51 protein-coding genes and 2 tRNA genes are annotated in these 57,446 nt (G+C 53.9%); 18 read left to right on the top strand and 35 right to left on the bottom strand.

Features of this window, described 5'->3' with window-relative positions:
- Nucleotides 1-49 precede the first annotated feature (49 nt).
- The gene (locus tag AC2FI7_RS14645; protein ID WP_496833450.1) at nt 50-889 is read left to right on the top strand and encodes a hypothetical protein; all 840 of its coding nucleotides are present in this window, start codon (nt 50-52) and stop codon (nt 887-889) included.
- A 480-nt stretch (nt 890-1,369) separates the two neighbouring features.
- Here the strand turns inward: AC2FI7_RS14645 and AC2FI7_RS14640 are convergent.
- The 8 genes from AC2FI7_RS14640 to AC2FI7_RS14605 all read right to left on the bottom strand — a co-directional run bounded on the left by AC2FI7_RS14640 (nt 1,370) and on the right by AC2FI7_RS14605 (nt 9,895).
- A tRNA-Met gene (locus AC2FI7_RS14640) sits at nt 1,370-1,446 on the bottom strand.
- Nucleotides 1,447-1,528: 82 nt separating this feature from the next.
- A complete protein-coding gene (locus AC2FI7_RS14635; RefSeq protein ID WP_010437898.1) occupies nt 1,529-2,500 on the bottom strand; it encodes an alpha/beta fold hydrolase in 972 nt (323 codons plus the stop codon).
- Nucleotides 2,500-3,972 (bottom strand): flavin-containing monooxygenase, encoded by a 1,473-nt coding sequence (locus AC2FI7_RS14630; protein WP_010437895.1) that lies wholly within the window; start codon nt 3,970-3,972, stop codon nt 2,500-2,502. Before AC2FI7_RS14630 ends, AC2FI7_RS14635 begins: the two co-directional genes overlap by 1 nt.
- A gap of 83 nt (nt 3,973-4,055) precedes the next feature.
- Complete coding sequence (locus AC2FI7_RS14625; RefSeq protein ID WP_010437892.1) at nt 4,056-4,859, bottom strand: PaaX family transcriptional regulator C-terminal domain-containing protein; 804 nt, start codon at nt 4,857-4,859, stop codon at nt 4,056-4,058.
- Nucleotides 4,860-4,912: 53 nt separating this feature from the next.
- Nucleotides 4,913-6,937 carry a phenylacetic acid degradation bifunctional protein PaaZ gene (paaZ, locus tag AC2FI7_RS14620; RefSeq protein WP_010437890.1) on the bottom strand — a complete coding sequence of 675 codons (2,025 nt, stop codon included), beginning with the start codon at nt 6,935-6,937 and terminating at the stop codon, nt 4,913-4,915.
- A 28-nt stretch (nt 6,938-6,965) separates the two neighbouring features.
- A complete protein-coding gene (locus tag AC2FI7_RS14615) occupies nt 6,966-8,318 on the bottom strand; it encodes a TRAP transporter large permease (RefSeq protein WP_496816554.1) in 1,353 nt (450 codons plus the stop codon).
- Nucleotides 8,318-8,821 carry a TRAP transporter small permease gene (locus tag AC2FI7_RS14610; RefSeq protein ID WP_170397701.1) on the bottom strand — a complete coding sequence of 168 codons (504 nt, stop codon included), beginning with the start codon at nt 8,819-8,821 and terminating at the stop codon, nt 8,318-8,320. The genes AC2FI7_RS14615 and AC2FI7_RS14610 overlap by 1 nt, the downstream gene beginning before the upstream one ends.
- A gap of 54 nt (nt 8,822-8,875) precedes the next feature.
- Entirely contained in the window at nt 8,876-9,895 is a 1,020-nt protein-coding gene (locus AC2FI7_RS14605; protein WP_170397704.1) for a TRAP transporter substrate-binding protein, read from the bottom strand.
- A 200-nt stretch (nt 9,896-10,095) separates the two neighbouring features.
- On the opposite strand from AC2FI7_RS14605, the gene paaG reads away from it, so the two are divergent.
- From paaG to AC2FI7_RS14580, 5 genes are all read left to right on the top strand, one after another.
- Complete coding sequence (gene paaG / locus AC2FI7_RS14600; RefSeq protein ID WP_029621654.1) at nt 10,096-10,881, top strand: 2-(1,2-epoxy-1,2-dihydrophenyl)acetyl-CoA isomerase PaaG; 786 nt, start codon at nt 10,096-10,098, stop codon at nt 10,879-10,881.
- Nucleotide 10,882: 1 nt separating this feature from the next.
- Nucleotides 10,883-11,311, top strand: a complete 429-nt coding sequence (gene paaI / locus AC2FI7_RS14595) for a hydroxyphenylacetyl-CoA thioesterase PaaI (RefSeq protein WP_010437880.1) — start codon at nt 10,883-10,885, stop codon at nt 11,309-11,311.
- A 15-nt stretch (nt 11,312-11,326) separates the two neighbouring features.
- Complete coding sequence (gene paaK / locus AC2FI7_RS14590; RefSeq protein ID WP_010437878.1) at nt 11,327-12,634, top strand: phenylacetate--CoA ligase PaaK; 1,308 nt, start codon at nt 11,327-11,329, stop codon at nt 12,632-12,634.
- A gap of 22 nt (nt 12,635-12,656) precedes the next feature.
- Nucleotides 12,657-13,253, top strand: coding sequence for a TetR/AcrR family transcriptional regulator (locus tag AC2FI7_RS14585; RefSeq protein ID WP_010437876.1), 597 nt, complete (start codon nt 12,657-12,659; stop codon nt 13,251-13,253).
- A 69-nt stretch (nt 13,254-13,322) separates the two neighbouring features.
- Nucleotides 13,323-13,535 carry a hypothetical protein gene (locus AC2FI7_RS14580; RefSeq protein WP_010437875.1) on the top strand — a complete coding sequence of 71 codons (213 nt, stop codon included), beginning with the start codon at nt 13,323-13,325 and terminating at the stop codon, nt 13,533-13,535.
- 3 nt (nt 13,536-13,538) lie between these two features.
- Here the strand turns inward: AC2FI7_RS14580 and AC2FI7_RS14575 are convergent, their stop codons facing one another.
- The 8 genes from AC2FI7_RS14575 to AC2FI7_RS14540 all read right to left on the bottom strand — a co-directional run bounded on the left by AC2FI7_RS14575 (nt 13,539) and on the right by AC2FI7_RS14540 (nt 20,150).
- Nucleotides 13,539-14,297, bottom strand: coding sequence for a Phenylacetic acid catabolic protein (locus AC2FI7_RS14575; RefSeq protein WP_496816557.1), 759 nt, complete (start codon nt 14,295-14,297; stop codon nt 13,539-13,541).
- 12 nt (nt 14,298-14,309) lie between these two features.
- A complete protein-coding gene (locus tag AC2FI7_RS14570) occupies nt 14,310-15,383 on the bottom strand; it encodes a 2Fe-2S iron-sulfur cluster-binding protein (RefSeq protein ID WP_010437871.1) in 1,074 nt (357 codons plus the stop codon).
- Between the two features lie 14 nt (nt 15,384-15,397).
- Complete coding sequence (gene paaD / locus AC2FI7_RS14565) at nt 15,398-15,856, bottom strand: 1,2-phenylacetyl-CoA epoxidase subunit PaaD (protein WP_010437869.1); 459 nt, start codon at nt 15,854-15,856, stop codon at nt 15,398-15,400.
- Nucleotides 15,857-15,862: 6 nt separating this feature from the next.
- Nucleotides 15,863-16,621, bottom strand: coding sequence for a 1,2-phenylacetyl-CoA epoxidase subunit PaaC (gene paaC, locus AC2FI7_RS14560; RefSeq protein WP_496816558.1), 759 nt, complete (start codon nt 16,619-16,621; stop codon nt 15,863-15,865).
- On the bottom strand, nt 16,621-16,905 hold the full coding sequence (gene paaB, locus AC2FI7_RS14555) for a 1,2-phenylacetyl-CoA epoxidase subunit PaaB (protein ID WP_010437865.1): 285 nt from the start codon (nt 16,903-16,905) through the stop codon (nt 16,621-16,623). Before paaB ends, paaC begins: the two co-directional genes overlap by 1 nt.
- An 18-nt stretch (nt 16,906-16,923) precedes the next feature.
- Nucleotides 16,924-17,916: a 1,2-phenylacetyl-CoA epoxidase subunit PaaA gene (gene paaA / locus AC2FI7_RS14550; RefSeq protein WP_010437863.1), complete on the bottom strand. Its 993-nt coding sequence runs from the start codon at nt 17,914-17,916 to the stop codon at nt 16,924-16,926.
- A 15-nt stretch (nt 17,917-17,931) separates the two neighbouring features.
- Entirely contained in the window at nt 17,932-19,134 is a 1,203-nt protein-coding gene (gene pcaF / locus AC2FI7_RS14545) for a 3-oxoadipyl-CoA thiolase (protein WP_010437861.1), read from the bottom strand.
- Between the two features lie 197 nt (nt 19,135-19,331).
- Nucleotides 19,332-20,150: a cyclase family protein gene (locus tag AC2FI7_RS14540; protein ID WP_010437860.1), complete on the bottom strand. Its 819-nt coding sequence runs from the start codon at nt 20,148-20,150 to the stop codon at nt 19,332-19,334.
- Between the two features lie 266 nt (nt 20,151-20,416).
- Here AC2FI7_RS14540 and AC2FI7_RS14535 point away from each other — a divergent pair, with 266 nt between their 5' ends.
- Nucleotides 20,417-22,510, top strand: a complete 2,094-nt coding sequence (locus AC2FI7_RS14535; protein WP_496816560.1) for a 3-hydroxyacyl-CoA dehydrogenase NAD-binding domain-containing protein — start codon at nt 20,417-20,419, stop codon at nt 22,508-22,510.
- 107 nt (nt 22,511-22,617) lie between these two features.
- Here the strand turns inward: AC2FI7_RS14535 and rpe are convergent, their stop codons facing one another.
- From rpe to AC2FI7_RS14515, 4 genes are all read right to left on the bottom strand, one after another.
- Entirely contained in the window at nt 22,618-23,307 is a 690-nt protein-coding gene (rpe, locus tag AC2FI7_RS14530; RefSeq protein WP_010437857.1) for a ribulose-phosphate 3-epimerase, read from the bottom strand.
- 180 nt (nt 23,308-23,487) lie between these two features.
- Nucleotides 23,488-24,846, bottom strand: coding sequence for a sensor histidine kinase (locus AC2FI7_RS14525; protein ID WP_010437855.1), 1,359 nt, complete (start codon nt 24,844-24,846; stop codon nt 23,488-23,490).
- Entirely contained in the window at nt 24,846-25,505 is a 660-nt protein-coding gene (locus AC2FI7_RS14520; RefSeq protein ID WP_029621649.1) for a response regulator transcription factor, read from the bottom strand. The genes AC2FI7_RS14525 and AC2FI7_RS14520 overlap by 1 nt, the downstream gene beginning before the upstream one ends.
- A 38-nt stretch (nt 25,506-25,543) precedes the next feature.
- The gene (locus tag AC2FI7_RS14515) at nt 25,544-26,146 is read right to left on the bottom strand and encodes a PepSY domain-containing protein (RefSeq protein WP_496816561.1); all 603 of its coding nucleotides are present in this window, start codon (nt 26,144-26,146) and stop codon (nt 25,544-25,546) included.
- 199 nt (nt 26,147-26,345) lie between these two features.
- On the opposite strand from AC2FI7_RS14515, the gene AC2FI7_RS14510 reads away from it, so the two are divergent.
- Nucleotides 26,346-27,422 carry a hypothetical protein gene (locus AC2FI7_RS14510; RefSeq protein WP_139056588.1) on the top strand — a complete coding sequence of 359 codons (1,077 nt, stop codon included), beginning with the start codon at nt 26,346-26,348 and terminating at the stop codon, nt 27,420-27,422.
- A 264-nt stretch (nt 27,423-27,686) separates the two neighbouring features.
- Here the strand turns inward: AC2FI7_RS14510 and AC2FI7_RS14505 are convergent, their stop codons facing one another.
- The 6 genes from AC2FI7_RS14505 to AC2FI7_RS14480 form a co-directional block, all read right to left on the bottom strand.
- Nucleotides 27,687-27,875, bottom strand: a complete 189-nt coding sequence (locus tag AC2FI7_RS14505; RefSeq protein WP_496816562.1) for a hypothetical protein — start codon at nt 27,873-27,875, stop codon at nt 27,687-27,689.
- Between the two features lie 390 nt (nt 27,876-28,265).
- A complete protein-coding gene (locus tag AC2FI7_RS14500; protein WP_496816563.1) occupies nt 28,266-29,255 on the bottom strand; it encodes a HupE/UreJ family protein in 990 nt (329 codons plus the stop codon).
- Nucleotides 29,252-30,082, bottom strand: coding sequence for a peptidyl-prolyl cis-trans isomerase (locus AC2FI7_RS14495; RefSeq protein ID WP_010437846.1), 831 nt, complete (start codon nt 30,080-30,082; stop codon nt 29,252-29,254). The genes AC2FI7_RS14500 and AC2FI7_RS14495 overlap by 4 nt, the downstream gene beginning before the upstream one ends.
- A 159-nt stretch (nt 30,083-30,241) precedes the next feature.
- Nucleotides 30,242-32,164, bottom strand: coding sequence for a DUF3604 domain-containing protein (locus AC2FI7_RS14490; protein ID WP_010437844.1), 1,923 nt, complete (start codon nt 32,162-32,164; stop codon nt 30,242-30,244).
- Between the two features lie 273 nt (nt 32,165-32,437).
- Complete coding sequence (locus AC2FI7_RS14485) at nt 32,438-33,604, bottom strand: reductive dehalogenase (RefSeq protein WP_010437842.1); 1,167 nt, start codon at nt 33,602-33,604, stop codon at nt 32,438-32,440.
- Nucleotides 33,605-34,235: 631 nt separating this feature from the next.
- Nucleotides 34,236-35,768: a phospholipase D family protein gene (locus tag AC2FI7_RS14480; protein WP_496816565.1), complete on the bottom strand. Its 1,533-nt coding sequence runs from the start codon at nt 35,766-35,768 to the stop codon at nt 34,236-34,238.
- 194 nt (nt 35,769-35,962) lie between these two features.
- Between AC2FI7_RS14480 and AC2FI7_RS14475 the strand changes: the two genes are divergently transcribed.
- The 5 genes from AC2FI7_RS14475 (at nt 35,963) to AC2FI7_RS14455 (ending at nt 41,849) form a co-directional block, all read left to right on the top strand.
- Nucleotides 35,963-37,144, top strand: coding sequence for an adenylate/guanylate cyclase domain-containing protein (locus AC2FI7_RS14475; RefSeq protein WP_010437839.1), 1,182 nt, complete (start codon nt 35,963-35,965; stop codon nt 37,142-37,144).
- 318 nt (nt 37,145-37,462) lie between these two features.
- Entirely contained in the window at nt 37,463-37,576 is a 114-nt protein-coding gene (locus AC2FI7_RS14470; RefSeq protein WP_420794970.1) for a nitrate reductase, read from the top strand.
- 31 nt (nt 37,577-37,607) lie between these two features.
- A complete protein-coding gene (gene torC / locus AC2FI7_RS14465; RefSeq protein WP_010437837.1) occupies nt 37,608-38,795 on the top strand; it encodes a pentaheme c-type cytochrome TorC in 1,188 nt (395 codons plus the stop codon).
- A 10-nt stretch (nt 38,796-38,805) separates the two neighbouring features.
- Nucleotides 38,806-41,271, top strand: a complete 2,466-nt coding sequence (gene torA / locus AC2FI7_RS14460; protein ID WP_496816568.1) for a trimethylamine-N-oxide reductase TorA — start codon at nt 38,806-38,808, stop codon at nt 41,269-41,271.
- Nucleotides 41,268-41,849, top strand: a complete 582-nt coding sequence (locus AC2FI7_RS14455) for a molecular chaperone TorD family protein (RefSeq protein WP_010437833.1) — start codon at nt 41,268-41,270, stop codon at nt 41,847-41,849. Before torA ends, AC2FI7_RS14455 begins: the two co-directional genes overlap by 4 nt.
- A 293-nt stretch (nt 41,850-42,142) precedes the next feature.
- Here the strand turns inward: AC2FI7_RS14455 and AC2FI7_RS14450 are convergent, their stop codons facing one another.
- Nucleotides 42,143-44,794, bottom strand: a complete 2,652-nt coding sequence (locus AC2FI7_RS14450; protein ID WP_496816570.1) for an AsmA family protein — start codon at nt 44,792-44,794, stop codon at nt 42,143-42,145.
- A 948-nt stretch (nt 44,795-45,742) separates the two neighbouring features.
- On the opposite strand from AC2FI7_RS14450, the gene AC2FI7_RS14445 reads away from it, so the two are divergent.
- Nucleotides 45,743-47,635, top strand: a complete 1,893-nt coding sequence (locus tag AC2FI7_RS14445) for an amidohydrolase (protein WP_496816572.1) — start codon at nt 45,743-45,745, stop codon at nt 47,633-47,635.
- 361 nt (nt 47,636-47,996) lie between these two features.
- Here AC2FI7_RS14445 and AC2FI7_RS14440 read toward each other — a convergent pair whose 3' ends face one another.
- Entirely contained in the window at nt 47,997-48,416 is a 420-nt protein-coding gene (locus AC2FI7_RS14440; protein ID WP_029621644.1) for a hypothetical protein, read from the bottom strand.
- A 132-nt stretch (nt 48,417-48,548) separates the two neighbouring features.
- A complete protein-coding gene (locus AC2FI7_RS14435) occupies nt 48,549-49,517 on the bottom strand; it encodes an ATP-binding protein (protein WP_029621643.1) in 969 nt (322 codons plus the stop codon).
- 383 nt (nt 49,518-49,900) lie between these two features.
- On the opposite strand from AC2FI7_RS14435, the gene AC2FI7_RS14430 reads away from it, so the two are divergent.
- Nucleotides 49,901-50,401, top strand: a complete 501-nt coding sequence (locus tag AC2FI7_RS14430; RefSeq protein WP_010437825.1) for a hypothetical protein — start codon at nt 49,901-49,903, stop codon at nt 50,399-50,401.
- Nucleotides 50,402-50,412: 11 nt separating this feature from the next.
- Here the strand turns inward: AC2FI7_RS14430 and AC2FI7_RS14425 are convergent, their stop codons facing one another.
- From AC2FI7_RS14425 to AC2FI7_RS14410, 4 genes are all read right to left on the bottom strand, one after another.
- Nucleotides 50,413-53,157 (bottom strand): AsmA family protein, encoded by a 2,745-nt coding sequence (locus AC2FI7_RS14425; protein WP_496816574.1) that lies wholly within the window; start codon nt 53,155-53,157, stop codon nt 50,413-50,415.
- Nucleotides 53,158-53,557: 400 nt separating this feature from the next.
- Entirely contained in the window at nt 53,558-53,938 is a 381-nt protein-coding gene (locus AC2FI7_RS14420; protein WP_010437821.1) for a hypothetical protein, read from the bottom strand.
- Nucleotides 53,939-53,962: 24 nt separating this feature from the next.
- A complete protein-coding gene (locus AC2FI7_RS14415; RefSeq protein WP_010437819.1) occupies nt 53,963-54,085 on the bottom strand; it encodes a hypothetical protein in 123 nt (40 codons plus the stop codon).
- 64 nt (nt 54,086-54,149) lie between these two features.
- Nucleotides 54,150-54,449 carry a hypothetical protein gene (locus tag AC2FI7_RS14410; RefSeq protein ID WP_010437817.1) on the bottom strand — a complete coding sequence of 100 codons (300 nt, stop codon included), beginning with the start codon at nt 54,447-54,449 and terminating at the stop codon, nt 54,150-54,152.
- Between the two features lie 696 nt (nt 54,450-55,145).
- Between AC2FI7_RS14410 and AC2FI7_RS14405 the strand changes: the two genes are divergently transcribed.
- From AC2FI7_RS14405 to AC2FI7_RS14395, 3 genes are read left to right on the top strand one after another with little or no spacing between them, the layout of a single operon-like run.
- A complete protein-coding gene (locus tag AC2FI7_RS14405) occupies nt 55,146-55,580 on the top strand; it encodes a hypothetical protein (protein ID WP_496833447.1) in 435 nt (144 codons plus the stop codon).
- Nucleotides 55,577-55,927 (top strand): IS66 family insertion sequence element accessory protein TnpB, encoded by a 351-nt coding sequence (gene tnpB / locus AC2FI7_RS14400; protein ID WP_010437812.1) that lies wholly within the window; start codon nt 55,577-55,579, stop codon nt 55,925-55,927. The genes AC2FI7_RS14405 and tnpB overlap by 4 nt, the downstream gene beginning before the upstream one ends.
- A gap of 37 nt (nt 55,928-55,964) precedes the next feature.
- Nucleotides 55,965-56,264, top strand: coding sequence for a hypothetical protein (locus AC2FI7_RS14395; protein WP_139056586.1), 300 nt, complete (start codon nt 55,965-55,967; stop codon nt 56,262-56,264).
- A 95-nt stretch (nt 56,265-56,359) separates the two neighbouring features.
- Here AC2FI7_RS14395 and AC2FI7_RS14390 read toward each other — a convergent pair whose 3' ends face one another.
- Together AC2FI7_RS14390 and AC2FI7_RS14385 are read right to left on the bottom strand one after the other, a co-directional pair.
- Complete coding sequence (locus AC2FI7_RS14390) at nt 56,360-56,941, bottom strand: hypothetical protein (protein WP_496833446.1); 582 nt, start codon at nt 56,939-56,941, stop codon at nt 56,360-56,362.
- Between the two features lie 428 nt (nt 56,942-57,369).
- Nucleotides 57,370-57,446, bottom strand: a tRNA-Met gene (locus tag AC2FI7_RS14385).

The raw sequence follows: 57,446 nt of genomic DNA, 5'->3' as shown, positions 1-57,446 counted from the left end.
GCGAAATAAGAATTAGGTGCTTTTCGCTTCAATTCCAAAGGAGAAGTCTGTGAACGCGCATGAGAGACTAAATGACATGATAGCCGAGTTGGTTGGATTACAAGGACACTGGCAAACAATCGCACAGGCTGAACAAGAGGCGCATGAACAACAAGATCAAACCCGCGAAGCACTAATACGTTCAAGCAGAGGCAAGCTCGAAAAGGACTTGATTAAGATTTGGTCCCAGATCAGAGGCTACAAACATGAGGCCGATATCTCTGTCAGACAAATTCAGAAGGGTGGAGTTTCAACAGATGAAACCGACCTTGGCAAACAAGGAGACGTTGCTTTCCAGCTGCCTGATGGGAAACGAAAAGTGTTTCAAGCCAAGTCGTTTTCTGGAACGGACAATAGCCCTCTCAATGGCCACATTAAAAAAGCCTGTTCACAACTCTTTGGTTCAAATCCAAACGAGATCCCTGCGGCTGGAGCACAGCTAATTGCCGAGATTGATGTGCATTCTGGCAAGGCATATTGGCCGTATAAGAATTCAACGTACCTAAAAGGTAAGCTTCATAAGCTGAGCAAAGCGATGATTGGGAAACAGGCGGCAGACATAATTGAAAGGCTGATGAATGAGGGACTAGACGTCGCTCTTGATGCGATCAAGAAAAGGGCAATAGCTCATGGGGTGGACGGAAAGCTTGCACAGGATGAGCTGATCCACAGACTCAAATCCTCCGTCATAGCGGTACGCGTTAAGTACAAGAAGCAACTTCAAGGCGATGTCTTGGGGTACCAAGAGAAAGAAGTATACAGGAGCACTGAGGGTCCCGTAGTCTCAATTGCCGCTTTAGCGCAGATACAGGGTGGTCACGTCAAAATTACAAAAACTAAAGTAAAATGAGCGCCTTCAGCAATACACTTGATGGCAGCTGAACTGAGTAGTCTGATCATGAGTTTTCTCTGAACGAGTTTCGAGCCACCGCAGCACAGCCTTCGGCCTCTCGCCCTTATCTCCGCTTGTCGGGTTGGTGAGCCCTTGTGCCCGTGCCCAGATCCGAAATCCGGGGATCCACAGACAACCCTCTGATACCATAGGCTGAATCACCCGGCAACACCTACCTTATCGGGATCAACCTCCAACAAGGTTTCGCGCCCAAACACAGCCACCTCAACTCTAAGTCGGTGAACCTGGCAAGACACCATATTCGGGCCACCTTTTTATAGTGGCGGAAAAATGGGGGTTGGTTCGTCTCTCACAAGGACTTGGGTGCGAATCCGGCAGAAGGGATCAAATCGCGTACCTTGTCCCCCATATGTCCCCCCAGAAGCTAGGCCAGAGAGTGCAAGCGGCACCAACGTTAATGTAAGTGATTGATTTTAATGGTAGCGGAGGAGGGACTTGAACCCCCGACACGCGGATTATGATTCCGCTGCTCTAACCAACTGAGCTACTCCGCCACGAGTGAGAGGCGATGTAAGCGACGGACCGGAGAGGGTCAAGAGGGAAATGAGGGTCTGATGGGATTCTTTGTGTGCGCTTTCAGTGAGGGTTTTGTTTTGTCATGTCGGCGTGGGTCATGCCGGCGATCTGGCGGATGAAACGTGCGCAGATATCAGGCTCTGTGATCAGGATCATGTGACCTCGGTGTTCCAGTTTTTCGAAGGTGAGGCCGAATTTCGTCATTGATGCACCGTGTGTCTCAGCCGACAGGATCGGATCTTCGGTGCCGAACAGGATGCCTCCGGGCGTTTTCAGATCACTGTATCGTTGGGTTAATTCACCCATGCTGCTTTCTACGCCGATGACGTCTTGCGACGCGGTTATGAAGGCCGAAGGTCGCAGGCCCAGAGCGCCCCCGGCGCGGTTTAGAAAATCGGCAGGCGCGGGTTCGGGGGCGAAGACATCTTTCAGGACCAGCGGTGCTGTTTTACGGGCCATCGGGACGGCGATGGTGTTTCCGATCAGGCTACGCAACCAATCCGTGCTGATTTCCAGTGACTTAAAGACGGCAGGCGGTTCGGGCATCTGCTGCGTGAGAGGGGCCAGAAGTGCCAGTGCCGAGATAGTGTCGGGATAGTCCAATGCCATTTCCAGCGATAGCGCTCCGCCAAGCGAATGGCCAACCAGTATGGCCTGGTCGACGTTCTTGGTTTCCAGAAACGCTTGGATCATCCGGGCCTGTTCAGGCAGAGCGGCCAGCGCAGCGGTATCACGGGTTGAATAACCGCAGCCTGGTCGGTCGACCGCGAGAACGTGATAGTCCTCTGCCAGATCATCCATCAATGCGTATGTAAAGTGCTGCAATTGGCCCGAGAGGCCGTGGATCATGACAATGGTCGGGTTGGCGGGGTCGCCCTTTTCGACATAGTGGATGCTACCGCCTCGAACGGGCACGATTTGTCCCAATTGTGGCACCATCTCGATCCCTTGACGGGTCAGGTGGCGCGTCCAGAGGTTCATGCACAGCAGGAAAGCCGCCAGCAGCAGGACAATCGTCAGCAGGATCGACATCATGGGTCTCCGATTGTTTCTCTTACAGAATGGTATTGTTCGAGCCCGGATCGCGCCATGCGTTTTCTGAACTCGGACACAGTGCCCGGCCACAGCGTTGTATTGCGCCCCTCAGCGTCCTGATACCAAGAGGTGCAGCCACCTGATTGCCAGACGCTTTCGAGGTGACGGTCCTGCATCTCTTTCGTAAACGCCGCCTGTTTGTCGGTTTTCGGGGTGATGGTGCGAAGACCACCCTCCTGCATTTCTGTTAGAACACGACCTATATGAGCCACCTGTGCTTCGATCATAAGCACGACAGAGTTGTGCCCCAGCCCGGTATGCGGGCCGAGTAACATGAAGAAATTAGGAAACCCGGCAATTGCGGTGCCAAGGTTGGCCTGCATACCCCCTGACCAGGCCTGTTTCAGTGTCCGATCATTGGTTCCAGTTATGTTGAGATTATCGACCACATCAGTGACATGGAATCCGGTTCCCCAGACCAGAACATCAGCGATGAACTCGCGGCCGTCACCCGCGATGATGTGACCTCCGTCGATCCTGGAGACGGCATGCGGCACCACATCCACGTTGTTTCGTGCCAGTGCCGGATACCAGTCATTTGAGCTGAGGATGCGTTTGCATCCAATTGTGTAGTCAGGCGTCAGCGCGGCTTTCAGGTCTGGATCGGTGATCGCGCTGTCCAAGGCCTGGCGCCACATTTTCATTGCAAAATCGACAGCCCGCGGTTCGCCCCGAAACACGCGATGACGAAACTCAAACAGCATATAGATCAGTTGGCGCCGGATGCGGGGCAACACTGGGAAGTACCGATACAAGCGGCGCACCCATGGTGCAATCGGGCCGTCCGGGCGAGGCAGAACATAGGGCGCGCTGCGTTGGAAGATGGTGACCTGCGCCGCAGTTTTAGCGATCTCGGGGACGAACTGAACGGCTGAAGCTCCAGTACCGATCACAGCCACTCTTTTACCAGCTAGCGAGACGTCGTGATCCCATTCTGCGGAATGGAAGCTAGGGCCGGGAAAGCTGTCAGCGCCGGGGATTTGCGGGATGCGCGGCACGTGCAGCGCGCCGATAGCCGAGACCAGAAACCGCGCTGACCAATGGTTGCCGTCCGCTGTCACGACCTGCCATCGCGCACCATCCCACCGCGCAGATTTGAGTTTCCGATGAAATTGACAGAGTTCGTACAGCCCCTCATCCTGCGCGATTTTCTGTAAATAGGATTGGATTTCGGCGCCACCTGCATAGGCGCGGCTCCAATCCGGGTTCAGATGTGTCGCCATCGAGTAGAGATGCGAGGGGATATCGCAGGCGACGCCAGGATAAGTATTTTCTCGCCATGTACCGCCGATGTCGGCTGCTTTCTCCAATATGACAATATCTGCGATGCCGCGCTTTCGCGCCTCAATTGCCATAATTAACCCGGAAAAACCTGCGCCGATGATAAGCATATCTGTTTGCTTCGTCATCCTTCGGCCTCCTCCGTTGGCGCTCCACTTAGCTGATCAGATGATAATGGTCGCAAACGCATTTTGAACAGAGTGCCGTTTGGTCAACCACTCCCGCTTAGAATGGCAGCTGAGGGCCGTGGAAGCAGATCAAGCATGCGAATAATGCTGTTTCGACAGGCAGGGCCGACCCAATCAGGTGGGTAAAAGGCTGCAGGCAGGTCCGGTTGGCGCAGCACCACACGCCGCCATCGATGCACCAGCAGAGTCCGTAATGTGGCGCTCTGCAATGGTGTTGGTGTCCATTCCTCGGGGTGAGTTTTTGCTGCGTTCTGGACTGCAGTTAGCAATGCCCGGCACGAAGCGCGCAGCTCGGGTGGGCATAACCGATCCTGAATCCACTTCGGGGCTGTTTGCGGCGAGATATCCAGCGCAAGTAATCCTTCCGCCTGAAGCGGAGCCGCACCTGCCCTCATTGCTATGTTGCGTCCGATTGGAATGTAGTCATCGCTGAGCATTACATCCTCAAGCACCTGCGTACCCGTTCCGTCCTCGGCAATCAGCAGATGCCAATGTTCAACAGGCGCCGAGTCACGCGCATAAATGCGCGGTGTGACGGCCGCTGATTGGGTTCTGCCAAATTCCGAGAGTACATGACGTGAAACGCGACCGATCCGGTCGCTCTCGATCCAACCATCCTTGCGCAATCGGTGGAGCGCCACCCGGATCGCTTCGGGTTTGATGCCCATCGGTTCAATGATCTGAGTCAGCGCGCCGCCTGAAATCTGCGCGCCCGGTTCCTGTGCCATATCTCCGAACAAAGAGACAATAATCGACCAGACCCGCTGGTCTTGCGGATCCACTAGATCGGCTACGGCCGTTTCGAACCATGAGCTTTGATTGGTCATGGGACCAGTTTAACCCATTAGGCCCAATAAGAAAAACAGGTTACGCTACCGAGTTAGCGGGCATTCATAGTCAAAAGTTCGTATTCTGCGACCGGCTCGTCATCCTGATTGGTCAGGGACACGTGCCAGCGAACCTCGCCATAATCGTCATTGCGTGGGGTTTTCTGCTTGACCGTCAAACGCACTTTGATGCTGTCCCCGGCGACGACCGGCTTCATGAACCGCAACCCGTCCAACCCGGTATTGGCCAACACCGGCCCCTCGTTCGGTTCAACAAACAAGCCAGCCGCGAAGCTGAGCAACAGATAGCCATGCGCTACGCGACCGGGGAAGAACGGATTTCGTGCCGCTGCCTCCTCGTCCATATGTGCATAAAAGGTATCGCCGGTGAAATTGGCGAAGTGTTCGATGTCCTCCAACGTGATTACGCGCGAGGCTGTGTGCAGCGTCTCTCCGACCTGCAACTCACCGAATTTACGGGTGAACGGATGTGCCGGACCTTGGATTTCAGGTGACCCAGTAACCCATTTAGTTCCGATACTGCTGAGCATTCGCGGTGAGCCCTGAATGGCGGTGCGTTGCATATAGTGTTTCACACCGCGCACGCCGCCCATTTCCTCACCGCCGCCCGCGCGGCCGGGCCCGCCATGCACCATATGCGGAAGAGGAGAGCCGTGGCCGGTCGATTCTGCCATCGAATTGCGGTCGTTGATGTAAATCCGCCCGTTATAGGCCGCGGCCCCCATCACCACATCCCGCGCAACCTCAGTGTCGTGGGTGATCAGTGAGGTGACCAGAGACCCCTGCCCGCGATTGGCCAGTGCCACAGCATGATCCAGATCGCGGTAACCCATCAAGGTTGAGACCGGGCCGAACGCCTCGGTATCGTGCACGCGCTGCGCCTTGTCGGGGTCAGCGCAGTGAAACAGCATCGGAGGGACGAATGCGCCAGTTTCAGGGCCGTGCAGGTCGAACGCGTCGGGGTTTCCGTAAACCCGCTCAGCCTCTTGCCCGATCAGGTTGGCCTTTTCCAAAACGTCTGCTTTTTGTCCGTTCGACACAAGTGCGCCCATGCGTGTGGTCTCGGCCCGCGGATCGCCGATGGTGATCTTCGCCAACCGCTCCGAGAGCGCGGAAATCACGGCGTCGACCTGACTATCGGGCGCGATGATGCGTCGGATAGCGGTGCATTTCTGGCCCGCCTTGGTGGTCATTTCACGAGAGACTTCCTTAACGAACAGATCGAATTCCGGCGTGCCGGGCTCTGCATCCCGGCCGAGGATTGAAGCATTCAAGCTATCCTGCTCAGCAACGAACCGGACTGAGTTCTGCAAGATCGCAGGTGTCTGGCGTAGCTTCAACGCGGTGTTCGCCGAACCGGTGAAGCTGACCACATCCTGACAGCTTAAGTGATCGAGCATATCTCCCAACCCGCCTGACACCAATTGCAGCGCACCGGCGGGCAGGATGCCACTGTCCAGAATTATCCGCACGGCCAGTTCGGTGACATAACAACTATTGGTGGCTGGTTTCACGATGGCAGGAACGCCCGCCAAAAGTGTTGGAGCGAGTTTCTCCAACATGCCCCATACCGGGAAATTGAACGCGTTGATGTGGACCGCAACACCCTGCAGAGGGGTGCAGATATGTTGCCCCAGAAACGTGCCGTTGCGCGACAGTTGCTCGATATCTCCATCCAGGTAGACCTGCGCGTCGGGCATCTCGCGCCTACCCTTGGAGGCGAAGACAAACATCGTGCCGATGCCACCGTCGATATCGATCAGGTGGTCCTTCTGCGTGGCACCCGTTTCAAAGCTCAGATCGTAGAGCGCCTGTTTATGCGCTGACAGCTCTTGCGCCAGCGCTTTGAGCATCCGGGCACGGTCGTGGAATGTCAATTTACGTAGGGCTGGGCCACCGGTGTTGCGTGCATAATCAAGCATCGCCTGCACGTCGAGCGCCGTGTTGCCAGCGCTGGCAAACGGTGCGCCGGTGATGGCGGATGCGATGGTGCGTGCGCCTTCTCCGGGCGCGACCCAAGTGCCAGCGGCAAAGCTGGAAATCTGATGCAGGGACATGATGTTCTCCTGTTTGATGAGGCGGGGCTCAGTGCCCCAGCGCGCCCATTTGCTCCGGCAGATACAGCACCACGATGGGCACCAGCACGATCAGCGCAAGGCGGAAGATATCGGCAACCCAGAATGGTGTGACGCCGCGAAAGATGGTGCCTGTCGAGACGTCGCCCACCACCCCTTTCAGGATGAAAACGTTCAGACCAACGGGTGGGGTGATTAGCGAGATTTCGGTAACAACCACAACGACGATGCCGAACCAGATTGGGTCATAGCCCAGAGACGTGACCAGCGGGAAGAAGATCGGAACCGTCAGCAACAGCATCGAGAGAGATTCGAAGACGCAACCCAGAATGATGTAGATACCAAGGATCATCAGGATCACGACAAACGGAGCCACATCATAGGCGGTCACCATCGCGATCAGGGCTTCGGGCAAACCGGCCAGATTGATGAAATTTGAGAATATCTGCGCACCAATCAACACCGCGAACAAGGCAGACGCGGTAAAGCAGGTCTCTTTCAGCACCTCGAATGTCGAGCCAACCGTGAGACCCCCACGAAAGAGTGCAATCAGAAAGGCCCCAGCGGCCCCCATACCTGCGGCCTCGGTGGGTGAGAATGTCAGGTTTAGGGGCTCAAAATCGAAGGCTCCATAAAGCCCGCCAATCACTAAGAAGAACAACAACAGCACCGCCCAAACCGAACCCAGCGCACGGATGCGTTCGGACCATGTGGCACGCTCTCCGGCTGGGCCGGCCTCGGGGTTGCGCCAGACGGTCCAGCGCACGGCGAAGAGGTAGAACAGAATGCCGAGGATGCCAGGGATGATGCCCGCCATGAACAGTTTCCCGATCGAGGTCTCGGTCAGCAACCCGTAGATGACCAGAATGACCGATGGTGGGATCAGAATGCCCAATGTACCACCGGCGGCAATCGAGGCGGTCGAGAGTTCATCGGAATAGCGGTAACGCCGCATCTGCGGCATCGCGACCTTTGACATCGTGGCGGCGGTCGCCAGCGACGATCCGCAGATAGCCGAAAATCCGCCACAGGCCGCAACCGTTGCCATGGCAATACCACCGCGCATGTGGCCAAGAAAGGCGTTGGACACCGCATAAAGCTCGCGCGCCATGCCGCCCTTATTCACGAACAGGCCCATCAGGATGAACAGCGGCACAACCGACAGACCATAGTCCTGCGCAGTGTCGGTGATCTGTCGGCCCACCATGGACATGGCAGCCTTCATCCCGCGCTCATCAAAGATTGAGCCGCCACGCTCATAGGCAAAGCCCAATGTGCCGACCAGACCCATGGCAAAGACGATAGGAAGGCGCACCAGCACCAAGATCAATACAATCGCAAATCCGATTAGCGCTGCGGTCATTACATAGGCTCCGACAGTGTATTTGGGGCGAAGGCCTTTAGCAGCCCAGTGGCGATCATCACCAGTGCAGTGATGGCAACAGACAGGGTAATGAACCAGCCGATCAGGTAGGTGGGGATTGAAAGATATTCGGTTACATCCCCATAATCCCGCGCTCGCTCGGCCAGGACCCAAACGCGCTGGACCGGCCAGAACAGCATGATGCCGCTGACCACATAGATCACAACGTCCCGCGCACGCGACAGATGCAGACGGTGGAAGAACCCGTCTGTCAGATCGACCGCGATATGGCCATTGGTGGTGGAGACGATCGGGAGGACAGAAAACACCAGAATTGCCATCAGAATGCGCGTCAGCTCGGTGGCGGCCTCAATGGGCGCATTGAAGACCGAACGCAGGATCACGTCGCAAAAGGTCATTACCATCAGGATAAACAGTGCAATGCAGGCCACGATCACGGGAAGGGCGCTGGCACGGCGCACAAGCTGAATAATAGGGGTCATGGGAAACTCGCGCAGGGTAAGTCAGGGCGGCGCAAGAGCCGCCCTGCAGTCGGATCAGTTCGAGGACATTTCCGATTTGATCATGTCATATGCGGCCTGAGCGTCGACACCTGTTGCGTCAACCTCGGCGATGACCTTGCCGCGGATGTCTTCGGCGATGGCCGAGAACTTCTCCATATCCGCATCTGTGGCAGCGTTGATGGCATTGCCTTCTGCCGCCTCGGTTGCCTCACGTCCAGTGGCGTCGATCTCATCCCAGATTTTGCCGATCTCACGGCTCAGCGGTTCGCCGAACACGTTTTCTTCCAGCGCCGTCTGCAGCTCGGGTGGCAGATCTGCGAAGGTGTCTTCGTTCATGATGAAGGCAAACGAACCGCGATAAAGACCACCGGGCATCTCATAAACATTCTGCGCAACCTCTGTCAGCTTGAAACCCTTGCGCGATTCCAGCGGCATGACGACACCGTCCGCCGCTTTCGACGCCAGTGTTTCATAGACTTTCGGAGCAGGCACCTGAATGCCGGTCGCGCCAAGCGCCGCACCAACGTCTCCGCCAACGCCACCCGGGATACGTACTTTCAGGCCCGAAACCTCATCCAGAGTGGTTACTGGCGCGCTGGAATGCAGCTGCGCGGGTCCATGCGTGTGCAAGGCGATGACTTTGACACCACGATGCTCGTCAGCAGCTTTCAAGTACTTGTCGTAGGCGCGCCAGTAGGCAACCGAAGCGTCCTCGGCCGAGCCTTCGTAACCAGGCAGTTCGATCAGCTTGGTGGTGACGAAGCGTCCCGGTTGATAGCCGTGAAAGATAATCGAGGCATCGGCCGCGCCATCCATAATCAGGTCCATCTGCGCAGGCGGTGGAGCGATACCCAGCTTAAGCTCTGCGGTGACCTGCCCGTCAGTGGCCTCCTCTACCATTTCGACGAATTTAGGCCACATCTTTGCGTTGATGCCGTGGGTGGGTGGGGCCCAGCTGGAAATTGTCAGGGTGTAGTCAGCCGCAAAAGCAATGGTGCCGGACACCGCCAAGGTTGCAGACGCCAACAATGTGGTGAGCTTGGTGAATTTCATGACCGGGTCTCCTCCTCAAAATCGCAAGTCGTGAATGTGTTAATGGTACGTTTTGTAACTATCAACGACGAGAAATGCGGTTCCGCCCGCTGGCCAAAGTGCATTTCCGATCGCCGAGTCACAAACGGCTATAGAATTTATTGACCAACCGTTCGGTTTATGCAAGAAGTTTGTTGTAACTTATGAAAAGCGAACCGGGCATGTCTGATACGATTATTTCGCAGAATATGGGGCAATGGGTTGAAATCACACTCAATCGCCCAGATCGCCTGAACAGTTTCACGGATGAGATGCACTATGCCTTGCGCGCCTCGCTTGAGGCCGCGCGTGATGGTGGAACCCGCGCTGTGTTGCTGACTGGGGCCGGACGCGGGTTCTGTGCCGGGCAGGATCTGGGGGATCGAAACCCCGCAACGATGGAGGGCCCGCCAGACCTAGGCAACACCGTGCGCACGTTTTATGCACCTTTGGTGCGCCTAATCCGGTCGCTGGAATTTCCCGTTGTTTGTGCCGTCAATGGTGTCGCTGCCGGGGCGGGTGCGAATCTGGCTTTGGCATGTGATGTGGTACTGGCCGCCGAATCTGCCAAGTTCATACAATCGTTTTCCAAAGTGGGACTGATCCCCGATACAGGGGGCAGTTGGCATCTGCCCCACCTGCTGGGTGAGGCACGGGCCAAGGGGCTGGCTTTGACCGGGCAGCCATTGCCCGCGCAACAGGCCGCGGATTGGGGGCTGATCTGGAAGGCCATCCCCGACGCTGACCTGATGACTGAGGCGCGAGCGATGACGGAACAGTTCGCCAATGGTCCAACGCTGGGACTTGGCTTGACAAAACAGACGATTCAGGCAGCAGCCACGAATTCCCTGACCGACCATCTGGAGGTTGAGGCAGACGCGATGAAAACCTGCGGTGAAAGTGCGGACTATGCCGAAGGTGTTACAGCGTTTCTGGAAAAACGCGCGCCGGTCTTTCGGGGAGAATAAAATGACGCCAAAGGAGCGCGCCCAAAAAGCCGCGGCCGCCATGTGGGGGCGAGACAATGCCTCGAAATGGGCGGGCATGGAATTGGGCGAAGTTGACGAAGGGACCGCGATCCTGACGCTCGCCGTTCAGGACCATCACTGCAACGGGCACGGGATCTGCCATGGCGGCGTGACATTCATGTTGGCCGACAGCGCCTTTGCCTTTGCCTGCAATAGTCGCAACCAGTCCACAGTCGCCCAGCACAATGTGATCAGCTACGTCGCGCCCGCGCGATCCGGTGACCTGCTGACGGCCCGCGCAACGGAACTGAGCCTGAACGGGCGCAGCGGCATCTATGACGTAACCGTAACCAACCAGACCGGCCAAAAGATCGCAGAGTTTCGGGGCTTTTCCCGCGCGGTCAAAGGCCCAGTGTTTGACGAGACCTGAGATGAGGGGGATGGCATGAAGGATCTTACTCCGAACAAGGCGGATCTTGATCCGATCGAGATCGCCTCGGTTGATGAAATTCGCAGCTTACAGTTGGATCGGCTTAAATGGTCGCTGCGCCATGCCTATGAAAACGTACCTATGTACCGGCAGCGGTTTGATGAGGCTGGGGTGCATCCTGATGACCTGCAATCTCTCAGTGATCTCGCGCGTTTTCCGTTTACCTACAAAAACGATCTGAGGGAAAACTATCCTTTCGGTCTGTTTGCCGTACCGCGTGAGCAGATCATCCGTGTTCACGCCTCGTCAGGAACCACGGGCAAGCCAACCGTGGTGGGCTATACGCAAGGCGATATCGATAATTGGGCCGATCTGGTGGCAAGGTCACTACGTGCCAGCGGGTTGCGCCGGGGTGACATGGTACACAACGCGTATGGCTATGGCCTGTTCACCGGTGGTCTGGGCGCGCATTACGGGATTGAACGTCTGGGGGCCACGGTCGTCCCGATGAGCGGCGGGCAAACCGCCAAACAGGTTGATCTGATCACTGATTTCAAGCCCGACGGGATCATGGTGACGCCGTCCTATATGCTAAATATTCTTGAACAGTATCATAAGGTTGGCCTAGATCCGCGCGAATGCTCTCTGGCTGTCGGCGTCTTTGGCGCCGAACCTTGGACAGATTCCATGCGCTCCGAGGTTGAACAGGCCTTCGACATGCACGCTGTCGATATCTACGGCCTGTCCGAGATCATGGGACCAGGCGTCGCCAATGAGTGCGTCGAAACCAAAGACGGACCGGTGATCTGGGAAGATCACTTCTATCCAGAAATCATCGACCCCCAAACCGGTGAGGTCATGCCCGACGGTGAGATCGGTGAACTGGTCTTCACCACGCTGACCAAAGAGGGCCTTCCGATGATCCGCTATCGTACCCGCGACCTGACGCGGCTGTTGCCCGGTACGGCGCGGTCGATGCGACGGATGGAAAAGATCACCGGCCGCTCGGACGATATGATCATCCTACGCGGCGTAAACGTCTTCCCCAGCCAGATCGAAGAGCAGGTTTTGGCAACCGGCGGTCTGGCACCCTATTACCAGATCGAACTTTACAAAGCCGGACGGATGGACGCGATGCGCGTACATGTAGAGGCAACGCCGGATGCGGCGGATGAACTGAGCAAAACCGCTGCCGCCCGGATGTTGTCGCGACGGATCAAAGAGGTGGTTGGAATCTCGACCGAGATCGATATAGGCGAGCCGGGCGAGGTCGAACGCTCGCAGGGCAAAGCCCGGCGCGTAGTCGACAATCGCGACAGTTAAGACAGAATCGGAGGGTCAGGATTTGGCGCGGACGATAGCAAAAGACCACGACGATAAGCGGGCTCGTATCCTGAAATCCGCCGCCCGCGTCTTCGCGCAGGAAGGGTTTGACCGGGCGTCGATGTCTCAACTGGCGCGCGAGTGTGGAATATCCAAGGCCAATATCTATCACTATTATGACAGCAAGGACGCGATCCTGTTTGACATACTCGACAGCTATCTACGACAGTTACGCGACCAAATTTGCGGCCTTGATCTTGAGAGGCAGGCCCCTGCGGACCGCCTGAGACGGGTGCTGCAGGAAATCCTGCTGGCCTATCAGGGCGTGGATGATGAGCATCGTGTGCAAACCAGCGGCATGTCCGCCTTGCCCGAGGAGCAGCAGAAACTGCTGCGTGGCTATCAGCGGGATCTGGTGGAGTTAGTCAGCGACATCATCGCCAGCGTTGCGCCCCAAACTTTCACGAACGACACCGCCAAGCTTCGGGCGACCACGATGTCCGTTTTCGGGATGTTGAACTGGTTCTATATGTGGAACGCAGGCGCAGATGCCGAGGCGCGTAGTGACTACGCTGCGCTGGTAAGCAATCTGACCTTGTTCGGCGTTGACGGTCTCTGACGCTCGGCTGGCACAGAGTTGATTTGGCTCAGTCACTCAAATGGGTTTGAATGGGGGCGGAGGTCGCCCATGCAAAGCCCTGATCGTTTCGACAAATTCTATTTCGCCAAAGTGGGTTTGGGCGAAGCCTGTGGTTGCGCCGAACGCGTGATTGATGTGTTTGAATTCAACCGGAAGGCTGGCGCGCAGACACAATCAGCGAAGAAGGACCGACGCAAACGGCGATCTCTGCGTGGGTTGGCCGTGAAATACGGATTGCTCAGCCGCAAGCGTCAGCCCTGAAGGTCAGGGCGCTTTTAGCCCCAGATTCGCTACCTGCTCAGTCGCCTTCGCCACCCACTGATCTTTCATCTCGGCTCCGGTCAGTTGTCGTAGCCCCAGCTTGCGCAGCGTCTCGATTTTCTCCGCACTCCCGGCCCCAAAACTGGCCGCCACGCGGGGCCACCAATAGTCAATTGACGCCTGCATCTCGGCAGCCTTCCCCTGTTCGATCAGCTTGAGCGCGCCTTCAAGGGCCAGTTCTCCATGGCGCGCCTCGATCGGAGCGATATCCCGGAAGGCTTCGGCTAGAGGTTGATAAGATATCTGAGAGAATTGAGCGAGTTGAACTGCAACCGCCTGGCTCATCAGCAGGTTCATCACCACAGCGTCCTCCCACCCTTCGATGGGATAGTTGAACACCGCAAGTCGCATATCATGTTCAGACCGGGTGGCCCCAATATCTGCATCGCGATCCAGACGCGTGGTCCAGGGGTGATGGTTTGCATAGCGATCAGTGTTGGCCCCGAACTCGCCCATGATTTTCAGCACACGATCTGCATTGTCGGTCTTTTCCAACACAATCTTTGCCGCCGCGATGCGTTCCTTGATGCCGGGGCCCTGATTGATGATGTCGGCAAAGCCCGCAGCACCTGCCAGCTCACTATCCACGAAGGTCGCCATTAGCTTCATAAGTTCTGCGCGATAGCGTGGCGGAACATTGGTTGGATTGCTCAGGACGCCACCGGCGGCCAGATAGCTCTCGATTGTCATGTCTTCAGCCATCATTCCCTCCGTCTACTGATCGTAGTCCACGACCACGGTGTCGGTCAGCGGATAAGCCTGACAGCTCAGGACGTATCCTTTTTCGACCTCGTAATCTTCCAAAGCGTGATTGGCGACCATCTCAACATCACCCTCAAGCAGCCGGCAACGACAGGTCGAGCACACCCCGGCCTTGCAGGCGTAAGGCGCGTCCATTGCATTCTCCAATGCGGCATCAAGGATCGATTGATCCTTGGGCATGGTGATTGACTGCGTTGCCCCGTCCATTGTGATCGAGGCCTTGGTCTGGTTGGCCTGAGACGCCGTGTCCGCACCACTTACCTTACGCTTGGCCCGACCGGGTTGGGCGCTGGCGAAAAGCTCGAATTTGATTTGTCCATCATCCAGCCCATGTGCACGCAGGGCAGAAGCGATGCCCAGCATCATGGGCTCGGGGCCGCAAATAAAGGCTGTGTCGACATTCTTGATGTCGATCCAGTGTTCGAACAGGTCGGCACATTTCTCTTGCGTGACCAAACCGGTGAACAACTCGATTTCCTGCGCATCCGTTTCCAGAATGTGGATCACGTTCAAGCGCCCCATATAGAGGTTCTTGAGATCCTCAAGTTCCTCTCGGAACATGATCGTGTTTACGCCCTTGTTGGCATAGACCAATGTGAAGCGTGAATGCGGCTCCCGGGCGAGCGTGGTTTTCAGGATCGACAGAACCGGGGTGATACCTGACCCACCAGCAAAGCCCAGATACTGCTTTTCGGCGGACGGATCGATCGCGGTGTGAAAGCTACCCATCGGCGGCATCGCCTGAACCGTGTCGCCCACCTTCAGGTCAGTGTTGGCCCAGGTTGAGAACGCGCCGCCATCGACGCGCTTGATGCCGACCTGCAGAATGCCTTCATCCTTACCAGCGCAGATAGAGTATGATCGGCGCAACTCTTCCCCGTCGAAATCGCGACGGAAGGTCAGGTATTGGCCTTGGGTGAAATCGAATTCCTCAGCCGAGCCGTTCACCGGTTTCAACGTCACCACCACCGCGTCGCGGATGGTTTTGTGAATGTCGGTGACTTCCAGATCGTGAAAGCGTGCCATCCGGTGATCCTCCCTCAGATGCACTTGAAATAGTCAAAAGGTTCCAAACAGTCGGTACAGCGCCAATGGGCCTTACACGGGGTCGAGCCGAATTGGCTGACCTTCTCGACCGCTTTGCTGCCACAAAGTGGGCAACGTTCGGGTCCGCCAGCGGGCTGGGGCGGAGCGATACCGTATTCCTCAAGCCGAGCACGGCCCTTGTCGCTGAGCCAATCGGTGGTCCACGCGGGCGCAATGCTTGTTTCGATCCGCAAATCGTCAATCCCGTGATCACGCAACGCGGTTTCGATATCCATGCTGATCACCGAAGTCGCCGGGCAGCCCGAATAAGTCGGGGTAACTGTGACCAACAGCGTGTCATCGTCCCACTGCACATCACGCACAATGCCCAGATCGACGACCGAGATCACTGGGATCTCGGGGTCGGGAACAGCGTCCAGCCACTCCCATACCTGATCAGTCGAGGCCCTCATGCGCTCTTACCAAGAGGCGCCGGGATAGGCGCGTTGAAGCCACTGTATCTGTGTCAGTAAATGGCCCAGATGTTCGGTATGCATCCGCCCGTCACGCCCACCTTTATGGGCAAAGCGGCTTTCGGGAATGGTCAGCGTTGCCTCGCTCAGAACCCGCATGATCAGAGCGTCATATTCTGCTCGCAGAGATGCCGGGTTCGGAGTAATCCCCGCCGCAACCATCTCAGCATCAACATCATCGCTGGCAAACATCTCGCCTACATAGGGCCAGAGATAGTCCAGCGCCTCCTGCATCCGGGCGTGGCTTTCTTCGGTTCCATCGCCGAGCCCGACAACCGTGTCGCCAGAGCGTTCAAGGTGATAGGTGACCTCTTTGCTGGCCTTGGCAGCAATCGCCGCGACCCGCTCGTCGGATGATTTCATTAATCGCCCCAGCATGATCGAATGCCACGCATCGAACAGGAACTGGCGCATCAGAGTGCGCCCGAAATCGCCATTCGGGACCTCGACCAGCAACACATTACGAAAGTCCCATGCGTCGCGCAAAAAGGCCAGGTCATCGGCGCTTTTGCCGCCGTCGATGTCACCGGCGAGGCCCAACCACATCTGGGTCTGACCGATCAGGTCCAACGCAGTGTTGGCCAGCGCGATATCCTCCTCCAGCACCGGCGCGTGGCCGCACCATTCGCTAACGCGATGGCCGAGGATCAGGGTATTATCCCCCATCCGCAGCAGAAACTGCAGGATTGCTTCGTCCCGGGTCATCACATTGCCCCCACTTCATCGGGAATGTCGAAAAAGGTCGGGTGACGGTACACTTTGCTCTCACTGGGCTCGTAAAGCGGGCCTTTGTCGCTAGGCGAAGAGGCCGAAATGTTGTTGGCTTCAACCACCCAAATCGACACGCCTTCGTTGCGGCGGGTGTACACATCCCGCGCATTCTTGATCGCCATCTCCGCGTCAGGCGCATGCAGCGAGCCGACGTGGCGATGGCTCATCCCATGCTGACCGCGGATGAAGATTTCCCACAGGGGCCATTCGTTGTTCATTTGGTATCCTCCTTGGGTTTACTCTGCCGCCAGATTGCGTGTGCGTTTCTTGCGGGCATGGGCCAGCAGGCCGTCACGCACCCATTTTCCATCGTCCCACGCCTTGTTACGCGCGGCCAAACGATCGACATTGCAGGGGCCATTGCCCTTGATCACATCGAAGAACTCGGACCAGTCGGGGTCGGTGTAGTCGTAGTGGCCCCGCGCTTCGTTCCATTTCAGGTCAGGGTCAGGGATGCTCAGACCCAGATATTCGGCCTGTGGCACGGTCTGATCCACGAATTTCTGGCGCAGCTCGTCATTGGTGTTTATCTTGATTTTCCAAGCCATCGACTGGGCGGAATGGACCGATTCCTTGTCGGAAGGCCCGAACATCATCAGCGACGGGTACCAAAGCCGGTTCATCGCATCCTGCGCCATCCGGCGTTGTTCCGGCGTGCCTTCCGCCATCTTGCGGATCGCGTCATAGCCCTGACGCTGGTGAAAGCTTTCTTCCTTGCAGATGCGGATCATCGCGCGTGAATAGGGGCCAAAGGATGTCCGCTGCAGTGGAACCTGATTCATGATCGCGGCCCCATCGACCAGCCATCCGACCGCGCCGATATCAGCCCAGTTCAGTGTCGGGTAGTTGAAGATCGACGAATACTTCATGCGGCCATCCAACAGCATCTCGGTGATCTCGTCCCGGCTGACGCCCAGCGTTTCGGCCGCACAATAGAGATACAGCCCATGCCCGGCCTCATCCTGCACCTTGGCCAATAGGATCGCCTTACGCTCCAGTGTTGGAGCGCGCGTGATCCAGTTGCCTTCGGGTAACTGGCCGACAATCTCGGAATGCGCGTGCTGGCCAATCTGACGGATAAGGGTCGCGCGATAGTCATCGGGCATCCAGTCTTTGGGCTCGATCTTGATATCGGCGTCGATCTTGTCCTGAAAGGCGCGCTCCTGCTCGGTCATCTCCTCGCGGGATTTTACGCCTGTTCCGGCTGTCTTGATCATCTGAGCGTACATGTGAGGTCTCCTCCCTTACACGCGTTCAAGAATAAGTGCAGCACCCTGCCCTACCCCGACGCACATGGTGCAGAGCGCATAGCGCCCGCCCGTGCGGCGCAGTTGATAAGCAGCGGTCATAACCAACCTTGCGCCGCTCATCCCAAGCGGATGCCCGATCGCAATGGCGCCTCCGTTCGGATTTACATGGGGCGCATCATCGGGCACCCCCAGTTCGCGAAGCGTGGCAAGGCCTTGCGAGGCAAATGCCTCATTCAATTCTATCACATCCATCTGATCGATGCTGAGACCCGCGCGGGCCAGTACCTTGCGGCTGGCTGGAACAGGGCCGATGCCCATCACGCGCGGCTCAACCCCGGCAACGGACATTCCGACAACGCGGGCAATTGGGGTCAGATCGTTCTTTGCCGCTGCGGATTCATTCGCCATCAAGATCGCCGCCGCGCCGTCGTTTACGCCCGAAGCGTTCCCAGCCGTGACGGTCTTATCCAACCCGTTGATGCCCTTCAGGCCCGACAGTTTCTCGGCTGTGGTTCCAGGACGCGGATGTTCATCCGTGTCGACCACCACAGGATCGCCCTTACGTTGCGGGATTGTGACCGGGGTGATCTCCTCCCGAAACACCCCGGTCTGGTGCGCCGCGGCCCAGCGGGCCTGGCTGCGTTCGGCAAACGCATCCTGATCGGAGCGGTTGATACCGTAAGCTTCCGCTACGTTATCTGCTGTTTCGGGCATCGAGTCGATACCAAATTCCTGCTTCATCTTGGGATTCACAAAACGCCAGCCGATCGTTGTGTCGTAGACTGAATTCGCGCGCGAGAAGGCGGACGTCGCTTTGGGCATCACAAATGGTGCGCGCGACATGCTTTCAACACCCCCGGCGATGGCCATGTCATAGTCCCCGGCGCGGATCGCGCGGGCCGCCATACCCACGGCATCCATCCCAGAAGCACAAAGTCGGTTGATGGTCGTTCCAGGCACATCCACCGGCAGCCCCGCCAGCAACGCCGCCATGCGCGCCACGTTGCGGTTGCTTTCCCCAGCCTGATTGGCGTCGCCGTAGATCACGTCGTCTATGCCTGTCCAATCAACCTGAGGGTTTCGCGCTATCAGCGCAGCAATCGGGATCGCTGCCAAATCATCCGTGCGAACTTGGCTGAGGCTGCCGCCATACCGTCCGATTGGTGTGCGCTGCGCGTCGCAGATAAAGGCGTCCATTGGGCGAGGGCTCCGAGAATTATATCGCGTGATTAAGTGACCGATAGGTCGGTTAATAAGCAACACCGCGATTCGCAGCAAGTAAAATGTAACATGATTTTAAGTTTTAGAGGATAATGGTAACATATTAGGGCTCCTAAATTATTAAAGCCCGCAGATTTGCGGGCTTCAATAATTGGCATGAATGACGACGAAATTCAGACCATCGCAAATATGCGGGCCGGACCGCCAGACCCCCCGCGATGAGCTGGCGCACCCACAATCAATGTCGTTCCGCTGGCTGGCACTTTGTCCAGGTTTGCAAGATTTTCGATGCCATACCTGTTCGTAGGTAGCCACGCGTAGTGAGTAGCAAAATCGGCTGATGGTCCGTGATCGAGGGATAGGGAATCCACCGCCAAGGCAACAGCGCCTGTGCCATCCATCAGCATCTGTGCGGCTTCGACATGGAAACCCGGAAAGTGCATTTTGCCTTCGGCGTCTGCGTTGCGGAAGTCTGGCGTTGCGGATTTAGCTCCCCACCCTGAATGCATCGCGACGCAAGCGCCGTCTGGGATCGGACCGTTTGCAGAGATCCAGGCCTCAAGATCGTCAGGCGTAACCTGAGCATCCGCATCCTCTGCTGCCCGCGCAGCGATATCAATTACGCAAAGTGGGCATACCAGATTGGATACAGGAATTTCATCAACCGACTGACCATCGGCCGAGAAATGTAGCGGCGCATCGATATGCGTGCCTGTGTGTTCATTTACAGCGAGATTGAACAGATTGAAACCGTGGTCCTTGAAGTTGAAGGCTTGAGTTGCCTCAATTCCGGGTTCGCCAAAATAGGTCGGAAAATCAGCATCATATATATGTGTCATGTCTACGACTTCGCCATGGCCCATCGCCATTGCAGGTGTCGTCGCAGCCGAGCTTAGTGCGGTTCCAGCCACCATTGCGGCCCCGGCGTTAAAGAAAGAACGCCGAGATAGCATCCGATCTTTTACCGCATTCATTACGCATACATCACACATCTTGTAGCTCCCTTATTAAATGACACCGACAGCGGAATACTGCCCGACATGCTTGACTGAGTCCAATTCAGCCCCCTTAAGTTCAGTTTAGCCCGACGCTGATGATGTGCGTTTCACATGTTCGTAACGCTGCGACCGTAGCGCAAAAACCGAACGGTTGGTCGATTATAGGGTTGAATACTGTCTCAGTACGGTTCAGTCTCTGACTGCGTGGCAAATCGGGTTGAATGGACCACAACGCATATCTTTTCAGGAGGCAGGAACAAATGTCCCAGGTAATTGGCTATGAAAAAGTGGGCGACATCGCGGTTTTGTCGGCGAATAACCCGCCGGTAAATGCTCTGGGTGCAGAAGTACGCCAAGGCCTCCTGGCAGGGATTGAGCGTGCTGAAGCTGATGGCGTACAGGCCGTTTTGATTTACGGTGAGGGGCGGACCTATTTTGCCGGCGCTGATATTCGCGAATTCGGCAAGCCACCGCAGGATCCTTGGTTACCCGCGCTCTGCGATCGCATTGAAGCATCACCGCTTATGGTGGTTTCATCTCTACACGGAACAGCCCTTGGCGGCGGGCTTGAGGTTGCACTGTCCTGTCACTACCGTATTGCGACCCCATTAACAAAAGTCGGGCTACCTGAGGTCAACCTTGGCATCATCCCCGGCGCGGGTGGAACCCAACGATTGCCACGGGTCGCTGGCGTCGAGGCCGCATTGGAAATGATAACGACAGGCCGCCATGTGCAGGCCTCTGAAGCGTTACAGATGGGCGTGCTGGACAAGGTGCAGGACGGAGATCCGCGCGAGATTGGTTTGGCCTTCGTACGAGATCTACTTGAAACGGGCGCACCGCGCCGACCTGTCTGCGAAATGGCTAAACCGACGCCGATCGACTTTGACGCGACCTATGATGCCGTATTGAAGAAAGGACGGGGGCAGCTGTCGCCTGCGATTGCCGTGCGTGCTGTGCAAGCCAGCTGTGAAGCCCATGATTTTGCAGCAGGACAGGCTCGCGAACGGGAACTGTTCACCGAGCTGATGGCGTCAGATCAGCGAAAAGGGCTGATCCATGCCTTCTTTGCTGAGCGCGCTGTCTCCAAACTCCCGGAACTGCAAGGGATCAACCCCCGCGAGCTTCATCAGATAGGTGTTGTCGGAGGGGGTACGATGGGCGCAGGCATCGCCACATCCGCTCTGCTGGCGGGGCTTACGGTTGTATTGCTTGAAATGTCGGTGGACGCAGCCAAGGCTGCAAAAGACCGGATCGCAGCAAATCTGGCGGGTGCTGTGAAACGGGGGAAGCTGAGCCCAGACGCGCAAGTGGAAATTCTGGAGAATAGGATAACCCTGTCCACGGACTATGATGGGCTGAGTGGCGTTGATTTGGTGATAGAAGCCGTTTTTGAGGATATGGAGATCAAGAAACAGGTTTTTGCAAAACTGGATGCGACCTGTAAATCCGGTGCCGTGCTGGCAACAAATACCTCATATCTCGACCTGAACGAAATTGCAGCATCCACAGGCAGGCCCAGTGACGTGATCGGTCTGCACTTTTTCTCACCTGCACATGTGATGAAACTGCTTGAGATCGTTGTTGCGGACCACACTGCGCCCGAAGTTATTGCGACAGGATTTGCTTTGGGCAAACGGTTAGGGAAAGTGTCCGTCAGGGCTGGCGTATGCGACGGTTTCATCGGTAACCGTATTCTCAACGCCTACCGAACCTGCGCGGATCACATGGTTCTGGATGGGGCAAGCCCTTTTCAGATTGATGCCGCGTTGACCAGATTTGGATTTGCAATGGGGCCATTTGCGGTATCCGACCTTGCCGGGCTAGACATCGGTTGGGCCGCGCGCAAACGCAAACGGGCTACGGGCCTGGACCCGCGCGCGCGTGAAAGCTTCTATGCCGATAAACTATGCGAAGCAGGGCATTTTGGTCAGAAGACCGGCAAAGGTTACTATGTCTACGAGCCGGGAAATCGAAGCCGAAAACCCAACCCTGAAATCATGCCTTTGATCGAAGCCGAGCGCGCCGCCAAAGGTATCTCTCCACGAGAGTTCACCGACGAAGAGATCGTGCGTCGTTATATGATTGCGATGGTGAATGAGGCGGCAAAGGTAGTTGGTGAGGGGATCGCCCGCAGACCACTGGATGTGGATATCACGCTGCTTTATGGCTATGGATTTCCACGATATTGGGGCGGACCATTGAAATGGGCCGACTTGCAGGGACTGTCAGACGTGGTGGATGACATTCGCCGGTGGTCTGGAGAAGATCCATATTATTGGCAGCCCGCGCCTTTGCTTGAAAAACTGGCAACCGAAGGTCGTTGTTTTGACGATCTCAACAAAGCAAGTTGAGATCTAGGCCTCCTTGCCCGCCAGATATTGAAATTGCCAATGTTGCCGGGCGGAGCAAGAGAAGGCGTTTCCAAAGAAACGCCAATACCTGACAGGTGCGTTTGGGATTAGTTTAGTACACCTTCAGCAGCTGCGCGAACTGCACGAATATTGTCGCCATAAACAGACGGATTTGAAACTGACCCGCCCTTGAAAACAGCCGAGCCAGCGACCAGCACATCTGCACCGGCGGCTGCAACCAGAGGTGCGGTGCTGGGATCGACACCACCATCTATTTCGATATGCACCGGGCGGTCACCAATCATCTGACGCAAACGGCGCACCTTGGCGGTCATATCAATGAACTTTTGCCCGCCAAAACCGGGGTTAACGGTCATAACACAAACCAGATCGGTCAGATCCAGCAGATGCTCTACCGCCTCAGCTGGTGTTCCCGGGTTCAAGGCAATACCTGCTTTCATCCCGGTGGCGCGAATGGCCTGTAACGTGCGATGCGAGTGCGGCCCGGCCTCAACATGAGCTGTGAGCACATCAGCCCCAGCATCGGCATAAGCCTGAATGTATGGATCGACCGGTGAGATCATCAGATGCACATCCATAACCGTCTTCACATGTGGTCGGAATGCTTTGACCGCCGGGGGGCCAAATGTGAGGTTGGGCACAAAATGCCCATCCATAACATCCACATGAACCCAATCGGCGCCTTGCGTTTCAATGGCCTGAATCTCTTGTCCGAAGTTTGCGAAATCTGCCGACAGGATCGACGGTGCGATCTTGATGGAACGGTCAAAGTTCATGGCGGGCCTCATGCGGATATGCAGTTGCGAGGGGATATATCTGTGATGGGCAAGGAGCGGTAGACCCGAGATACAAAAATCTTACCAGTCTCCCCTAACCTGCCGCCGCTCACCCAAGCCTCGGAATAAGTATCCTATTTATCGAGAGCGGGAGTGGGATTTCATACCTAAAAGTGAAATCTATATGCGACTCAAATGTCGGTCGTCCTTCCGTTCAGGTATCAGTATTTCGCAACCAAGACCGCCGAGGCGTTCCGAAACGCCAAGTTTAAGCGTGCCACCATAAGCCTTCAGCAGATCGACAGTAATAGCCAATCCCAAACCAGTCCCGCTGACAGAGGTATCCAGACGCTCGCCAGATCGTAGTACGGCTGATTGTGCCTCTTCAGGAATGCCGGGTCCATCATCCTCAATACAGATTTTTATGTTGCGCCCATCACGATGTGCCGAGATATGAATTGTCGTTCGGCACCACTTGAGGGCATTGTCGAGAAGATTACCCAACACCTCTTCAATGTCCTGAGTGTCGATGCTGACCCAAAGACCGGCTTGGTAGTCTGAAGTTAGAGATTTGCCTTCGCGCTCTGCCATAATTGAAAAAAATTTAGACAGCCTCTCGACCGAATTGGAGATATCCGTTCGCGAATGGGTCAATTCGGCGGTATTTGACGCACGCATGCGTGCAAGCGCTCGACCAAGTTGGGAATCTATACGTGCCAGCGCTTCTTCCGCGGACCCGGTATCGGATCCGGATTCCGACAAGTTCAACAACTCGTTTCGGAGAATCGATGTTGGTGTCTTAAGTGCATGGGCCATATCTGCGGCCTGACGTCGAGAATTCGAAACGATCTCGCGATTTCGGTGCAACAGCTGATTGAGGTCTTCCACAAGCGGCGATACTTCTTCAGGATAATCATCCGGCTTCAGGTCGTCTCCGTTGTCCCAGCGATGGGCAACGTCAGCACGCAATTTCCTGAGCGGGCCAATGACCGCAGACATCAACAAAAGAGAGCCCGCAACACCAATCAGCCCAACCAGCCCAAAGACTGGAAGCAGGTTTGATTGTGCAGCCCGGCGTTCGCTTAGCAGTTCAAGCCTGCTTTCCGCAACGCTCACGCCCCATTCCGTTCCGTCTTCAAAGGTGATTTTCTGATAAATGCTGCGAACAGCTTCATCGTCTGGTCCCAGCGTGTTCCAAATGGTTGCTTCGTTGCCAGTACGCGTGGGCTCTGCGATCGTTTCGTCGAACAATGAGGCCGATGTATAGATGTCGCCTTTGTTATTCGTCACCTGCCAATATCTGCCTGAATAAGGCGTACCATATGCGGGGTCGAATATCAGCTCTCTCAGAACATCCGGAGCGTCGGTGGTGACACTTAGTCCAACAACTAACTGAGTGTGACGGTCGCGTAACGTTTCATCAAACTGCTGGAGCACCCTCGTATTAATGTAGGAGAAAACGACCAACGTTCCGACACCTACCGACACTGTGGCAGACGCCAGCCCGCTAAGTAGGGCGCGATGGCGCAGCGATAGCATCAGGCGGTATCGATCATATAGCCGCGTCCTCTGACCGTAGTGATGAGATCAGGCCCCAATTTCTTGCGTAGCCGGGTAATGAATACGGCGATAGTGTTGGAATCTCGGTCACCGTCGTATTCGTATATATGTTCCGATAATTCGGTTCTGGAAACCATGCGCCCCAAGTTGTGTGCAAGGTAGGTGAGAACCGCGATCTCCTGCGCGGTTAGATCAACCGGAATCCCCGCGACACTGACCCGCCCGTTCCTGGTATCCAGCGAGACGTCTCCCATTTCGATAACCGGATTGAGCTGACCACTCTGCCTGCGCAGAATTGCCCGCACACGCGCGGCCAGTTCCGGCATGTGAAACGGTTTGGTCATGTAGTCATCTGCGCCCGCATCAAGACCATCGACACGCTCGCTCCAACCGTCACGGGCCGTCAGTATCAATACCGGTGTCTTAACACCTGAGCTGCGCCATTCACGCAAAACGGAAATTCCATCCCGTTCAGGCAACCCAATGTCGAGTATGATCATGTCATATGGTTCGGTCGCGCCCATATGAAGAGCGTCCGTTCCGTTATGGGCCACATCCACCACATGACCCTCGACCCCCAGAAGTTTTTTAATCTGTTCGCAGAGCTGGGGTTCGTCTTCAGCCAGAAGTATTCTCATATCTTAAAACTACAGGCACATTCGCGTTGGTTTAAGCCCTAATTTCTGCCATTCCCGTTCCCACCGGAATTGCCGCCGCCATTTCCACCGCCGTTCCCGCCAGCATTACCTCCGCCGTTTCCGCCAGAATTACCACCGCTGTTACCGCCGCTGTTACCGCCGCTGTTACCGCCGCTGTTTCCACCCGCATTTCCGCCGCCTCCGGGACCATTTCCATTGCCACCAGCATTCCCTTTACTGCGATTTGCAGCTGATCCGGCCCCATTGCGGTTACCACGATTGCTATTGGCTTTGGTCGAATTGGAACGCGCAGCATTCGAAATCTGGTTACCCACCCCAGACTGGTTGGACACAACAACTCCCGTCTGCGCATTCACAATCACGCTAAAGATTTTTCCATCCGGCTTTTTTACAAGAATTCGATAATAGATCTCACCCGCCTGAAACGCGCGGGCATCGACCGGGGTGCCTCCGTAGGTTTTTGCGACGCCTTTGATGACCCGTGCAAGCCGAATCGTATTACCCGATAGGGTCGCCCTGCGCAGTTCACTCTGTTTGAGCTCACGGACGTCTGCGGCTGCTTCCTTAACAGGTATAGCAACAAGCAAACTTACCACCGTCAATAAAACCGCTACACGCATCTACTTCCTCACACTTGCAGGTCAGAAGATACGTCAATCGACGTGAACCGGTGATGAACAAGCAGTTAGCCCTGCGTTCAAGCGCTCCCAAGTTAAATGATTGAGAGATCAGATGATTCGCACGTGGATTGCAGCATTCGAACACAGCACGCCATTTCATAGATTAAAGCGCCGCTGTTGTTCCATCAAGGAGACCGATATGAAAACCTCTATCCTCAGCCCTATAAAAGCTTCTGCGGTGGCTATTGCTTTGCTGGGATCGACCGCCGTTGTTGTTACAGTCGCAATGCCAGATGTTGCAATTGCCAAAGAAGGAAAAGGCAACGGCGGGGGTAATGGCGGCGGCCAGGGTGGCGGAAAAGGTGGTGGAAACGGGAACAGCGGGAACAATGGTGGTGCCGACAAAGGCGATCGCGATTCAGCCAGTAACAATAAGAAAGGGTCTGACGGAAACCGCAAAGTTGGAAAATCCGGGGGGTCCATTTTCGGCGGTTCAAAAAGCAAGTCTTCGCGTTCCACTTCAGAGAACCGCGGTCGATTTTCACTAAAAGATCTTTTTAATGGAGGCGGCAAAGCAAAAGGCGCTGCAAATTCCAGGACGCGCACGACCACCAGCAGTGGAAAGCAATTATCCAAGACCAACAAGCAGACTACAGAAAATTTGATTGTCGACGAACCTGTTCGCCCCGCAGTTCGGCCCACTGGTAACAGGGTGGCGGCGCTTCTTGGTGCCCACCCTTCTGAACTGGGTGCACTTAATGCTGCGAACGCAAGTGCGACAGCCTTGGCCAATGCTTCACCTAATTCACGTGTCGGAAGAATAGCGACATATCGTGACACGGTGCTGGCCGGAGATCTCTTGCGGGAGGATCTTGCAGAACAGTTGGAAGAGCTTACCGGACTGGAGCCACCAGAGCGCACTGTCGCGGAGATCGAAGAAGATTTAGAAGTCGCATTGGATGATGTTCAAACCAATCAAGAGCTTGTTGACGAACTTGAACAGGCTTTGGAGGATGCCGGTGGAACGGACCCTGTGATCGAAGAGCAGCTCGATCAAGCGCAGATGGATCTGGAAGGTTCAATTGAGGAGGCGCGGGACCTCAATGAGGAACGTCAGGCAGCGTTAGAATATGAAGAAGCGACAGAAGAGGTTCGGGAACTGGTTGAACTTGTTGAAGAACAAGAATTAGCCGAGCGCGAAGCCTTGGAAGCGGCGGCCAACAAACCTGTTACCGATGCCGTGGAAGAAGAGGTCAAGTCGCTTCTGGGTCTGTAATCGAAGCCTCAAATCTCAGGAAAAACTGTCTAACGGTGCAGACAACTCACGGAAGCACCATAAGCCGGGGCGGTCATTTACTTCATCAGAAGCGGAATGGCCGCCCCTTGGTTTACCGGCATTGAACTATGCTTTGTGAGCTACAAACCACGATTTCATTAGCACCAAACGAAAGAATCCCGCCTAAGTTAGGCGGGATTCTGTTGTCAATTCCGTTGTTTAGGACGAGTATCAGGAATTGAACAAGGGTCGACTGAACTACCTTCAGACGTTGGTTTGCGCCTCAGAAAGTCGCTTGTTTTTTACAATTTCTATTAGTGCATTTTCGATAGGAGGGAAGCGACCGCTGATTGTATAGCGTTTGGTTGGCAACTTGTCCGCAGCGATACTGCCAGAGGTTTGCATCACAGCAACAGTGTCGGACTCTTCGGTCATAAAGGCAGACTTGATCATGCGTTTCCCCTCATTTGCAATTGAACGACAACTCGCTCGTTCAACTCTATAGAGCACTATGCCTCATCTCGGTTGAACGTCGCGAAAATACATTGTTCATGTTCGGTTAATGTTGTCCCCAAAACGAAAACAATGGGATAGTATGACCATTTGCCGGGGTTTGTTGCGCAGATCAGGGCGTGCCTTTGCTTCACTGCGATCTGTCAATGGTCTTAATAGGCTATGCTAAATTACTTGATTGACCCTCGTTTGCCTCAGCTCTCTCGAATTGTCGGCCTCCGGGATCGTCTAGTTGTGTTCAGCGCCCTGAGAGTGGTCCTTTGTTCAAGCCTACAGTGTTATTTATTGACCCGCACCTCTTGGGTGATTTCTTGATTGGGGTCGTAGACACTAGAAACCGCTTAAGCGCTCGATAAGCCAGTACATCGAAACCGATCCGATGCCATAGGCGGTGAGTACGACCGGTCCTCGACCAGTCGGCGAGGCAAACAAGCGCCAAATCGCAGTGAAGAGGGCCAGCGCAGCGATGAAACTCATCTGACCAGCCTCAACACCGAGATTAAATGCCAGCAACGCTGCCGGAATATCGTTTGGTGGTAGTCCAATTTCTGCCAGGGCACCTGCAAAACCAAGGCCGTGCAAAAGGCCAAACCCAAAGCAAACAATCCACGGTTTTTGCTTGGAAAGTCGGAAGCGACCTTCGCCACCTTTGACAATCTCCATTGCCAGAAACACGATTGAAAGCGCTATTACTGCCTCGACCGGTGGCCCAGGAACATTCAAAATACCAAAGGTCGCCAGCGCCAGAGTTATTGAATGCGCTAGTGTAAAAGCTGTTACGGCTCCTACCAGTCTCCAGACATCTCGGACCAGAATAAACAGCGCGAACACGAATAAAAGGTGATCCCAACCTTCCAGTATGTGTTCAAATCCCAATTGAAAATAGGATATGAAAACTGACCATGTCGTCTGTTCAAGAGGTATGGTTTGGATTGCTGTATCTGAGGTGAGACGAAGGGTCGTCGGTGCGGCCTCTAAGGGGTGCAAGCGCACCAAAACATCGTTTCTTTGTGCCTCCAAGCCTTCAATCGCAATGGATTTCCCCGCAATATCTTCACGACACTCCATGACCCATGATGAAACCCAGGCCCGACTGTCACGTGTTGCTTCCGGACCACGTGACGGAGCGCAACCATTTGGCAGCACTGCATCAATCGCCATTGGCTGACCATTCACATCGGGCTTTCGCCAATGAACGCTCCATGTGTTTGATGCGATTTGACGGATTTCCAAATATCCCGGATCAAGCGCATGTGCGTTGGCGTCGCCTTCGGGCCACACGAACAACAACGCAATTAACATACAGACCAAATGTCTCATTTGGTTGGTCCCGCGATATCGGGCACCACAATCTCATAGGCATCAGCAAGCGCCTCATATTGCGCTTGCGCCAGATCTGCACTCATGGTGCGACGCCAATCCTGTAGGACCGCATTGCGTATCTCTGATAACGGCGGTGTTTGAGCAGGCTCGATAGCGACCACTTGAACAAGATGAACACCGTAACCTGATTGGATCGGCCCTCCCCATTGACCTGGTTCGAGTTCAGTTAGACCGTTCGAAAACCCGGCACCAAACACCGAGTCGACAACCCGAGTTGCGGTCAAAGGCATTGAGGCAGGCAGTAATGTTGAACGCCCAAATTCAGGAAGCTCTTGTTCCTCACGCACCGTGCTCAACGCGTTTGCGATCGCAGCGTCACCTGGCGCTTCGCCAAGAAAGATCTGATTGAAGGCTACCTTTTTGGACGTCGCGTATCTTTCACGGTTCTTCTGAAGATAGGCCTCCAAATCTTCGTCTTCAGGGGTAACTGATGCAGCAATCGCTTCAGTAAGAAAATCCATCTTTTGGCTTAGCCGCGATCTGATCACGCTATCTCCGCGATCCAGCCCAAGCTTTCTTGCTTCTCTGACCAAAACTTCTTCACGAATTGATGCATCGATCAAAGCTTGCAGTTCAGCTTCGTTTGGTTGGCGTTTCCACCTGGCCTCAAATTGAGTAACCAGAAGCGCGACATCATCTTTGTCGATTGATATTGTCACGAGATTTTCGGTGGTCTCATTTTCCGGCGCGACGATATGGAACCAAATGAATATAGCCGCCCCAATCAGGAAGAAATGGAACAAAGGTTCTTTCAATAGGCGCATGCAGGCTCCTGCGTGAAATGCATCAGGTTCTACGTACCAATGCTGACATCAGCGAGTTAGTTTTTGCAATAAAGTGGGCTCTTGTCGCGCTGCAGAAGTATAGGCATCTGCCGAGGTAACAATCGCCACCTCGACTTATACTAATGTGATTAATGCTGATCACTCTGCCGGCGTGTACCAAATCGGTGATGAATACGCGCGTTCCTGATGCGTCAGCACCGCATCCTCGGGCAAGTCGATGCCATATCTCAGCTTGTCATACAGTATCCAACGCGGAGTCGGAATTTCCAAGGCGCGCACATAATAAAATACCCGTGCATTTGGGTCGAATTCAGGGTCGGACCAAACGGTCACAAGCTCGGAGGCACCGATTGTGTTGGCCCAACTGGCGGCTTCGACATCCACAGTATTCCCCACAGCGGGAACCTTTCCGCTATCATCGGCAATACGATCATCCGACCACGCAACGTCGTAGACCTTTTCTTGAAGGGCGCCTTCAGAATCAAGCCAGCCTTTGATCACCTGAACACGATCCAAGTTAGCACCCACTGGGTCGCGCAGCGCAGCGATCAGGAATGAAGGTGCACCATCTCCCTCGCGTGGGCGCAGGTCCGAACCCATTGGAACGCCTTTGGTATAACCGACATTAGCAAGAAAACGGGTCTCAACATCAGCTTCACTGAAATCCCAACCACCAAAAAACCTCAGGCCGATCCGAGGACCTGTTGTCGCGTATGTCTCACGTCGTTTAAACGCGTCGAAGATCGCAGCACGCGTATTGTCGGTGGCCCAAACAGCCGTGTATCCGGATGCCACCAAAAGGTCGCCCGGTATTTCACCGAGATCATTCGCAATGAAAGGGTGCTTGATCCGCGAGGCTGACGGTTCAACGCTGACCGACTTGCCAAAGAAGTTGTCTTCTTCGGCAGTGGCCAAAGACGTATGGCTGTCCGTCGCGCCCCCCATGCCAAATTTATAGGGGTTCACGCCAAACTTTTCTTCCAGCAGCAATCCTCGTTTCAGAGCTTCTCGGGCGTACTCGCCTGCCAGCATGTCATCGGTCTTCAGCTCGGTTATGTCGAGATTGCCGACGTCCCAGTTCTCGTAATCCGCAAATTCGTCGTCTGGGCTCAGGAACGGATGCGCTTCTCCGTCACCTTTGATTTGAGTGACTTCATAGTGAGGCTCCCATTTTGCGCGGGCGGCTACGTAATCCGCGTCGACCTTGCCACCGTGATAGGTATCTTCGGTCGGGAACATCCACCCGTTTGAAAGGTTGCCGTTATGCGCAAACGCAACTGCGCGTCCTCCGGTTTTCTCCTGATATTCTTCAAGCCAAGCATATAGCGCTTTTGGGTCGGTATCGCCGTAGGGTGGTTGTGTGACCGGTGGCACCATCTGCAAGGCACGGATCGGCCCATCGCGCAGCATGACGTTCCGGTGCAGGTTGAAACCCTTAGGCACCGAAGTCCATTCGAACCCGATAAATGCAGTAAAATTACCCGGGTCGTTGTGCCGCTCGGCCGCAAGCACAATATGTTCCCAGGTAAAGGCAAAAGCGTCGGCACCGGGGCTGTAAGACTCCAACAGAATTTCTGGCAGGGTCATTTGCGAGAAATTGGTTATTATGTCGAAGGCTGCTTTCCCGGCCTCTTCGCCACCTGCTTTGTAGCCTTCGTACCATTCCAGCCCTTTTGGATCAGCCAGAACACCGGGTTTCCCAGCCTGCAAATCCGGAGCAAAGCCCATGAGGTCCGTATGATCTGTCAGAACCATCCAATCCAATGGTCTGGCCAGCCTTACGGGCTGCCCTGTGGAGGAAATGACCTGCTCTCCCTTTGCAAAACGCCAAGCTTCATCGGGTAGCAGGGTATTTCCAAATGCTCCCGCATCTAATGACAGCCCGGTATGTAGATGTGTATCACCCCAAAGCGGGCGTTCGGGGAAAGAACGCTGTGCGTACGGCGAATATGGTTGATTGGAAAACAGCCCTTCGACTGCCTGTTCGCTTGGAACCGCGTCAGAAAGCACAACGGTCGGCGCAAGAATAAGAGATAGAAAACAAGCAGAAATTCGATACATAGTGCCTCCCAAAAAGCAAAAAATACTCAGCGAGTTCCCAGAGTCTTTTGTGACTCCAATATATTCGATTTTTATGATATCATATCTGAGGGGCTCGTGGAAAAAATTTTGCCGCTAAGTCTTTGAGCTAATTGTATTCGAGGCGGTCGGCTCCTTGTTCCCGGATCAAAAATGCTGTCTTTCGCGCTTGAATACGTGTCCAACAGTCCGGGGGAGCACCGGAGCGGACCGCTAAACGATTGCTTCAGTGATCGGCCAAATTTCATGTTGAACTCAGGGGTTTTCCCACCAATCGGTCGGCTTGGCGCGTTTGCCGCGGTTACGGTCAAGCCAAAGGGCAAATCTACGCAAGGGTGAAAGCGCCAGTGCCAACCAGAAACGATGACGCCATAGCGTAAAATCGCGGTTGAACGGACAGACGCGCATGCAAATTGCGCAGTCGGAAGACAGTTTGGCCCAGAACCCAAAGCACCTAGCCGCGTCGGAAGTCCACTTGCGCACACCCTTTATGGCCGAGGGATCCTCCGTTGTCTCCGGCGCTCCGTAAGGGAGCGCTTTGACCGGGCAGGCATCTGCGCATTTGGTGCAAATGCTACAGAAAGCACGTACACCCAAAGGCCTGGGGGGATCATGTGCCAGTGGAAGATTGGTGAATATCTTGGAGAACCGCAATCGCGGACCATATTCAGGTGTTATCACCATCTGGTTGCGGGCATATTCTCCCAAGCCCGCCTTGATCGCATAAGGGATCACGAGACCGGTGTCATTCATAGAGGCTGTGGCCTCATAGCCCAGATTACGGATGTAGGCTGCAAGCTGCATCACGATACTGGCCTCATGGGAGTATTCGCGTCCAGTGGCAGCCCCCGCGAGAGCAGACGGATAGGTAGCCACAAGGTCTTCATCCATCTGATGGCCCATCACGATGACGGATGTCATGCCTTCCGGCAGGTCGTTGGGCGCATCAGAGAAGTCGCGAGTGTCAACTCGGGCCGCGTAAAGCCAACGGTCATCCATATCGGTGATGCCACAGAGATCGGCCCCAAAGAATTTCGCAATTCGTTTGACCTCCCTTGCCATCGCGACAGGGTCGTCTATCGGGTGCTGTGTCGGGGCCACAGGTGTGTCATTGTTGATGGGGGCTTGGAAGCCCTCGCGCCTGCCGGTCTCGCCTCCTCTTTCGGAGATCAAGTCTGAAATCAACCAAGCCGCGTTTCTAAGCGCAAAGTCGCGTTGGGTGAAACCATCCCCACGACGCGGAATGGCTTCCATGCGGTACGAGGCAAAGAAGGCGTCGGTCTGATTGCTGCGGATACGCTCATCCCAAAAAGCGCGGGTAAATATATCATTACGCTGATTGAAGCGCTCAAAGTCATCGGTGACATCAATGCCTGCGGCAGCATCGTCGGGTCGTTGGGGGTGGTTGGAGGGATAGCCCATTGCGAGACGATGCCGCGTGATAGGTCAGTTGTCAAAGGGGAGCAGATGCAACGTTTACATTTGCCCGTGTGAGTTTCCGGTTATGGTGCTGAGGAGGATTGGTCATGAAGCAAGCAGTTTGGTGGACTGTTTGTAGATCGAACGGGTTGTTTGGAATTTGGTTGCGGGAGTAGGATTTGGCCTTTGCCGAACAGCAACGAAACTTTTCACCTAACAAGCTATCTATGTGTAGCCCTTGGGCGTTCGTGCAGGGCCATAAAGAAGGAACTCTAGAAGTTGATTGATTGAAGCGGTCGACAGATGGCCACTCCGCTTGGGTAAATTCAAGACCAAGGTTGTCCCGGAGACCAACGCTGTGCAACCCCTGCAATGAAATGGCCGAGGTGACCGACCATTGTGTCCGCATGGCAGACATCAGGCTGAAATCACTGAACATCCGCTTCGAGCCCAAAGTTACCGGGTGCTGCGGTCCGCGCCAAGGACGGCAATGCGCAGGAAGGCAGACTTTGCAAATTCTAGCTATCGGACAAACCAAATGACAGGCTGGAAACGATCAACAGGCGTTTTCTACCCAAAGCTGCCGTTTTACAGGCCGGAGTTCTCTGGTAGCGTCGGCTATCTGCAAAAAAACCTAAAGCTGCGAACCAATTGGTAAAATACTTAGAAATCCAGCAACTATGTGATCCCAGGCCGATCCCGTCGGCTCGGATTGGTATTCAATTACATTGCCATCATCGCCTTTTGTCGTCCATTTAAGCTGACCAGCTTTCTCGAGCGTCACGTTATATGTGTATGCGGGTAGCGCGTCGTCCAAGGCACCCATGGTCTGTGTAGCCAATGCTGGCGAGTCAATCAGAATTCCCATCTCGGTGTTGATGTTGACAGAACGTGGGTCCCAGTTGAATGACCCTACGAACAAGTATCGGTCATCAACTGCAAACGCCTTGGAATGTAGACCTGACCTGGATTGAGCCCAGTTAATACCCCGGCGTTGGACCTGATAGGCGTCGGGTCGCAGCTCATAGAGTTCTACCCCACCGCGCAGAAGTGCCCGGCGTTTCTTGGCGTAGTGCGCGTAAACGGGTGCGACGTCGTTAGATGCAAGTGAATTGGTTACAACCTTTACTTCGACCCCACGGTTCTCGAGTTCGGTCAGCCATTTCACACCCTTGTTGCGCGGCACGAAATAGGCGGAGACGATGTTCACCTCACGGCTGGCATTCTCAAAGTACGGAAGCAATTGAGATGCCAGAACGGGACTTGAGTTCTCGAGACCAGCGGCTTTCGACGGAGGATCAGCATAAAGCTTCGCAGGCAGCCAATCCAATGACAGAGCTCCATCCGCGAAGTTCTCTTGTGCTGACTTTCTGAGAGCCGCGCCATACTGCGTTTGCTTCGCTTCATCGACCAGTTCGTTCAACCTGACTCGCGCATCACCAAGGTCAAATTCCTGAGGTTCTCCAACAACCACCCGAGCTGGAACGGCAAACTCGCTGTTCCAGTAAGAGTCAAAGCTACGCGACACCTCCCGCACAACGGGGCCTGCGGCCAGCACATCCAGATCAGCATAGTTCATTTCTTCCCGAGCGAGAAAGTACTCGGCACCGATGTTTCTCCCACCCACAATCGTGAACACGTTGTCTGCCGTCATTGATTTGTTGTGCATTCTGCGATTGATGCGTTTGAAGTCCGTCAGCCCCGCGATCAACAGGCTTTGATCTCGCCAAAAAGGATTGAACAACCTGATCTCAATATTTTTGTGATTGTCCAACGCGGCCGTCATCGCGTCATAACTGGACGTATCCATGTCATCCAGTAGCAATCGGATGCGAACACCCCGATCTGCCGCCTGCAAAAGACTGGCTGCAAAAAGGTGGCCCGTTGGGTCGTTGTGCAGCAGGTAGTATTGCGCGTCTATCGTTTGCTCAGCCGCAGCCGCTAACAGCAAACGTGAAACAAGCGCTTCTTCGCCGTCACTGATCAGCTTGACCCCCGACCGACCGTCTTTGGGATCGCCAAGCCGGTTGGCTGCCTGACTAAGAGCTGTGCGCGAGTTTGCCGGAAGTGAGGCCGATACCGTCTTTTCATAAGTGCGAGTTTTTGGAGCGCAAGCAACAAGAGTCAGCGCGCACCAAACACAAACCACAAACTTCCATCGCGTCATCAGCTTCCTCCATCCCTGTATCCTAGGTGACTACGCCGAGACGGGTGATTGCAAGTTTGTTCTGTGAAGCATGAGGTTGTTTCGCTTGTCGTTGTTGATTTGGTGAAACCCTCAACTGCCCCACGCAGGTATGTGATTTTGACGCAACCTCAATTCAAACGTACTCTACCAGCAGCCAAGCGCAAACGAGAACCATGTCTGATCCCGAACACAGAAATGACTCTGCCGCGGAACCTTCGCCGCGTGCCGTGGACGACGGTATCGGCGTGGCAACAGAGGAGTTCAGAATTTCGATGCCAATCGGGATCGGAGCTGTCTTGGCTGCTCTGGCTTCTTTGGCCACGTGCTATTCCGGGATTCTACTGACCTATTTGGTTGGTTATGAAGCGCTTTCCATAAACCCTCATGTGCAAGCGGTGCTCATGTGGGTGTTTGCATTATTGGCGGTTAGTTTCTTATGGAGAGACCGGAAACGGCATGCCAAGGAGCTTCCACTCGTCCTCGGAGGGATTGCTGCCGTCATCCTGATTGTCACGCTGTACTTCGGCTATGACGAACGTGTCGAAGCGCTCGCCTATGTGCTTCTGGTGATCGCGGCTTTGCTAAACCAGAACTTTATACTCGATGCTTTGAACCACACGGTTCGCAACCAGACACATGAAATAGAGGCATTGAACGACAGACTGACCGAGAAGGTAAAGCGCCAGGAAGGCGAGATTGACAGGCTGGCACGACTCAAACAATTCCTTGCTCCTCAGGTTGCGGAGCTTGTCGTAGAAGAAAATTCTGACGAGCTTCTTAAAACTCATCGTCGATACATCGCTTGCCTATTCTGCGACATCCGCAATTTCACGGCGATTTCCGAGGCGATTGAGCCAGAAGATGTCATTACGCTTCTCCAGCATTTCCACGATGAGGTTGGCCATTTAGTTGCACAACACAAGGGAACAATCGGATACCGAGCCGGAGACGGATTGATGGTGTTCTTCAATGATCCGGTTCCCTGCGATCAGCCCGTTCTGCAAGCCGTGCGGCTGGCTAAAGAAATAAGCGAAGCCTTCGAGGGAATACGTGCACCCTGGCAGAAACTCGGGCACGCGATGGGTTTGGGTATTGGGATCAGTAGTGGTTACGCGACGCTTGGGCTTATCGGGTTTCATGGTCGCGCCGACTACACCGCAATCGGTGGAGTTGTGAACACCGCATCCAGGCTTTGCGACTTTGCCAGCGACGGGCAGATCCTTTTGAACCAACGGGCGCTTCTAGACATAGAACAACATGTGGAGACCGAAGAACTGGGGGAACGGGAACTGAAGGGCATCGGTGGCCTTGTGCAGATTTTTCGCGTTATCAGTCTCTTTGATCAAGCAAAGTGATGCCCTCTCTTGTTAGGACTTCAATCGTTCTTTGCATTTTTGAAGGTCCGCTTAGGGCTGCGAGCGGTCAATCTTGCTCGTCGCGGAAAATGGCAGCGTTGAGCCCAAAGCCGATCTTTTTCAAAGGATAATATTCAAAGTCAGCAAGTTAAGTCGGCCTCTTTGTGCGACATTCCGACGCGCCGTTTGCTTCAGGCAAGTTTATCTATGATACTAATATTTCCATAATTGAATTTTTCTTAGCTGAGCGAGATAGCTATGTCAGACCAATCCGTCAGCAGCTCGATAGGCGCAGCCAGACGCGAATGGCTGTCCTTCTTGTTTATTACTTTGATATTATTGCCAGGCATTACAGTCCTGGGAGTAGGAGCTTACGGTTTTACCGTTTGGATTCTGCAAATGATCTACGGCCCACCAACTGGATCTCTATAAGCCCAGAACATGAACCGAGGAGCACGTTCTCATGTCTCTGAAGTCCACATTGTCATCATTTTGGAATACGGTTTCGCGCCCAGCTACGACGATTAGTCTTGGTGTAATCAGCCTCGGCGGCTTCATTACAGGGATAATTTTCTGGGGCGGCTTTAATACCGCGATGGAGCTTACCAACACAGAGGAATTCTGCGTTTCCTGCCATGCAATGCGCGATAATGTCTACGTGGAACTTCAGTCCACTGTCCACTGGGAGAACCGTACGGGTGTGCGTGCAACATGTCCGGATTGTCATGTGCCACACGAGTGGACCAATAAGGTTGCCAGAAAAATGCAAGCCTCGAAGGAGGTGTGGGCAGCTGTATTTGGAACCATAAACACCCGTGAAAAGTTTGAAGAGCGCCGTGCAGAATTGGCAAAACACGAATGGGCTCGACTGGAGGCAAACAACTCTCTCGAATGTCGCAATTGTCATGATTATGACAGCATGGATTGGGACGCTATGTCGGCCGAAGCGCGGTTTTACATGGAACCTGCAGCGGCACTAAATACCGGCTGCATCGAATGTCACAAAGGCATAGCCCATCACTTGCCAGACAACGTTGCGGTCGGAAGCCCGGCCATGGCCAAATTGGAAAACAAGGCAAATTCTGGAAGTGTAACCGTCGGTGAAGACTACTTCGCCATTCGGGATATTCCCGTTTACGACAGCGCAGAGTCGACGGAACCAGTAGGCAACCTAACCCTCGGTGCTGCAGTCGAAATTCTGGATGAAAGCGGCGACCGTATTCAGTTTGCACTGAAAGCGTGGCGAAAAGATAAAGGGTTTGGCCGCGTCATATTTGACGAGTTTGGGCACAATATTCGGGTTGCGGTTCTGTCCAAGGACACCGCGCAAGACGCACAGTTGGTTGAGGCTTCTGCGCCCCAAACGGATGAGGCGACAGGGCTCGATTGGGCCCCTGTTACAGTGACCCTCTGGTCAGACAAACAGGGATACGTGGACGAGATAGATGAGCTTTGGACTGTGGCAGAGGAAAGCTATGCTTCAAATTGCTCGACTTGCCACGCACAACCGGACCCAGATCACTTTGGCACCAATTCCTGGCCAGCACAGTTCAACGGTATGGTCGGCTTTACCAACATGGATGAAGATCAGGCCAATTTGGTGCTGACCTATTTGCAAAAACATTCCGCTGATTATGGCGGCTCTCATTGAGGAGAAACCAATGTCCACGCGCCGTGATTTTCTTAAAGGCACCGGGGCAGCAGGACTATCTGCTCTATTAGGCCCCAGCTTGCTCCAGCCAGCCGCTGCTCGAGCTGAGCAACTAACGTCTGCGGGCGTTTGGAAAACATCAGGTTCTCACTGGGGCGCTATTGAAGCTCTGGTAAAAGGCGGACAAGTTGCCGAAGTCCGCCCTCTCGCCGACGATCCGCATCCGACAAACATGGTGAACGGCATCCAGGGCCTGATCTATTCACCGTCCCGCGTCCGCTATCCCATGGCTCGTGCAGAATGGCTCGATAAACGCAAGGATGCTGATCGGACGTCTAGGGGCGACAACCGGTTCGTTCGTCTAACCTGGGACGAGGCTTTGGATCTGTTCTTTGAAGAGATGGAGCGAGTTCAGGTTTCGCACGGGCCTTCGGGGCTCTATGCCGGTGCGACCGGGTGGCGGCAGACGGGTCAGTTCCACTCGTGCATCAATCACATGAACCGGGCCGTATCCATGTATGGCGGATATGTGAAAAAAGCGGGCGACTATTCAACTGGCGCCGGTCAAACTATTCTTCCATATGTGCTGGGTTCCACTGAAGTGTACTCTCAGGGAACTAGTTGGCCGCTGATCTTGGACAACGCCAAGACCATCGTATTCTGGGCAAATGACCCGCTGAAAAACCTGCAAGTCGGCTGGACGTGCGAAACACACGAACCTTTTGAGTATTTTGATCAGTTGCGGGACAAGATCGCTTCTGGAGAAATCCGGTCTATCAGCGTGGATCCAGTGCGCACAAAAACGCAAAAACACATCGGAGCGGAACAGCTCTATATCAATCCGATGACGGATGTACCTTTCATGTTAGCGTTGGCACACACACTTCACACCGAAGGCCTGCACGACCAAGAGTTCCTGAGTGTCTACACGCTCGGTTATGAACCTTTCATCGCCTACGTCATGGGTGAAGCTGAAGACGGAGTTGAAAAAACGCCCGAATGGGCTGCACCAATTTGTGGCGTGCCTGTTGATACGATTAAGGAGTTCGCTCGTCTTCTTGCTTCAGACCGAACTCAATTGATCTTCGGCTGGTCTGTCCAGCGGCAACAGCACGGCGAACAGCCGTATTGGATGGGAGCGATCATAGCGGCTATGCTGGGGCAAATCGGGCTGCCAGGTGGTGGTATTAGCTACTCTCACCATTATAGCGGTATCGGTGTAGCACCTTCCGGTGCCAGCATGCCTGGGGCGTTTCCCCTTAACCTGGATATTGGTGTCGATCCTGTGCGAACGGACGACAACTTCATGGGAGCAAGCAGTACGATCCCCGTCGCCAGATGGATTGATTGCCTGATGAACCCCGGTGGGACAGTCGAACACAATGGTCATACGGTTACTTATCCGGACATCCGTATGGCAATCTTCACTGGTTGCAATCCCTTCCATCATCATCAGGACCACAACAAAATGCGTGTGGCCATCCAAAAACTGGAGACCATTGTTGCAATAGACTATGCGTGGACTGCCACATGCAGACACGCAGATTTGGTACTGCCCGCGTGCACTCAGTTTGAGCGAAATGATATCGATAGCTACGGTTCCTATTCACGCTCCGGTGTGATCGCGATGAAGAAACTGGTCGATCCGTTGTTCCACTCCAAAACCGATTTTGAGATATTCTCGCTATTCTGCAAACGCTTCGATCGCGAAGAAGAATACACACGCGGTTGGGATGAAATGGAATGGGTCAAAAGCCTTTATGAAACGACCCGCAGCGCAAACGAGGGAAGCTATGAGATGCTGTCCTTCGACGAGTTTTGGGAAAAAGGCATCGTTCGGTTTGAGAGGGGTGAACCCTGGGTCAGGCACGCCGATTTCCGCGACGACCCGGAAATAAACGCTCTTGGAACGCCTTCAGGTTTTATTGAAATCTCCAGCCGTACCATCGGCAACTATGGGTACGATGACTGCGGAGAGCATCCTAAGTGGATGGAAAAAATCGAACGTTCTCATGGGGGGCCGGGGTCGGAGAAGTTTCCGCTATGGCTACAATCCTGTCACCCAGATCAGCGGCTTCATTCGCAAATGTGCGAGAGCGATCCGTACCGCGCGACGTATGCGGTTAAGGATCGAGAGCCTGTATACGTCAACCCGGAAGACGCGGCCGAACGAGGTATAGAAGACGGGGATATCGTGCGTGTTTTTAATGATCGCGGTCAACTTTTGGCGGGTGCAGTTCTGAGTGAAGATTATCCGAGAGGAGTAATTCGCATTCATGAAGGTGCTTGGTACGGTCCAGTCGACGCATCGCCAAACGCTTTAGACACTTATGGTGATCCAAACACCGTCACTTTGGATGTGGGGGCCTCAAAACTTTCTCAAGCTACTTCAGCCAATACCTGTATAGTTGAGATGGAGAAGTTTAAAGGAGAAGTTCCGCAAGTAACGGCTTTTGGCGGGCCGACTAGTATATGAAAGAAGTTTCCCCGGAACTGATACGCTTTCTATCGAATGCATTCGCGCGTGAACTTGACTTGGCAACAATTGCGGCATGCTACGACGGAGTCGCAGACGAGCTTTTGCATGGTGCTGCGGGAACAGATCAACTAATCCAGGAAATGAAAACGTGGTCTAATGCTCAGGAAACGCAAAGAAGGCTCGCAATTAGTTACGGAAGTGTGTTTCTGGCAGGTGGAAGGGAAGCGGCGCCACTATATGCTTCCGCCTGGCAAGGAAACGGGACACTCATGTCCACCCCACATTACAGAATGCTGTCACTTCTGAAGCAAGCCGGAAAAGAAGTTGCCAATAGCTACTCTGAACCAGCCGATCACTTGGCAATAATGCTCGAGTATCTCGCGATTTGTTTGGAAGGGCATCACGCCGCACCAGACGCCGCACAATTTGCTTCCAGTGACATATCGCCATGGTACCGAGGTTTTTCAAAAAAGGTCCATCGCCATAGCGAGTCCGATCCTTTTTACTTGTCGCTTGTGAAGATTACTGAAGCCGTGGTGGAGGACCTAAAAACGAGTATAGTCAAAGTGGAATAAGCGTTTTGTGAACAGATTATTGCTAGGCTAACGGGACATCTTGGTTTGCGTAGAAGAAGATCAGTCCGCATCTCAGAACCACATGGCGGCGAATGACAACTTTGTCCCGCGAGGTGGACGTTCAGATCATTGCGCATTGCCGCACAGCAGCGAACGGCCAATTTGTCCGCAAAGCGGATGCTCATACCGAGTGCAGTGAATGACCGCCATGAGCCCAGAGCAGAAATTGCATTTCGGAAGCAAAGTCTGCCTTCCTGAACTTTAGATTTGACTTTAACTGATCGCCTCCGCCACTACTGCAGTTGTAAAATATCCGGAACGCAAAGTTTTCTTTTTACCGGCATTTTGTCCGCACCATCCGATCGTTTCAGTCTTTTAGGCCCGTCTTTGACCTTAACCTTCGGCTTAGCCAGCGGGCCCTTTAAAGTCACTGGCCAGGGGCTTTTCGAAAGAGGTTCTCCGATTTTACGGGGTTGTAGATTTAAGTCCAAGGCCTTGCCAGTCAAATCAACAGCGCCAAAGACGACAACCTGGACGTGATCTGTTTCCAATGTGGTTTGTTTCGTCGAGAGGTTTCCATTAGAAATAATAATCGGCGCTCGCAAACATACAATTGGAGCTACCTTTTGTTTGTCCTTGGTAAACACCCAAGGTAGCACCCCAAGCCCCGCCAGATCTAAAAGCTGAGTCTCAATCGAGCCATCACGCAGTGAGACTGTGGCATTGCCGCTCATGCTGTTAGCAAAATGCTTGGGTGAATCGGTTCCGCCTGTAACCGAAAAATCTGCATAGACTGTACCGCTTGCGCCCTTTTTGAAGTTCAGGTTGTGAAGAATATCATCCAGCTGCCAGCCACCTGCGTTGCCGGTCAACGTGAGTAGATGCGCGTCGTTTGATAGATCCATTTGCCCGCTAACGTCGAAGCTTGCGCCTCCGTATTCAAACTTCAAAGGCCCAGCCTTAAGCTCGTTTTTGTTGAGCATCAGTTCGCTCTGCAAACTGCTGATGCCTTTCGCACCCTCTATGTGACGAAGGTCTACGTCGACATCCATATCCATACCGGATAAGAGAATTGAACGTCCGATAGGTTTAAGCGTCACATCTCTCAACGCACCTTGATCGCCTTCGTCTTCTTGCTTAGACCCTTTCTCCTCTGGCTCTGGACCGCCTATTTTCCGCAACTGTGCAGCGGCCTGTACGATAGTTCGGATCTGATCTATCTTTATCAGGTCACTCTCAATGGAACCCCGCAGCACCGGCTCACTTGTTGCATCATCTAGATCGGCCAATATCTGTAAGACAGAGTCGGCGACCTCAACATTGGCACTAGCGTTCCAATCGGTGTCTTCGCTAACAAGGTCGATTTCAAGGCGTGCCTGTCCGGTTTCGACGCGTTCAAGCGACAGGGCTTCCAAAAGGTCCGCTCCGGATGGGACTGAGACATCAATTCCCAAATCCAGGTCCTCGAATTTGAGTACATTCTTGACAGTGCCATGCACTTCAAGGTTCCAGACGTCCGTATCGCTTGTCTTCCCATCCAAATTCGTCAGCGAAAGCTGATTGATGTCACCGTTCAAGTGGAAGTCACCGGAAAACCTGCCAAGCTGGTCGTCTGGTCCCAACAATTCTGGCGAGATCAAACTGCTTGCCGGTATATCGATTAGGCCTACTGCTGATATGCCTTGCAACTGAAGCGCGTCATCGACCGAACCGTTCAAAATGATAAACGGATCGGCGGGGTTTCCAATTCTCAGGTTGATGTTTCCGACCTTTAAGGCGCCTTCTGGTGTTTTGGAAAGCTCGGAGAACTTAATCGGTGGCGGGCCTTCGCCGGACGTGTCCAACGTGAAGCCGTTGGTCTTAATGACCATTTGTCGCTGCGGCACCTGCCCGGGTACGCTGTCAATAACCATGTCGACCGCGATAAGTATAAGATCATATCGCGAGGCGGCTGGCGCTGGTTCCGCATCTTCTGGGTACAACCTAATTCGGGTTGTCAGCGATACGTCTTCCGGGTTGCCCAGTTCCCCGATCTGCCCCGTCAGCGAAAGGCTTTGCCCGCCATCCAACTCAGCCAATACAGATAGGCCGTCAATCCGTGCTACGCCGTCGACTGATTTGAACGTTACACCAATATTCCCCGTACCGTCCAAAACTCGGTTAAGCTTCAGGATATCGAGAAACTGGCCAAATTCTGCAATCTCTATGCTCGTCTTCACTTGTAGGCCGTTTTCTTGAGGGACTTCATCTGCGGCAATCGCAATCTGTTCAAAGTTCACCGCCACTTGAAACGGGTCTTTCGCGGGAAATGTCGCGTTCAGCTCAAACCTCTCTCCGTTTAGCGAACCGGCCCCGACTGCCGTCGCAACATCGGTTTCCGTATCACGCTTTAAGAGCAGCTGAGGAAGCTGAAGGTCCAACTCAAGTCCGTTTAAATCGTTCTGATAAAAAATGGCGATATCAGTCAGATCAATTTTGCGGTCCGTCAGAATTCCGGCTAACGGCGGCGTCGGGGAATTTGCAGGTTTTCCGGCTTCAGCTTCCGTTTGGGAAATGGACTGCCAGTTTCCGAAGCCGTCTTTGTCTGTGATTAGGTTAAGATGAACACCTGAGAGCGAAAGACCACTTAGTGACAGTTTACTGTTCCAAAGGTCGCGCGCGGAAACTTCAAACTCGATCTCATCGATTGCTGCAAGTTTCACATCAGCATTCTGAGAACCGGGTAGTTCCAGCCCTGTCGCTGACACCTGCAATTGCCAACCAAGTCCCAGACGCACTTCATCTTCAATTCTAACGTCCTGACCAAGTTTCTTAGAGATCAGATTTTCGACGAAAGTAGTCCTGATCGAAGAAAACAACGCAGAAGACAGAAAAAGCCAAGCTGCCAACATAGCGACACACGCGACAACGAAACAAATCAATATACCTTTTGCAACGTATCGCACGTACTTCTCCTAAATTTCCGATTCACCCAGTGGACAGCCTAGACCATTTAATCATTAAGTTAATGGAGTATATGGTCAGTAAATGATCTGAAATCTGAATGATCTTGACTATATAGCCGATATTCTCGCCTATTTAGTCGAACCGCTAAGAAGCGGGTAATTGATAGACGTTCGACTAGTGCTTCACGCCCGGTTTCTAAACGACAGGCTTGAGCGTTGCATGAGTGCTGACTAAATCGGTCCGACTATCCCTCCAACCGAGAGAAAGCAGGGTTCTTTCGATACCCTTCATTTATTCAGTAACTGCTACAAATGAATTCATAAAACAATGATGACACGACGAGCTCACTAGCCAGAAAACAAGAGGGTCAGGCTGCGTTTTGTTCCAGAGCCGGGGCCGTTACGAGACAGATTGTTCACATTGTCCGGCTCCTTAGTCGGAGTCAATATCGGTCTATTGCATCTCTTGGGTGGGGCCGATGGATCAAAGAGCGCTTTATGAGGCCTTGCGTTGGAAATGCTTACCGTGTTGCTGCAGCTTGGCTTGGTGCCGTGTCATCACTAATGCTGGCACTTGGCTTATCAGGTATAAATCTGCCTACGTGAACAAAATAACTCCCTCCCGCTTAGGATCGGGTGCCCCAGCATGGGAAGAGTTGGCAATTCGCCGCTCGGGGCAGTTTGCGTCAACAAGTGAAGTTCGACTGAATGCTAGCTTTGTCCCGCACTGCCGCCGTTGACCAGTTCGGGACAGCTCATATCCCCAACCAAAACTGTCAGATGACCACTGTGAGCCCAAAGCGGTCGGGGTCAGTCGCTAATTCAGAACATCATTTTGATTTAGAAACTTGGCCCGCAATCCAAGATCGGCATTAATTTTCCTTTCTGCCTTAGATCATCTCGATGCTAGGCTCAGACAAATATCGTCTTACTGAGCATCGAAAAATTATGACCAAACTGAATGTTACCCGCCGCACTGCATTGACCATCCTTGGAAGCGCGTCAATGATCGCTATTTCTCATGCCACGTCTACGCAAGCGGCCTCGTCATTGCAGGATTTTGGAAGCCAGCTTCAAACACTGCCCGAAATCACTGTTTACACAGCGCAGCGCGTCATCACCATGGAGGACAACGACCCTGCTATCAACGCGGTTGCCGTGGTCGGAGACCGTATTCTGGCCGCCGGTCCGCGCGACACACACGTTGACCGGATTGGTTCGCAGCCGTTTCGACTGGACGATCAATTCTCCGAGAAAGTCATTATCGCCGGTTTGATAGACCAGCACGTGCATCCTTTCCTCGCCGGATTGACCCTGACCTCCGAGATCATATCCATCGAGGATTGGAACATTCCGACTGGTTTTTCGAAGGCCGCCGAGGATGAGGCGGATTATAAGTCTCGTTTGCAAGCCGCCGAAGCGGTAATGGATGATCCCGACGCTTTGTTGCTGACATGGGGGTGTCACCACTTCTTTCATGGCGAGATCAGGCGCGCGCAACTCGACGAGATCAGCAGCACGCGCCCAATCATTATAGTCCACCGATCTGCACACGAGTTGATCCTTAACACTCCCGCATTGGAGTTGCTGGGCATCACCGAAGACTTTGTTAATGGCTTTGCGGGGCTCGCGCTTGAGCAATCGAGCTTTGAAGACGGGTATTTCTTCGAGGCAGGCATGTTCGCCGTTCTTCCGGCGGTCGCACCCGTATTGGCAACTCCTGAACGCTTGGGCGCGGGCCTTAGACTGGCCCGAGAGTACATGCACCGTGCCGGCGTCACCGTTGCCGCTGAACCGGGAGGTGTGCTGTCTCGACCTCTGCAGGATGCAACCAACGCGGTTTTTTCAGGACCCGATACCCAGCTCAGGACCTATTTCATACCTGACGGGAAGTCTCTGGCCACCTTGCACTTTCAAAGTGGTTCGATGATTGAGGAGACGGAAAAGCTGCTGGATTGGGGCGAAGGAAAGACGGCGTTTATGCCGAAGCAGGTGAAACTCTTCGCGGATGGCGCTGTCTACAGTTTGGCCATGCAGGTCTCGGAGCCTTATGTGGGTGGCGATTTCCACGGCGAGTGGATCATGCAACCCGACGAGTTCAATCCCGTATTCGATGCATATTGGAACGCGGGTTACCAAATACATGTTCATCTGACCGGCGACCTTGCTGTCGATTTGATTTTGGACGCCGTCGAGCGAAACATGCGCCGGATGCCGCGAGCTGATCACCACACGACATTGGTTCACTTTGGTTATGCGAGAGAAGATCAAACAAAACGGATCGCTGAGTTGGGCTGCATCGTCAGCGGCAATCCATACTACGTAACCGCGCTGTCAGATCGATATAGCGAGCTTGGACTTGGTCCAGAACGTGCAGATGACATCGTGCCCCTTGGGCCAATTAAGGCCAACGGCATTCCCATCTCATTCCATTCTGACGTACCAATGGCTCCCGGTGAACCGCTATTCCTTGTTTGGGCTGGCGTAAACCGAACGACCTTCTCCGGCCGTGTCGCAGGCCCAGAACACCGCCTGTCGGTCGAAGACGCTTTGCGGGCTGTGACTATTGATGCGGCCCAGTCCTTGCGATTGGAGGATGAGGTTGGCTCTATCGCTCCCGGCAAGTTGGCAAACTTCACCATCCTTGAAGAAGACCCATTCGAGGTGGAAGCCTACAAGATTAAGGACATCGGTATCTGGGGTACCGTACTTGAAGGTGACATTTTTCCAGTGTCAGACGACTTCGATCTCGACCGCGCGTCATTATCGCCAACCCGGGATACAATAAATCCGCCAAAAAAGCCGCTGTATGCGCTTGCTGATGTATCGGGCATCGCCTAGAAAGGCATGCTTGCCGGATGCTCGTGTTGCGCTTCACCCGTATCTCAGTCGTGCACGACATCTGCGGCGGGGCAAATCTCTGCAGTTAGCTGTTGCGGGACCAATGCGTTGGGGTGGGCCGTCGTGTCTGAATGGGCCTCCAAAGTTTAGATTGGAGCCAAGTTGAGATCGCGTAATCAAGTGTCCGGAATGTCCGCGTAGAAGGCATTCATTGAATTCTGCCGAACGACTGCTTCGAGCCCAAAGCGGAAGCTTTCAGGTCTTTAAGTCAGCAGCCCCACTGCTAAAATCATTCGCCACTTTTCAACCTCAACCGCTGGTGCTAGTGGGCGCGAGATTGCCCTCTCAGAACGCAACCAGCCTAAGAGTGTTCCTGAGCGAATTTTTGACCCAACAATATGTATTGGTCGGTCCACGGGAGAGGCTCAGCGCGAGTGAAATCTGCCAAAGCTTCAGCGTGCCGGCTCGCCTCTGTGAGGTCGTGTCCGGCTATGGCAACTTCGATCGCAAGGCGTCTGAACCAGAAATGATTGCGGCTCATCGAGCCAAGCTCTAACAAATGCTCACACTCCTGCAATAACTTCAGCTGGATATCGCGATCGCGCTCAAGTCGTGCCATTTCCGCGAGTACCATTGGCCCACTATAACTCATTCCCGCACGTCGGCATGTCGAGAGAGCCGACTCCAGCATTTCCCGTGCACGTTCGGTGTTACCGCAATCCTCCTGCACCAGCACTTCGTACATCAGCCGACGGCCCTGGAACCGCATGGCTCCAAGCATCTGTTCCAGTTCAGATATTCGCGCGCGTCTTTAGCGAGCTCGAGGCTATGGTTATAGGCAGCATCGGCTTCCGTTGTGCTGCCGAGTTCGAGCATCAGTTCGCCCTGCAAAGACACGAGTTGGAACTTGTCATCATGGCTCTTGGCGATTCTGATCCCACGTTCGACAAGCGCAATCGGATCTAATCTTCAAACGCTCTGCGTAGGCGGCCTCAAAATAAGCCCGTGGCGCACTCTCGTCTTTAGCACTTTCGAGATGCGCAGCCATCAGAGCTGGTTCGTCATTGTCGATCAAACTGGCGATCCGCGCATGCAGTTTAAAGCCGCGTTCTTTGAGCGGTGATTGATATGCACTGTCGCGGATCAATGCATGCGCGAAGCGGAGCTCGTCGCCGGACTTCACGACAAGACTTTCAGCAATAAGCCGATCAAATGCGTACTCCGGATCTTCAATCAACTGCCTTACCAGTTCCGGTCGAAAGCGTTGCCCGATGACCGACGCCACCTGCAATGCTGACCTGACAAGTTGCGGAAGGCGATCTGTGCGGGACAAGACGATGCTTTGGATTGAACCGGGAACGCGTTCGCCTCGAGCTGCTTCACCTTCAAGCAGCAGTTGTTCAAGGAACAAGGGATTGCCACCAGCGCGGCGGATGCACTCGAGCACATAGTCGTCATGGCGCAATCCAAACGGAGTGGCGAGTGCCTCCGTTTCGTCCTTCGATATTGGCGCGAGATCAATAGTGGTAAGTGACGCTGGCCGAGCTCTGTCCCGCCAAGTCCGGTCCAGCGGATCGCTGTCGATGCGTGTTGTCAACAAGATCAGCACGCGATCTGTCGAAAGTTGAGCGGCGAGGTCGGCCAATGCGTCCATTGTAATCACATCTGCCCAATGGAGATCTTCGACTACTAGGACAAGCGGACGCTCCTTGCAGCGATCCCGTGCAAGAGCGCCGAGGATCGCTCGTTTTCCTGTGTTTCGGGCGCTGTAGCCCATGGCTTGATATAGGTCGCTCAACATGCGCGGCTGGGGCAAATCAAGCAGATCGGTAAGAAACACCTCTTGATCTTCGGGTAGCCATTTTTGGAGACTCGAAGTCATCGTGGTCTCGCCGTCCCGTCTTGCTCCACCCTATTCAAGCAGTGGCTACCATCGTAGCGGGAAAAGCTAACTTTCGGGCGCAGTCATTTTAGAGACTTGATCTTACGTCAGGTCTGCGAACAAAACCGCCTGTCGATCAAACGTATTCAATGACCGCTTCGCGCCCCATAGCGAACGACGCTTAGGTTGCCATCAACGTCAGCGATGCGCAGAAAGCGGACATTGCAAAGTTTGGCGTGCAGCCCACAACTGTCGTTGGACAAGTTCTCTGGATGCCGTCGGCGTTGGCTCAACATTCCATAAATCGAATGGTTGTATTTGAATAATCCAGCGCGATACTCTGAATGCAGCTTTATATCTTCGGAACAAGTGTGGGGCATCGAATGAACAAGTTGGCGCTGACGGCAATGGCATTGATCTCCACTGGTGCGGTGTGGGCCGCCGGTATGGAACGGTGGGGTGAATCCGGGGACTGGACAATCCTGATTGATCCCGAAAAGGGCAATGGTTGTCTCGCGTGGAAGCCCTTTGAAAATGAAATGACCGTTGAAATTGGCGCGGTGCCCAATCAGGCAGGTGGTTTTTTTGCCGCCTACAATCCGGCCTGGGTGCAGATCGAGGACGGCGCGACTGGCATCGTAAAGTTCGACTTTGGTGACGCAAAATTCGAAGGTGAAGCGGTTGGTATCTTCAAGAATGGAGTTCCCGGTGGCTACGCTTTTTTCGATAACCCGGCGTTTGTAACCGAGTTTGGAAAACGCCAAAGCGTCACGATTATTGGTGAAAGTGGCGCCGAGGTTGAACTCGACCTCAGCGGGTCTGCAAAAGCCATTGAGGCCGTTCTGACGTGTCAGGCTGAACAGCCGGAACCACTGAAGAACTAGGTTGCGTCCGACTATTGCAATTGATTGATGTCCGGCACACAAGGTTGCCTGTCGACAGGCATAGCATCAGCGCCTTCCGGGGCCCGGTTTCTCGACCCACCCACATCCAGCTTGAACTTTGGCGACGAAAGCTGGCCCGTCACATCAAAGGGCCAGGCGCTTCTGGATAGGGGTTTACCTACGCGACGAGGCTCTGCTCTTAATGCGATGCGATCGTTCAGCCAGTCTACTTGCCCCCTGGCTACCAATTGAACCGATCCTGTTTCGATAACGATCGAGTTTGAACTGACCCGCCCGGCCTGGATATCGACCGGGGCGACCACGCAAGTGATGTCGGTGTAACCCTGCCGAAACTCCTCTGAAAACAGCCAAGGGAAGATGCCCAGCCCCGCCAGTTCCAAGAGGCTGGTGCTGATATAGCCCTGCGACATCGACATAGACGCTTTGCCGCGCATCGAGTTGATGAAGGCCTTGCCCGAGGTGGTATTGCCCGAAACGTTGAACTCACCGCTTAAACGTCCATAGGCCTCAATACCAATGCCCAACTCATCCAAGATTTCGCCGAATTCCCATCCGGAGGTCGATCCCGACAATGAAAGCCAATCAGGTGAGTCAATCAAATCCATCACCGCCCGCAGGCTGAAGTTTCCGCTGCCATAGGCCATTTGAAGAGGTCCGAAATCCACGGTTCCTTCTTTGGCAGACAATTGGCTGGAAACTGATGTTACGCCTTGCTGGCCTACAATCTCTTTGAATTCGATCTGTACCTCGACGTCAGCTTCTCGCAGCACGCGCTGCACATCCAGAAGATCGGCAGGTTTCCCTTTTTCCTTTGGCAACACTAAGGGCTGGACGTCTGTCTCCTTCGGTAAAACCAAAGGTTGAACCTCGGCTTCAGGTTCCTTTGTGGTCTCGCCTACCAAGCTTTTCAGTTGGTCCAGCACGGCAGTCAGGTTCTTCAGGTCGTTGAGATCGAGCCTTTCGCTCGTGATGTTGCCCCGAACAACAGTAGCGCCCTCGGGGAAATCAGCGTCTAAAGCCGCAAGAAGTTGCGAAGACCCGGCTTCAAACTGGATTGCGGCATCAAAGTCCTCGCCCTGTTTGGAGGTTTCAGCATCGATAGCTAGTGCTCCGATCTCGACAGGTTGCAGATTCACTGCGGTTAGAAACTCGGCGCTGTCGTCGACGTCCAATTTCACGTCGAAATCGAGACCGGCAAGCCCTTTTAGCTCGTTGACAGATAGTGCGAGATCGAGCGCCCAGAGATCGGTCCCGTAGGTGGTCGCGTTAAACCTATTGAGAGAAACCGGACCGCCCGCATTGGATATGTTGAAATCGGCTTTGATGCCGCCGAACTGATCAACGTAACCCTCATCTAGGTTCGGCAAAATCAACTTGGCGGGCCCGTTCAGCACACCATCGAATGTTACGTCCTGAAGCTGAAGCAGATCGAGGATTTCACCTTCAGCTTTCAGGACAGGCTCTTCAATTGGACCGGCTTGCAAGGCAATGCCCAGCATGGCGAGTCGGCCATCTGGCATGCGGCGAATGCTTTCGATGGATGCTGGACCGATTACGTCCAGCCCCTGTTCGAAGGCATTGGTTTGAAAAAGCAGCTGCTCAAACTCGAAGGAAGCCAGGGATCCGACCATATGCATTTCAAAGCCCGTGAACTTCAGATCCTGGATACTTTTGGCTGCTGGCGGCGGCTGTCCTTTGGGATGAAGTCGCGCGTTGAAAAGCAGATCGACGCCCTGAGCGGTGTAGAGGTCATCTATTGAACCTTCGGCTTCGAGTCTCTGTCCATCCTCCAGGCTTACCGTGGTTGTAAACGCTTCGATCTTCAGGGCGTCCTGAGACACGAGTTCAGCCTGCAACTGGCCATTGCCTTCCAAAACGCGTTCCAATCCAATGACATCTAGAAAATCGCCGAATTCACCGGTGTCCATCTCCAATACTGCTCGATAGCCACCACCTTCGTCCTCCGAGAAAGGCTCACCATCGTAGTTTACGGTCATTTCCCCGAAACTGGCGCGTGTCGTAAACGGTGCGGCGTGTGGGTAGTCGCCTTCGATTTGGAAACCCTGACCGTTGACGGAGCCGGAACCAGAGACCTTCGTTCTTTTTTCATTATCCGCTTGTTCAAGAGCGAGTGACTTTAGGTCAAACACAAACGAGAAGCCTGAGACCTTGTCGTCGATGTTTAACCCGATTGACGTGAAACTGACGTTCTTGTCGCTCAGGAAGTTCAGGATCCCACTGCTTTCGGTGTCGCTTTCATCGATACTATCAGCGCTAGCGACGTCTTTTTGATCATCCGCTGATACAGATTCCTCGGACACGGGCCTGGGTGTTGGCCTATCTATTCGCCAACTTGTGGTGCCGTCTGCGGCTGTAAGAATATTCGCTTGGAGGCCTTCCACTACCAGATTGTCAAAATGCAGACGCCCGCTGATCAAAGCGGCAATGTCCAACTCAAGTTGAAGCAGGTTCAATTTTACAAGTGGTGAATCCGGCATTGTCTGGCTCGGGATGACCACCCCACCGACGTAGATGTGACTAATACGTCCAAGCGCGACGCTTACATCATCATTGACAAGAAGTGGCCGACCAATTTGTTCCGAAAGAACTCTTTCCACAAGGTCGCGCCGCATGTCCGAGAACATCGGAGCAGCAAACAACAACCAAACAAACGCGACTGCTGCGAATGCGAGAAGTGCGACAAGCCCAATTATCCTAAATAGCCAAACCCTCATGCGCCCCCCTATCGCCGCTTTCGCCCTTCAGACTCTGACAAGCAGATATTCGGCCCACCTAACTGAACGCTCGTTCTGAACCATATTCAGGTCAATTGGGCTGTGTCACTAATCGTCTCTGGTAGCCCCGCCAGTCGCTTTTGTTCTTCCCATATGTACACTTGCCCTATTGGTTGTAGCCTCTTCGGACGTCTGGATTGGTCCAAAAGTCTGAACGTCATCGACCTATTGGACGCGCGTTGCTGAAAAGGTAGTAAGCGCAAAATGTACAAGAAGGGCTTTTTTCATCGCCAGGTCCAGTGTCCGGGTTTTCAACTTGGGCCGGGGTTCACAGAAAGATCGCCCCGGCCAGCGTCAGGACAAACGAGGTAGTTCTTGCCCTGAAACATCGTAATTTCGTCTAGTTGAGAAGATCACCGACGATGCCGACCGCATCGACTACGGTAGACAGGTCATTCGTAACTTCGAGGACTTCGCCATCGACCTGAATGTAGCGGTTTCCTTTGCCCGGCTCCCCCAGCTTCCATTTGGAAAGGTCCCCAATATCCTCGAACTCCAGATCAGATGGGAGCTTGGCACCGCGCGTGTAGCGTTTGATCTGACCAGGTGGGATAGTCTTTGGGCCTTTGCCGGGTTTGTCTTCAATCTGAATACTGACATCACCGTCCTTGCCCCCCTTGTTGGGCTTTTTACCCTTGTTGTCTTTGGCATGGGCATCGCTGCCTCCAAGGGTGAAAAACACAACTGATAAGGCTGCGAGAATTCCGTATACGATCTTCATAGACTTTTCCTTTGCTTCCTAACTTCATTCAACCGGAGTTGAAAATTCCGGCACGCGCTTCAGGGCTTCGATCATGTCCGCGCTCGTCATCAGTTCGATGAATGTGTAGTATTTCAGAACCCCTTGGCTCAGACGCGAAGAATACATGGCCTGCACTATCCGAAGAGCGAGCCAGTGCTGCGCAGCCGTTTTCAGCTACGCAGCAGACAGGTCACAATGCGCCTTCGTCGCCCAGGAATTCGATACCAGCTGTCGCGCCATCAGTGTAAGCAATGCAATTCCAAGGAGCACGATCCTCGCCAACACCGACAGTGACTTGTGTTCCAGCTTCGCTAAACGCAGACGACAGCACAACGACTTGCGAATTGTTCGTTGTGTTAGCTACATCTCGCAAACACGCCTGCTGAGCGGGCGTGAGCTCGGCGGATGCGCTTGATGTACTCGTATCGTCGCAGGCTGCAAGCAGCGCGAAACATGTCGCGCCTGCAATCATCATCACTTTGTTAGTCATTTTCTTCTCCCTCTGGGTTCGTTGATCTTAATGGAATTGGAGGCGACTTTTTGAAGCTCTCGCGTCTATGCAGCCAATAGAACATACCTCGATCCGGTGCCTACCTTTCCCAAATACTTGCTGTGGAGGGCTTCGGCGGCAGAACGAAATTAAGTTGATTACCGGGGCCGCCAACAACGCGTGACGACCAAGTAATATCACCGGCAAAAGCCAGAGCGAACTTTGGAGCGAGGGCCAGAACCTTAAGTTTGAGCATTGCATCCTCCCAAGCTCGATGATTGTAAAAAGCCTTCCGACCGCCAGCACTCACTCCAGCAGTCGGAAGGGCCCGACAAATCGGGCGACAGCGACATCAACGAAGATAAAATGAAAGTTGTGTCGAATTCGCATGTTTGAATCTATTTTTTCATAAATCAACATTTTTTCCGCGCGTAAACTTCGTTACGCTCTCGTATGATAAGCGTCTGCTTTCAAAAAAAAATGGATAGTGAGCGCATCCTTAGGGCGAGTGCGTTCTTCTAAGCGGCGAAGCTTTTTTCGGCGCACAGAAAGATAAACAGGAGTGAAAAATGGGAATTGGGGAAGCCGTTAAAACGTGTTTTTCGAAATACTTCCAGTTCTCTGGTCGGGCTCTACGCTCAGAAGTAAGCGTTGCATCTGACCCCTTAAATAGCCCCTGATCAGCCATTTGTTTCCATGGCATATTGCCAAAAACGAGAGGCGGCAGCCATGGGGCAATTCCCACAATCATTCGAAGTCTATGGCTTCACCATCGAAGTGCATGCGGGCGGACGCCGTGTCTGGCCGCCAAGCTTCAAGCGGTTTGTCAAAACCAAACTTGATCTTGGTGAACTGATCGTCGGAGACATCATGGAGGACTGCAACGTTTCGCAGTCTCTCGTCTATAAATGGAAGTCAGACGTGAAATCGTCACGGGTCAGAAGCGTCGCACGGAGCGAAGAACGGATTTTTTCGGAAGTTCTCGTTAACGAAGCGACACAGCCAAACCGCGATCCGGAAACTGACAATCGCATTCTACTGACGCGCCGGGAAAGCAATTTGTCTTTTCCAGTCGATTACCCGGTGAACGATCTGGTCACAATCGCACTTGCGATGGATAGCCAATCATGATTTCCCCAGCCGGTAACTTCAAATATTACGTCGCAACCAAGCCGGTCGATTTTCGTAAAGGCATGGACGGTTTGGCAGCGATCGTTCTGAATGAATTCGATCTCGACCCATTTAGCGGCACCATATTTATTTTCCGGTCAAAACGCGCAGATCGACTGAAGCTCATAGTCTGGGATGGGACGGGTCTGGTGCTGGTCTACAAGCGGATCGAGGGTAAGGGTTTCGAATGGCCTCGCGTCGCTAACGGAGTGATGACCATGACCAAAGCACAGTTTGAGGCCCTTTTCGAAGGGCTTGACTGGAAACGTGTGGTCGCGCGCGGTACACGGCACCCGGTCGCTGTCTGACGCTTAATATCAACGGCAGGGATCTGTCTTGTCAGATTTGGTCATCACCGGCATTCCTGAATCCGTCTGGGGGACGCTTTTATCTGATGCTGCGGAGAGCAATCTGTCAGTCGAAGATTACGCCAGACAGCTTGTCTGTGATGCCGCCGCGCGTGCTATCCTGGCGAAGAGCCACGATATCTCGGCCGCACAGCTTCAAGACAACCTGAGTGCTTTTCTTAGGATCGCCGAGTCTCAACCGATCTTCATCCATGATGAGTTAGGAAGACGATTTGCTTTGATATCATTTTCCGAATTCGAACGTTTGACCGGGACTTCAGAAAACGCTGACAACTGACGTTGCACGGGTACATTACACGCGTCATTTCCCAGACTGCCACTGCATGCACTTAGGCCGATTTCGGTTTTGTCCCGGCCCCAAAAGACAGCCATCTAATGGGCAAATGAAAAGTTAACCAGCGGCGCTTCAAGCGCTCGAGGAAGGGTTCCTCGGCACAAAGGGCCACCAAGCGGACATTCGCTGTATTCGCAAAATAAACTATCTCTGACGGTGGCAATGGTAAGGTCGGCTTCATGCTCAGCTATGATGTTAGCAGCACCAACTTTATCACCATTTTTGTATGTCTCATTTCGATCTGAGTCTTTGGAACTCTTGCGATAAAAATAGAACGCATGGTCGAATTCGCCGGTTTTTCCTGACTTCACATAAAGCTGGGGATGAAGTATTTTCAGAGCCTCTTGCAGCTTGTTGCCGTCAATATAATTTTCCAACTCTCGGCCAGCTGTTATCCAAAGCATCCCCCCTTCATTTTTCATCTCTTTGAGTAGTCGCTTAGCATGTGGCTTTAATTCATCTTCGGAATGGGATTTGTCGCTATCGATAATAATAGCCATGTTTCGGATTAGCGTACGCAGATTGATAAACCGATCAAGTGCATCGTCAGATGCAGTGAGGTGGCTAATGAGAGAACCTCCATAGAACATTATTGTATAATGAATTCCCTCTTCCAGCATTGGCTCAACGGATTTTATCCAGTGGTTCAATAATATCCGATCAGAAGGTCCCTCGACCCAGATCACAGCATTGGCCTGAAGAATGTCTGACGCTTGACAGCCGAGATCATCAAGGATTGCGCGTTGGTCGTTCTTTGTCAGAGCCGGTCGAACATAGGTCTGTATACTGTCATTTGATACATGGAATACCGCTGAGGTACCGGGCCACAAGGAGGGCGACCAACCAAGATGTTCATGGTCAATCCCTATGTTTTGCGAGCCACCTCCTGACCGCTGACAAAACTGACTGAACTGACAAAACCATGATTTTGGCCGCTTGGCCCAATGCCGGCTAGTATTTGCTCCCCAGCGTAGCACCGTGCGGCTATGCCCAGAACGCATCAAGCGCCCCTTGGGGCGTTAAGTGTTTGATATCTGACCTAGAAGATTGGTTGCGGGAGCAGGATTTGAACCTGCGACCTTCAGGTTATGAGCCTGACGAGCTACCGGGCTGCTCCATCCCGCG

This window comes from Ruegeria sp. YTSA064 (assembly GCF_059610325.1).
Note: the sequence above shows the minus strand (reverse complement) of the source record. Positions and strands in the feature narration are given on the sequence as shown.

What these genes read in the sequence shown, in the direction of transcription:
- AC2FI7_RS14635 (WP_010437898.1), bottom strand. Translation starts at nt 2,500, where the DNA reads ATGTCGATCCTGCTGACGATTGTCCTGCTGCTGGCGGCTTTCCTGCTG.
- AC2FI7_RS14630 (WP_010437895.1), bottom strand. Translation starts at nt 3,972, where the DNA reads ATGACGAAGCAAACAGATATGCTTATCATCGGCGCAGGTTTTTCCGGG.
- AC2FI7_RS14625 (WP_010437892.1), bottom strand. Translation starts at nt 4,859, where the DNA reads ATGACCAATCAAAGCTCATGGTTCGAAACGGCCGTAGCCGATCTAGTG.
- paaZ (WP_010437890.1), bottom strand. Translation starts at nt 6,937, where the DNA reads ATGTCCCTGCATCAGATTTCCAGCTTTGCCGCTGGCACTTGGGTCGCG.
- AC2FI7_RS14615 (WP_496816554.1), bottom strand. Translation starts at nt 8,318, where the DNA reads ATGACCGCAGCGCTAATCGGATTTGCGATTGTATTGATCTTGGTGCTG.
- AC2FI7_RS14610 (WP_170397701.1), bottom strand. Translation starts at nt 8,821, where the DNA reads ATGACCCCTATTATTCAGCTTGTGCGCCGTGCCAGCGCCCTTCCCGTG.
- AC2FI7_RS14605 (WP_170397704.1), bottom strand. Translation starts at nt 9,895, where the DNA reads ATGAAATTCACCAAGCTCACCACATTGTTGGCGTCTGCAACCTTGGCG.
- paaG (WP_029621654.1), top strand. Translation starts at nt 10,096, where the DNA reads ATGTCTGATACGATTATTTCGCAGAATATGGGGCAATGGGTTGAAATC.
- paaI (WP_010437880.1), top strand. Translation starts at nt 10,883, where the DNA reads ATGACGCCAAAGGAGCGCGCCCAAAAAGCCGCGGCCGCCATGTGGGGG.
- paaK (WP_010437878.1), top strand. Translation starts at nt 11,327, where the DNA reads ATGAAGGATCTTACTCCGAACAAGGCGGATCTTGATCCGATCGAGATC.
- AC2FI7_RS14580 (WP_010437875.1), top strand. Translation starts at nt 13,323, where the DNA reads ATGCAAAGCCCTGATCGTTTCGACAAATTCTATTTCGCCAAAGTGGGT.
- AC2FI7_RS14575 (WP_496816557.1), bottom strand. Translation starts at nt 14,297, where the DNA reads ATGGCTGAAGACATGACAATCGAGAGCTATCTGGCCGCCGGTGGCGTC.
- AC2FI7_RS14570 (WP_010437871.1), bottom strand. Translation starts at nt 15,383, where the DNA reads ATGGCACGCTTTCACGATCTGGAAGTCACCGACATTCACAAAACCATC.
- paaD (WP_010437869.1), bottom strand. Translation starts at nt 15,856, where the DNA reads ATGAGGGCCTCGACTGATCAGGTATGGGAGTGGCTGGACGCTGTTCCC.
- paaC (WP_496816558.1), bottom strand. Translation starts at nt 16,621, where the DNA reads ATGACCCGGGACGAAGCAATCCTGCAGTTTCTGCTGCGGATGGGGGAT.
- paaB (WP_010437865.1), bottom strand. Translation starts at nt 16,905, where the DNA reads ATGAACAACGAATGGCCCCTGTGGGAAATCTTCATCCGCGGTCAGCAT.
- paaA (WP_010437863.1), bottom strand. Translation starts at nt 17,916, where the DNA reads ATGTACGCTCAGATGATCAAGACAGCCGGAACAGGCGTAAAATCCCGC.
- pcaF (WP_010437861.1), bottom strand. Translation starts at nt 19,134, where the DNA reads ATGGACGCCTTTATCTGCGACGCGCAGCGCACACCAATCGGACGGTAT.
- AC2FI7_RS14540 (WP_010437860.1), bottom strand. Translation starts at nt 20,150, where the DNA reads ATGTGTGATGTATGCGTAATGAATGCGGTAAAAGATCGGATGCTATCT.
- AC2FI7_RS14535 (WP_496816560.1), top strand. Translation starts at nt 20,417, where the DNA reads ATGTCCCAGGTAATTGGCTATGAAAAAGTGGGCGACATCGCGGTTTTG.
- rpe (WP_010437857.1), bottom strand. Translation starts at nt 23,307, where the DNA reads ATGAACTTTGACCGTTCCATCAAGATCGCACCGTCGATCCTGTCGGCA.
- AC2FI7_RS14525 (WP_010437855.1), bottom strand. Translation starts at nt 24,846, where the DNA reads ATGCTATCGCTGCGCCATCGCGCCCTACTTAGCGGGCTGGCGTCTGCC.
- AC2FI7_RS14520 (WP_029621649.1), bottom strand. Translation starts at nt 25,505, where the DNA reads ATGAGAATACTTCTGGCTGAAGACGAACCCCAGCTCTGCGAACAGATT.
- AC2FI7_RS14515 (WP_496816561.1), bottom strand. Translation starts at nt 26,146, where the DNA reads ATGCGTGTAGCGGTTTTATTGACGGTGGTAAGTTTGCTTGTTGCTATA.
- AC2FI7_RS14510 (WP_139056588.1), top strand. Translation starts at nt 26,346, where the DNA reads ATGAAAACCTCTATCCTCAGCCCTATAAAAGCTTCTGCGGTGGCTATT.
- AC2FI7_RS14505 (WP_496816562.1), bottom strand. Translation starts at nt 27,875, where the DNA reads ATGATCAAGTCTGCCTTTATGACCGAAGAGTCCGACACTGTTGCTGTG.
- AC2FI7_RS14500 (WP_496816563.1), bottom strand. Translation starts at nt 29,255, where the DNA reads ATGAGACATTTGGTCTGTATGTTAATTGCGTTGTTGTTCGTGTGGCCC.
- AC2FI7_RS14495 (WP_010437846.1), bottom strand. Translation starts at nt 30,082, where the DNA reads ATGCGCCTATTGAAAGAACCTTTGTTCCATTTCTTCCTGATTGGGGCG.
- AC2FI7_RS14490 (WP_010437844.1), bottom strand. Translation starts at nt 32,164, where the DNA reads ATGTATCGAATTTCTGCTTGTTTTCTATCTCTTATTCTTGCGCCGACC.
- AC2FI7_RS14485 (WP_010437842.1), bottom strand. Translation starts at nt 33,604, where the DNA reads ATGGGCTATCCCTCCAACCACCCCCAACGACCCGACGATGCTGCCGCA.
- AC2FI7_RS14480 (WP_496816565.1), bottom strand. Translation starts at nt 35,768, where the DNA reads ATGACGCGATGGAAGTTTGTGGTTTGTGTTTGGTGCGCGCTGACTCTT.
- AC2FI7_RS14475 (WP_010437839.1), top strand. Translation starts at nt 35,963, where the DNA reads ATGTCTGATCCCGAACACAGAAATGACTCTGCCGCGGAACCTTCGCCG.
- torC (WP_010437837.1), top strand. Translation starts at nt 37,608, where the DNA reads ATGTCTCTGAAGTCCACATTGTCATCATTTTGGAATACGGTTTCGCGC.
- torA (WP_496816568.1), top strand. Translation starts at nt 38,806, where the DNA reads ATGTCCACGCGCCGTGATTTTCTTAAAGGCACCGGGGCAGCAGGACTA.
- AC2FI7_RS14455 (WP_010437833.1), top strand. Translation starts at nt 41,268, where the DNA reads ATGAAAGAAGTTTCCCCGGAACTGATACGCTTTCTATCGAATGCATTC.
- AC2FI7_RS14445 (WP_496816572.1), top strand. Translation starts at nt 45,743, where the DNA reads ATGACCAAACTGAATGTTACCCGCCGCACTGCATTGACCATCCTTGGA.
- AC2FI7_RS14440 (WP_029621644.1), bottom strand. Translation starts at nt 48,416, where the DNA reads ATGCTTGGAGCCATGCGGTTCCAGGGCCGTCGGCTGATGTACGAAGTG.
- AC2FI7_RS14435 (WP_029621643.1), bottom strand. Translation starts at nt 49,517, where the DNA reads ATGACTTCGAGTCTCCAAAAATGGCTACCCGAAGATCAAGAGGTGTTT.
- AC2FI7_RS14430 (WP_010437825.1), top strand. Translation starts at nt 49,901, where the DNA reads ATGAACAAGTTGGCGCTGACGGCAATGGCATTGATCTCCACTGGTGCG.
- AC2FI7_RS14425 (WP_496816574.1), bottom strand. Translation starts at nt 53,157, where the DNA reads ATGAGGGTTTGGCTATTTAGGATAATTGGGCTTGTCGCACTTCTCGCA.
- AC2FI7_RS14420 (WP_010437821.1), bottom strand. Translation starts at nt 53,938, where the DNA reads ATGAAGATCGTATACGGAATTCTCGCAGCCTTATCAGTTGTGTTTTTC.
- AC2FI7_RS14415 (WP_010437819.1), bottom strand. Translation starts at nt 54,085, where the DNA reads ATGTATTCTTCGCGTCTGAGCCAAGGGGTTCTGAAATACTACACATTC.
- AC2FI7_RS14410 (WP_010437817.1), bottom strand. Translation starts at nt 54,449, where the DNA reads ATGACTAACAAAGTGATGATGATTGCAGGCGCGACATGTTTCGCGCTG.
- AC2FI7_RS14405 (WP_496833447.1), top strand. Translation starts at nt 55,146, where the DNA reads ATGGCATATTGCCAAAAACGAGAGGCGGCAGCCATGGGGCAATTCCCA.
- tnpB (WP_010437812.1), top strand. Translation starts at nt 55,577, where the DNA reads ATGATTTCCCCAGCCGGTAACTTCAAATATTACGTCGCAACCAAGCCG.
- AC2FI7_RS14390 (WP_496833446.1), bottom strand. Translation starts at nt 56,941, where the DNA reads ATGCTGGAAGAGGGAATTCATTATACAATAATGTTCTATGGAGGTTCT.